49 protein-coding genes are annotated in these 48603 nt (G+C 40.5%); 8 read left to right on the top strand and 41 right to left on the bottom strand.

Annotated features, from left to right (window positions below; translation table 11 throughout):
- Nucleotides 1-149: 149 nt before the first annotated feature.
- On the bottom strand, nucleotides 150-848 hold the full coding sequence (locus PZE06_RS17600) for a response regulator transcription factor (RefSeq protein ID WP_150949043.1): 699 nt from the start codon (nucleotides 846-848) through the stop codon (nucleotides 150-152).
- A gap of 301 nt (nucleotides 849-1149) precedes the next feature.
- Nucleotides 1150-1821, bottom strand: coding sequence for a hypothetical protein (locus PZE06_RS17595; protein WP_150949046.1), 672 nt, complete (start codon nucleotides 1819-1821; stop codon nucleotides 1150-1152).
- A gap of 201 nt (nucleotides 1822-2022) precedes the next feature.
- Between PZE06_RS17595 and PZE06_RS17590 the strand changes: the two genes are divergently transcribed.
- Nucleotides 2023-3345: a radical SAM/SPASM domain-containing protein gene (locus PZE06_RS17590; RefSeq protein WP_225310722.1), complete on the top strand. Its 1323-nt coding sequence runs from the start codon at nucleotides 2023-2025 to the stop codon at nucleotides 3343-3345.
- A 276-nt stretch (nucleotides 3346-3621) separates the two neighbouring features.
- Here PZE06_RS17590 and sdaAA read toward each other — a convergent pair whose 3' ends face one another.
- The 31 genes from sdaAA to PZE06_RS17435 all read right to left on the bottom strand — a co-directional run bounded on the left by sdaAA (nucleotide 3622) and on the right by PZE06_RS17435 (nucleotide 31629).
- Nucleotides 3622-4533 carry an L-serine ammonia-lyase, iron-sulfur-dependent, subunit alpha gene (gene sdaAA, locus PZE06_RS17585; protein WP_150949049.1) on the bottom strand — a complete coding sequence of 304 codons (912 nt, stop codon included), beginning with the start codon at nucleotides 4531-4533 and terminating at the stop codon, nucleotides 3622-3624.
- A 103-nt stretch (nucleotides 4534-4636) separates the two neighbouring features.
- The gene (gene sdaAB, locus PZE06_RS17580; protein ID WP_150949052.1) at nucleotides 4637-5296 is read right to left on the bottom strand and encodes an L-serine ammonia-lyase, iron-sulfur-dependent subunit beta; all 660 of its coding nucleotides are present in this window, start codon (nucleotides 5294-5296) and stop codon (nucleotides 4637-4639) included.
- Between the two features lie 59 nt (nucleotides 5297-5355).
- Nucleotides 5356-6396 carry a PTS sugar transporter subunit IIC gene (locus PZE06_RS17575; RefSeq protein ID WP_150949054.1) on the bottom strand — a complete coding sequence of 347 codons (1041 nt, stop codon included), beginning with the start codon at nucleotides 6394-6396 and terminating at the stop codon, nucleotides 5356-5358.
- 18 nt (nucleotides 6397-6414) lie between these two features.
- Nucleotides 6415-7086 (bottom strand): helix-turn-helix transcriptional regulator, encoded by a 672-nt coding sequence (locus PZE06_RS17570; protein WP_150949057.1) that lies wholly within the window; start codon nucleotides 7084-7086, stop codon nucleotides 6415-6417.
- A gap of 90 nt (nucleotides 7087-7176) precedes the next feature.
- Nucleotides 7177-8376, bottom strand: a complete 1200-nt coding sequence (locus PZE06_RS17565) for a phage major capsid protein (RefSeq protein ID WP_150949060.1) — start codon at nucleotides 8374-8376, stop codon at nucleotides 7177-7179.
- Nucleotides 8377-8387: 11 nt separating this feature from the next.
- Entirely contained in the window at nucleotides 8388-9068 is a 681-nt protein-coding gene (locus tag PZE06_RS17560) for a head maturation protease, ClpP-related (RefSeq protein WP_150949061.1), read from the bottom strand.
- The gene (locus tag PZE06_RS17555; protein ID WP_483314071.1) at nucleotides 9065-10327 is read right to left on the bottom strand and encodes a phage portal protein; all 1263 of its coding nucleotides are present in this window, start codon (nucleotides 10325-10327) and stop codon (nucleotides 9065-9067) included. The genes PZE06_RS17560 and PZE06_RS17555 overlap by 4 nt, the downstream gene beginning before the upstream one ends.
- Before the next feature lie 12 nt (nucleotides 10328-10339).
- Nucleotides 10340-11938, bottom strand: a complete 1599-nt coding sequence (locus PZE06_RS17550; RefSeq protein WP_068557093.1) for a terminase large subunit — start codon at nucleotides 11936-11938, stop codon at nucleotides 10340-10342.
- A gap of 65 nt (nucleotides 11939-12003) precedes the next feature.
- Nucleotides 12004-12189 (bottom strand): DUF5049 domain-containing protein, encoded by a 186-nt coding sequence (locus tag PZE06_RS17545; protein ID WP_150949067.1) that lies wholly within the window; start codon nucleotides 12187-12189, stop codon nucleotides 12004-12006.
- Nucleotides 12186-12635 carry a gamma-glutamylcyclotransferase family protein gene (locus tag PZE06_RS17540; RefSeq protein ID WP_044036447.1) on the bottom strand — a complete coding sequence of 150 codons (450 nt, stop codon included), beginning with the start codon at nucleotides 12633-12635 and terminating at the stop codon, nucleotides 12186-12188. The genes PZE06_RS17545 and PZE06_RS17540 overlap by 4 nt, the downstream gene beginning before the upstream one ends.
- Nucleotides 12636-12672: 37 nt before the next feature.
- Nucleotides 12673-13572, bottom strand: coding sequence for an amidoligase family protein (locus PZE06_RS17535; protein WP_097033515.1), 900 nt, complete (start codon nucleotides 13570-13572; stop codon nucleotides 12673-12675).
- A gap of 135 nt (nucleotides 13573-13707) precedes the next feature.
- Complete coding sequence (locus PZE06_RS17530) at nucleotides 13708-13935, bottom strand: DUF4314 domain-containing protein (protein ID WP_009052894.1); 228 nt, start codon at nucleotides 13933-13935, stop codon at nucleotides 13708-13710.
- Nucleotides 13935-14720 carry a virulence protein gene (locus PZE06_RS17525; RefSeq protein ID WP_097033514.1) on the bottom strand — a complete coding sequence of 262 codons (786 nt, stop codon included), beginning with the start codon at nucleotides 14718-14720 and terminating at the stop codon, nucleotides 13935-13937. The genes PZE06_RS17530 and PZE06_RS17525 overlap by 1 nt, the downstream gene beginning before the upstream one ends.
- 100 nt (nucleotides 14721-14820) lie before the next feature.
- Nucleotides 14821-16980 (bottom strand): DNA cytosine methyltransferase, encoded by a 2160-nt coding sequence (locus PZE06_RS17520; protein ID WP_097033513.1) that lies wholly within the window; start codon nucleotides 16978-16980, stop codon nucleotides 14821-14823.
- Nucleotides 16973-18214 (bottom strand): site-specific DNA-methyltransferase, encoded by a 1242-nt coding sequence (locus PZE06_RS17515; RefSeq protein WP_150949070.1) that lies wholly within the window; start codon nucleotides 18212-18214, stop codon nucleotides 16973-16975. The genes PZE06_RS17520 and PZE06_RS17515 overlap by 8 nt, the downstream gene beginning before the upstream one ends.
- Complete coding sequence (metK, locus tag PZE06_RS17510) at nucleotides 18189-19370, bottom strand: methionine adenosyltransferase (protein ID WP_150949073.1); 1182 nt, start codon at nucleotides 19368-19370, stop codon at nucleotides 18189-18191. The genes PZE06_RS17515 and metK overlap by 26 nt, the downstream gene beginning before the upstream one ends.
- Nucleotides 19371-19387: 17 nt before the next feature.
- A complete protein-coding gene (locus PZE06_RS17505) occupies nucleotides 19388-19939 on the bottom strand; it encodes a P27 family phage terminase small subunit (RefSeq protein WP_021400959.1) in 552 nt (183 codons plus the stop codon).
- 113 nt (nucleotides 19940-20052) lie between these two features.
- Complete coding sequence (locus PZE06_RS17500) at nucleotides 20053-20412, bottom strand: HNH endonuclease (protein ID WP_024400906.1); 360 nt, start codon at nucleotides 20410-20412, stop codon at nucleotides 20053-20055.
- Between the two features lie 119 nt (nucleotides 20413-20531).
- The gene (locus tag PZE06_RS17495; RefSeq protein ID WP_009052901.1) at nucleotides 20532-20990 is read right to left on the bottom strand and encodes an ArpU family phage packaging/lysis transcriptional regulator; all 459 of its coding nucleotides are present in this window, start codon (nucleotides 20988-20990) and stop codon (nucleotides 20532-20534) included.
- 4 nt (nucleotides 20991-20994) lie between these two features.
- The gene (locus tag PZE06_RS17490; RefSeq protein ID WP_150949075.1) at nucleotides 20995-22344 is read right to left on the bottom strand and encodes an SNF2-related protein; all 1350 of its coding nucleotides are present in this window, start codon (nucleotides 22342-22344) and stop codon (nucleotides 20995-20997) included.
- Entirely contained in the window at nucleotides 22325-22606 is a 282-nt protein-coding gene (locus PZE06_RS17485) for a VRR-NUC domain-containing protein (RefSeq protein ID WP_150949078.1), read from the bottom strand. Before PZE06_RS17485 ends, PZE06_RS17490 begins: the two co-directional genes overlap by 20 nt.
- Nucleotides 22607-22863: 257 nt before the next feature.
- Nucleotides 22864-25209 (bottom strand): virulence-associated E family protein, encoded by a 2346-nt coding sequence (locus PZE06_RS17480; protein WP_150949081.1) that lies wholly within the window; start codon nucleotides 25207-25209, stop codon nucleotides 22864-22866.
- On the bottom strand, nucleotides 25206-25625 hold the full coding sequence (locus PZE06_RS17475) for a DUF7768 domain-containing protein (RefSeq protein WP_033860811.1): 420 nt from the start codon (nucleotides 25623-25625) through the stop codon (nucleotides 25206-25208). Before PZE06_RS17475 ends, PZE06_RS17480 begins: the two co-directional genes overlap by 4 nt.
- 3 nt (nucleotides 25626-25628) lie before the next feature.
- Nucleotides 25629-26420 (bottom strand): phage antirepressor, encoded by a 792-nt coding sequence (locus PZE06_RS17470; RefSeq protein ID WP_150949084.1) that lies wholly within the window; start codon nucleotides 26418-26420, stop codon nucleotides 25629-25631.
- Between the two features lie 86 nt (nucleotides 26421-26506).
- Nucleotides 26507-28441 carry a DNA polymerase gene (locus PZE06_RS17465; RefSeq protein ID WP_150949086.1) on the bottom strand — a complete coding sequence of 645 codons (1935 nt, stop codon included), beginning with the start codon at nucleotides 28439-28441 and terminating at the stop codon, nucleotides 26507-26509.
- Nucleotides 28438-28998 carry a DUF2815 family protein gene (locus PZE06_RS17460; RefSeq protein ID WP_033860816.1) on the bottom strand — a complete coding sequence of 187 codons (561 nt, stop codon included), beginning with the start codon at nucleotides 28996-28998 and terminating at the stop codon, nucleotides 28438-28440. The genes PZE06_RS17465 and PZE06_RS17460 overlap by 4 nt, the downstream gene beginning before the upstream one ends.
- A 5-nt stretch (nucleotides 28999-29003) precedes the next feature.
- The gene (locus PZE06_RS17455; protein ID WP_033860817.1) at nucleotides 29004-30131 is read right to left on the bottom strand and encodes a DUF2800 domain-containing protein; all 1128 of its coding nucleotides are present in this window, start codon (nucleotides 30129-30131) and stop codon (nucleotides 29004-29006) included.
- A complete protein-coding gene (locus PZE06_RS17450; RefSeq protein ID WP_021401145.1) occupies nucleotides 30128-30445 on the bottom strand; it encodes a hypothetical protein in 318 nt (105 codons plus the stop codon). The genes PZE06_RS17455 and PZE06_RS17450 overlap by 4 nt, the downstream gene beginning before the upstream one ends.
- Entirely contained in the window at nucleotides 30438-30647 is a 210-nt protein-coding gene (locus tag PZE06_RS17445; RefSeq protein WP_032507254.1) for a hypothetical protein, read from the bottom strand. Before PZE06_RS17445 ends, PZE06_RS17450 begins: the two co-directional genes overlap by 8 nt.
- 117 nt (nucleotides 30648-30764) lie before the next feature.
- Nucleotides 30765-31259: an RNA polymerase sigma factor gene (locus PZE06_RS17440; RefSeq protein ID WP_033860819.1), complete on the bottom strand. Its 495-nt coding sequence runs from the start codon at nucleotides 31257-31259 to the stop codon at nucleotides 30765-30767.
- A 160-nt stretch (nucleotides 31260-31419) separates the two neighbouring features.
- On the bottom strand, nucleotides 31420-31629 hold the full coding sequence (locus PZE06_RS17435) for a hypothetical protein (RefSeq protein WP_021424985.1): 210 nt from the start codon (nucleotides 31627-31629) through the stop codon (nucleotides 31420-31422).
- A gap of 271 nt (nucleotides 31630-31900) precedes the next feature.
- Here PZE06_RS17435 and PZE06_RS17430 point away from each other — a divergent pair, with 271 nt between their 5' ends.
- From PZE06_RS17430 to PZE06_RS17405, 6 genes are read left to right on the top strand one after another with little or no spacing between them, the layout of a single operon-like run.
- The gene (locus PZE06_RS17430; protein ID WP_021401135.1) at nucleotides 31901-32119 is read left to right on the top strand and encodes a helix-turn-helix domain-containing protein; all 219 of its coding nucleotides are present in this window, start codon (nucleotides 31901-31903) and stop codon (nucleotides 32117-32119) included.
- A 24-nt stretch (nucleotides 32120-32143) separates the two neighbouring features.
- On the top strand, nucleotides 32144-33382 hold the full coding sequence (locus tag PZE06_RS17425) for an ABC-three component system protein (RefSeq protein ID WP_021401142.1): 1239 nt from the start codon (nucleotides 32144-32146) through the stop codon (nucleotides 33380-33382).
- Nucleotides 33366-33605 (top strand): ABC-three component system middle component 7, encoded by a 240-nt coding sequence (locus PZE06_RS17420; protein WP_021401094.1) that lies wholly within the window; start codon nucleotides 33366-33368, stop codon nucleotides 33603-33605. Before PZE06_RS17425 ends, PZE06_RS17420 begins: the two co-directional genes overlap by 17 nt.
- Nucleotides 33583-35220 carry a DUF2326 domain-containing protein gene (locus PZE06_RS17415; protein WP_021401128.1) on the top strand — a complete coding sequence of 546 codons (1638 nt, stop codon included), beginning with the start codon at nucleotides 33583-33585 and terminating at the stop codon, nucleotides 35218-35220. The genes PZE06_RS17420 and PZE06_RS17415 overlap by 23 nt, the downstream gene beginning before the upstream one ends.
- A gap of 19 nt (nucleotides 35221-35239) precedes the next feature.
- Nucleotides 35240-37549, top strand: coding sequence for a site-specific DNA-methyltransferase (locus tag PZE06_RS17410; RefSeq protein WP_165484115.1), 2310 nt, complete (start codon nucleotides 35240-35242; stop codon nucleotides 37547-37549).
- Complete coding sequence (locus tag PZE06_RS17405; RefSeq protein ID WP_021401100.1) at nucleotides 37550-40057, top strand: DEAD/DEAH box helicase; 2508 nt, start codon at nucleotides 37550-37552, stop codon at nucleotides 40055-40057.
- Nucleotides 40058-40264: 207 nt separating this feature from the next.
- On the opposite strand, the gene rlmD is transcribed toward PZE06_RS17405, so the two are convergent.
- The 8 genes from rlmD to PZE06_RS17365 all read right to left on the bottom strand — a co-directional run bounded on the left by rlmD (nucleotide 40265) and on the right by PZE06_RS17365 (nucleotide 47555).
- Complete coding sequence (gene rlmD / locus PZE06_RS17400; protein ID WP_150949089.1) at nucleotides 40265-41641, bottom strand: 23S rRNA (uracil(1939)-C(5))-methyltransferase RlmD; 1377 nt, start codon at nucleotides 41639-41641, stop codon at nucleotides 40265-40267.
- Nucleotides 41642-41737: 96 nt separating this feature from the next.
- A complete protein-coding gene (gene mnhG, locus PZE06_RS17395; RefSeq protein WP_095309054.1) occupies nucleotides 41738-42130 on the bottom strand; it encodes a monovalent cation/H(+) antiporter subunit G in 393 nt (130 codons plus the stop codon).
- Nucleotides 42108-42392, bottom strand: coding sequence for a Na(+)/H(+) antiporter subunit F1 (locus PZE06_RS17390; RefSeq protein WP_095309055.1), 285 nt, complete (start codon nucleotides 42390-42392; stop codon nucleotides 42108-42110). The genes mnhG and PZE06_RS17390 overlap by 23 nt, the downstream gene beginning before the upstream one ends.
- Nucleotides 42389-42868, bottom strand: a complete 480-nt coding sequence (locus PZE06_RS17385) for a Na+/H+ antiporter subunit E (RefSeq protein ID WP_095309057.1) — start codon at nucleotides 42866-42868, stop codon at nucleotides 42389-42391. Before PZE06_RS17385 ends, PZE06_RS17390 begins: the two co-directional genes overlap by 4 nt.
- A 33-nt stretch (nucleotides 42869-42901) precedes the next feature.
- Nucleotides 42902-44392: a Na+/H+ antiporter subunit D gene (locus tag PZE06_RS17380; RefSeq protein WP_137743051.1), complete on the bottom strand. Its 1491-nt coding sequence runs from the start codon at nucleotides 44390-44392 to the stop codon at nucleotides 42902-42904.
- The gene (locus tag PZE06_RS17375; RefSeq protein WP_095309060.1) at nucleotides 44385-44723 is read right to left on the bottom strand and encodes a Na(+)/H(+) antiporter subunit C; all 339 of its coding nucleotides are present in this window, start codon (nucleotides 44721-44723) and stop codon (nucleotides 44385-44387) included. The genes PZE06_RS17380 and PZE06_RS17375 overlap by 8 nt, the downstream gene beginning before the upstream one ends.
- Entirely contained in the window at nucleotides 44723-45148 is a 426-nt protein-coding gene (locus tag PZE06_RS17370; RefSeq protein ID WP_095309062.1) for a Na(+)/H(+) antiporter subunit B, read from the bottom strand. The genes PZE06_RS17375 and PZE06_RS17370 overlap by 1 nt, the downstream gene beginning before the upstream one ends.
- Nucleotides 45132-47555 (bottom strand): Na+/H+ antiporter subunit A, encoded by a 2424-nt coding sequence (locus PZE06_RS17365; RefSeq protein WP_095309064.1) that lies wholly within the window; start codon nucleotides 47553-47555, stop codon nucleotides 45132-45134. Before PZE06_RS17365 ends, PZE06_RS17370 begins: the two co-directional genes overlap by 17 nt.
- 177 nt (nucleotides 47556-47732) lie before the next feature.
- Here PZE06_RS17365 and PZE06_RS17360 point away from each other — a divergent pair, with 177 nt between their 5' ends.
- Nucleotides 47733-48425, top strand: a complete 693-nt coding sequence (locus tag PZE06_RS17360) for a universal stress protein (RefSeq protein ID WP_095309066.1) — start codon at nucleotides 47733-47735, stop codon at nucleotides 48423-48425.
- The last annotated feature ends 178 nt before the right edge of the window (nucleotides 48426-48603 follow it).

Raw genomic sequence — 48603 nt, 5'->3', positions numbered from 1 at the left:
TTCCACTATACCAAAGAAGCAGGTGCCTTTTCTTGTTTAAAGGCAATAGTCAAGGAACAAAGTTGATTGTTCTTAAAGCTTTAATAGACCTAAAACAAGGTCGATTTTCAAGGTGCGAAAGTTGAGTAAATTAATTTTATTTCTTAACTTCATTTTGTATCCTTCAGCACATAGCCGACTCCTCGTACTGTATGAATGAGGGAAGTGTCAAAAGGCTTGTCGATTTTATTGCGCAAATAGCGGATATATACGTCCACCACATTAGTATCTCCGTAATAATCATAACCCCAAACACCATTTAATAATTGTTCCCTGTTCAAAACTTGGCGTGCATGCTTCATTAAAAAAGCTAGCAATTCAAACTCCCGTGGTGTTAGTTCGATCACTTCCCCTGCTCGTACAATTTCTCTCGTAACCTCATTTAATTTTAAATCTCCTACAATAAGCCAATCCTCATCATTTTCAATGGCCTGAACTGGGACTAGAACTCGCAAATTTGCTCGTATTCGCGCTAACAATTCCTCGATTTCAAAAGGCTTTGTCATATAGTCATTGGCACCAAGATCAAGACCAGACACTTTATCTTCAATTGAATTTTTCGCTGTCAGCATAATAATCGCCGTATGTTTGTTGACGGAACGAATCCTGCGCAGCAATTCTATTCCACTTATCCCTGGTAGCATGACATCCAATAAAATTAAATCCCACTCTTGTTCTTGGAAAAGCTGAAAGCCTGTTAAACCGTCTAACGCTTTCCCTACTTCATACCCTTCATAAGTTAGCTCCAACTCCAGTACGCGAGCAATTTTTTCCTCGTCTTCAACGATTAAAATTTTTCCCTTGGTCATGTTTCCTCTCCTTCCGCCCAAAGTTGTACCGTCATTTTAACACGGTTATTTACTAAAACGGCATTTTTTATCCAACTATTTTTGCATTAATCAAATGTGGGATGAGCACAAAACATAGCTTGTTCAAATAAATTCCGCAAAAACTGTACTCAATCAACATTTTTTCTCCCTACTAATTAGTATTTCTTCATTCATTCAAAGTACGCATATTTTGCAAGACTGTACTGACTCCATTTATTTCTCAAGGAGCCAGTACAAAGTGGGACAGTCACATCATAAAATCTTGCAGCATCCCTGTTTTCTAACTAATATTCGCTGTCCAATTTCCTCCACCTTGATTACAGGTAAAGGTGCCACTTGCTCTTCTTCCTTCAATTCGTCCATTATACTCACAGTTATTCCCGTCACTGCTATTTCTTCTTAGTATTCGAACATTATTGCCTTCTTGACTCATCGTTAAAACAGCGGTTATGGGTGTTGCTCCCTGTCTCGTCCATCTTGCATCAAACGTATTGCTGTTTCCCCGACGTGTCCAAACTCCGCTCCATCCCCCTTCTTGCACTTCCCATCGTCTTCCTAACTCCGGCTGCAGTGGTCTCCTTTGAATCGTTGCACTCCAAGAGCCTCCACCACGAGTGCATACATTCATTCCTCTCACTCTATTTCCAGTAATGATTCCAACGTATTGACAATCGTTTCCATCACTGCTGTTTCTCCGGGATATAGACACAAAACGATCATGGACGTTTACTGTCATCACAGCGGTTATGGGTGTCGCACCTTGTCTCGTCCATCTTGCATCAAAAACATTGCTATTTCCCCTACGGGTCCAGACTCCACTCCATGCTCCTTCTTCTACCTGCCACCATCTCCCTAGATCTAATGGTTGGCGCAACAGATAATCCTGCTGGTATGCATATGGAACAGGTGGTTGAAAATATGAATTGGCATGCGGGTAACCATAAAAGTTCATTTTGGAACCTCCTCAGCTTAAGTTGTTTCATGACCATCATATGTAAAATTGAGTAAAGTGTACTGTTCCAATCCGGTTTTTATTAGGCATACTACAGCAGCTCTTTCCATCTCGTCTATAGTGACAGAACTCACTGATCTTTATCCACCTGTAGTCTTATAATGACTTTTGTTCATCAATTTAATGAAGGTACGTGAAAAAATGGAAAAGCAAATGAACTACATTCCCTCTCGATTTAATGCTCTATCCCATACTGATGATGGCGGCGTTGTTCTTTTTAACAGTTATACCGGTGCCATTACCCATTTTAACGAGGAAGAAAAGCAATCTGCTATTTCTGCTTTAAAAAGAACAGGTATAGCACTACTGGAAAATCATATACATAAAGACCTATTTCGCGACGGGTTTCTCATTTCTGGTGATGTTGATGAAAAGAAAAGGGCGCAATATCTCCATCAGTCCCTACATCGGACAGATCTGTTACATCTCATTATCATGCCTACAGAATCATGCAATTTCCGCTGCACTTATTGTTATGAAACATTCGAACGTGGAAAAATGAAACGAAGCGTCATCAACAGTTTAAAAGCTTTTGTCCAAGAAAAAGCCTCGCATCTAACGGCACTACATATAAGTTGGTTTGGCGGCGAACCGCTTATTTCATTGGATGTTATTGAAGAACTTTCGCAGTCTTTTTTATCCATTGCCGAGGAAAATCAGATTCAATACAGCTGTGACCTTGTAACAAATGGATACTTATTAACAAAAGATACCTTTAAGCGACTGCTCTCATGGAATATTAATCAATTTATGATCACCATTGATGGGGTCGGAGAAATACATGATAGGAGAAGACCTTTATCAGATGGAGGTCAAACGTTTGAGCGCATCATCGATAATCTAATTGCTATCAAAACCATTCCTGATCCTTTTAATCTCACCATTCGTTCCAATTTTGACGAAGATAATATAGAGGATGTTTCCAAATTAACGAAATTCTTAAAACAGCATTTTGCTGACGATGAACGTTACGGAGTCCTGTTTCGCCCTGTTGGACAATGGGGTGGGAAAAATGATGAGGCTATCCCCGTCTGCAGCCGCACGATGGCGAATAAAAAAATTTGGGAATTAACTGATGAGGCGGTAACAGAAGGTTTAAAAATGAGCTCCATGGTAATCGAATCATTAATGCCCTCGGCATCTGTCTGCTATGCAGCAAAACCACATTCATTAGTCGTTGGCGCTGATGGTCAATTGTACAAATGTACCCTCTCCGTACAGGAAGATTTCAATAAGGTTGGAAAAATTGACGACAACGGTCACTTTCAGCTTGACTATGACAAAATCGCTCATTGGGTTACATCTGGTGAGGAAACGGATTCCTCCTGCCAATCATGCTTTTATCGGCCTGCCTGTCAAGGAAACCACTGTCCGCTTTATCGGATGAGAACAGGTGAAAGACCATGCCCGTACGAGAAACGAAATATAAAAAAGGTTCTTAATTTAATTTGGAAAAATAGCTGACATCCCTATTTTTTTGAAAGGTGGTGAGCAACATGCGCATATTACGTCCAGCTACTTCTCCAATTAGTTACCAAAATACTGGAAAAATCATGAAGTCTGTACCAGGTAATTTAAAATAAAAGTAAAAGCACCCCATTTGCAAAATGAGGTGCCTTTACTTTCTCAATAACTGCTCATTGAGAGCGAACAGTTGCGTACTTGGTCTTTTTTGCCGCCATTTCCACGTTTAGACTTTCGACAAAAGCAACTACGCTTTGTTTTTAACTAGAAATGTCGTTATGAAATGGATGCAACGAGATAATCTTTTAATTTTTCTTTCGGTTCTCCAAAAATTTCAGCCTCTAGTCTCCGTCCAGTTGGTGTTGCTGCTAAACCACCTTGTGCCGTTTCTCTTAATGCGGAAGGCATTGTTTTTCCTATTTCATACATAGCAGCAATTACTTCATCGCACAGAATTCTGCTTGTGATTCCTGCAAGTGCCATATCTGCAGCTGTCAAGGCATTGGATGCTCCCATGGCATTCCGTTTCACGCAAGGAACCTCTACAAGTCCTGCCACTGGATCGCACACAAGTCCCAGCATGTTCTTCAATGTAATCGCCATTGCTTCTGCCGCTTGTCGTGGTGTACCACCAGCCATTTCAACGATGGAAGCAGCCGCCATTCCTGCCGCTGAACCTACTTCAGCCTGACACCCTCCAGCAGCGCCCGAAACGGTTGCATTGTTTGCTACAACAAAACCAAAGGCCGCAGCCGTAAATAAAAACTCAATCATTTCCATCCGAGTTGGGCTCAGCTTTTCTTTTACTGCAAATAAGGTTCCCGGCACTACTCCGGCAGAGCCTGCTGTTGGCGTTGCACAGATTACGCCCATGGCAGCATTCACTTCATTAGTCGCGACCGCTTTACTGACCGCATCCAAAAGCAAATCACCTGATAATCCCTTACCGCTTTTTATATAGTTTTGCAATAAAACGGCATCGCCACCAGTTAATCCAGTTTGTGATTTCACCCCGTTTAAACCTCTCTCTAAGGCCTTTTCCATCACAGCTAAATTTTGCTCCATTTTTGCGATAATTTCTTCTCGAGATTGTCCTGATACTTCTATTTCTTGACGAATCATGATTTCTGCAATTTTCACTTGAGACTGTTCCGCGAGCGAAACAAGCTCTGTAACATTTCGAAACATTTCTTGTCCTCCTACTTTTTAACGTTAATCCTGATATTTCACAATGTACAAAGGTGAGAGATTCTAGAAGCCAGTCATTATGAAATTGATTTACTTAGTTGGATTAAGCAACCATTCGGATGACTCCTCTTACATTGGAAAGTTCTTTTATTTCATTTAATACCGTATCCTCAATTTTTTGATCAACTTGGATAACCATAATTGCCATATCTCCCTTTTCCTTACGGGCAACTTCCATATGGCCAATGTTTATTTTATACTTTGATAGAATGGATGTCACACAAGAAACAACGCCAAATTTATCCTGATGCATCACTAAGAAGGCTGGGTCACCTGACAGTTTTAATTTAAATGAATTAATCTCTTTAATTTCAATCGCTCCACCGCCAATCGACACCCCAATTACTTCAAGTGTTTGCTCATCTGCAGCCAAAACTAACTTAACCGTATTTGGATGTTCCGGGATTGCTCCTTCCTCATGAAAAACAACTTCCATATTGACTTCCTTAGCAATTTTTAATGAATCGGGAATTTTTTCATCAAAGGTATCAAAATCCAAGAGCCCAGCAACTAATGCTAAGTCTGTTCCATGACCTTTATAAGTTGTTGCAAACGAACCGTACAAATGAATATCGACCTTCTTTGGCTGTTTCTCAAATAAGCTGCGAGCCACTCGACCGATACGAACTGCTCCAGCCGTATGGGAACTTGAAGGTCCTACCATCACTGGTCCGATAATATCAAAAGCTGAGCGGTATTTCATCGTTCATTTCCCCTTTATCGTTGAGGTGCACAATAAGTGCCTGCTCTTTATTCTTTAATTTAAGCAGCTGATTCCTTCTCTGCCTCAAGAGTTTGAAGCTCATCAACCGTTTTAATTTTATAATTTTTGAAGACTACTGACCCTAAAAACCCACATAACAGGCCAACTGCTGCACACGCTAATGCGATAAGAGTTACTTTCATAGGATCATTGAAACCATACATTACAGCTAAGCCAGCAATCGGGGTTGCTGTTCCTGTTGCATTATTAATAAGTCCAGACAATGCAATAATCACACCCGCACTCGCTCCTCCGACAAAGTTTGTCACATATACAGGGATTGGATTGGCAGAAATAATATGCGCTTGTGTTAAAGGTTCAATTGCAACAGAAATGGTTGTTTTACGATCACCGAATTTCATGCGATCAAATAAGATATAGTTCATAAACGAAGACCCAAAGACAGCTAAGGCACCAATCGCCATCGGAACTCCTGTCAAACCAAGCATTGCTGTTAACGCCATTGAACTAAGTGGGGCAGTAGCGACTACGGTAATAACCCCGCCAAGAATAATTCCCATTAAAACAGGGTTGCTGTTAGCAGTTTCCGTAATAATTCCCCCGATATTTAATAGAGTTGCATTAACAACAGGTGTCATTAACTCCCCTGCTAAACGCACAAGTGGAGCACAGAATAAGATAATAACAATTAAATCTAATCCACCAGGAACTTTTTTCTCAATAAGCTTTACAAGAAAAGCAACTAAATAACCTGCGATAAACCCTGGCAATAATCCAAGTCCAGCACAGCTAACACCAAGTAGTAATGCATATACAGGAGAAACCCCAACCGCTATTGCCACTAAAGCTGCAGCTGCGACACCGCCCATGCTCCCTGCCGCTGTCCCAACTTCACCTAAAAACTCTATCCCAAGTAAATCGCCACCCACATATAATTGGAATGCTTCAACTAAGAAAGCTGCACAGGCTGCTCCAGCGAGCGCTGCCATCGCCTTCATTCCTTTAGGTGCTTTATAACTAAATAGGGAAAAACCTGCTAAAACTAATAGTAAAAGTGCAGTACCTTTAATAATATCCATCTATTTTACCTCCAATTATTAATTAGTTTCTTCTTCAAGATGATACTCGTTTTGCGTCCTTATTTTGTTCAAGTAGTTATAAATCGTAAACTTCGAAACTCCAAGTACACTCGCTAAATATTCGGTAGAGCCTTTTATTAAAAAAGCACCCTTTTCCTCTAACAAGCGAACACATTCAATTTTTTCATCCAAAGTAAGTTGTGTATGCGCTTTCTTGAAGTTTGTTAAAACTTGATGAACCATATCATGGATGACGTCCTGCACAGTAGTGTGGAAATTCTCGGACTTATCATCGTCTACATTAAAGGAGAGAAACTCCTCCAGTTCTCCAACGTTAACCATCACTTGCGAAATGTCATAGTTAATGCAAAGTGCTCCGATCACCCTTTTTTGTGCATCACGTAAAAATACGGTTGCCGATTTTAATAATGTTCCATTACGGGCCTGTGTTTTGTAATTAGGAATATCTTCAATCTCCACCGGGTTTTTCCTCAGCTCGGTTAGAACAAGATCAGTAATAGGGGAACCAATCTTTCTATTCGTGACATTCCCCGCTATATAGATTAAAGATTTTTTTAAATCCTTAAAATCATGGACAACAACCTCACAGCGCTGACCAAACATTTTTACAAGCATATCCGCTGTCCGTTTTGCCAAATCGAATACATGAGCGTTGTTATCTTTTTCCATACATGTCACATCCTTTTGCAATCGTTTACATATAAAGTTAAAAAAATATATTCCTAGAATAGTATCTTGCCATATCATTTACACCTCCCATTAAGCCTTCTGCTGAAGAACTTTGATGGCTTCAGGTAAGATAAGCTTTCCATCTAAACGCTGGCTCGCAAGGAAACCAACCTGCCCTGTGGTTGCAAAAAGCTCGTTTAAACGTTTGAAAGAACGTCCCTGTCTATCGGCAATCCAATAATATCCGAAATCACCGAAGGCAATAGTTTTAGCTCCAGCTTCAATAGTAGGAGCATAAGCTGAAGTATAAACCGGACGATTTAATAAAGTATCTGGAGTACCTGCTGTTAAAGAAGGCTGCCACAGATATTGACCTTGACCGTCTTTCAGCTTACGGATTGCCTTTACTGTTGCATCATTCATCAGGAATACCGCGTTCTTTCTATATGGCGCTTTTAATGAGTAAACAAGATCGATAATCTCATCTGCAGTAATAGCAGTTGCAGACCCTGCTGTCACTCCAAGCTGTGCTCCGCCTGTTGCGTTGAAAATACCAGTAGGTTTTCCATCTCCGTCTCCAACTAAAAAAGCTTCTTCTTCCTTAGCACCGATTCTACGGGCAAATTCAGTGGAGATATAATTCTCCAGATCAAATACACTGTCATTGAGAAGTTCATCAGAAACTTTAATCATTGTACCCAGCTTGTAAGCACCAATAGATGTCTGACCGAATACAGAATCACTCTCATCAAACTCCTCACCTTCGTCAAGCCAAGCAGCTGTGCCTTTGGTCACCACAACCGGGATTTTACGATCACCACTTGAAGTTTGAATAATCTTTGCAAGTTTACGGAACACATTCTCTTCCTCAAGGGTTTGAATCAAGGTACGCTCAAATTCATCAGGAACAAGGTATCCTCCCTCAGAATCAGTGCCTACAGATAAAGCGTTTAGCACATCATGACGAGGGTTTTTGCTACGCATTACGTTCCAGAATGCTTTCCTATATTCATCACTGGCTCTTCCGGTCTTTGTATCCATCCCTGGAACAGCTGGCTTTCCAGTAAGAGGCATATTTACTGGCTTATTAAGCTCTGCTTCAAGAGCCTCTTGACGTTCCAATCTTGCTATTTCCTTACCGAGATTAATAATGTCTTCTTCCATTTTGTCATAGGTTGCTGCATCTTCTGCGGATACAAGCCCATCACTACCACGCTTTGAATCAAGAAATGCCTTTGCTGCTTCCCATGCTTTTGCGCGTTTTTCACGCAGTTCAAGAATTTTACTCATTTTTATTCCTCCTAATATTTCAATAAATTAAGCCGCTCATAAAGCGGCTCTACTGACTGTTTTACAACTGGTTTTTGAAGTTTATTCATTAGTGAATTGGTCACTGCTCTTCTGCTGAATACAAAGCTGTCTTGTAGTGAACTCTCTCCTGGTTTGAACATAATGTCATCTGCAAAACCAAGCTCAACTGCCTTATTGGCGTTTAGCCAGGTTTCAGCATCCATCAGGTGCGACAACCTTGTTCTAGATAAGCCGGTTTTAAGCTCATATGCATTGATGATGCTCTCTTTCACTTCATCAAGCATTTGGATTGCTTTTTGCATCTCCTCACTATCGCCAATAGCTATGGTAAAGGGATTATGGATCATCATCAGTGAGGTAGGAGACATTAAGACTTCCGTCCCTGCCATAGCGATGACAGAAGCAGCTGATGCAGCAATACCGTCAATCTTTACAGTGACGTTCCCTTTATAATCCATCAGCATGTTGTATATCTGAGATGCTGCAATACAATCACCACCAGGAGAGTTGATCCAAACTACTATGTCACCTTCACCGCTCATTAGCTCTTCTCTAAAAGCAGCTGGAGTAACATCATCCTCAAACCAACTCTCCTCGGCAATTGCACCGTTTAGATAGAGAGTTCGTGTCGCTGTATCTGTGTCGCGAACCCAATTCCAAAATTTCTTCATTCAGAATTTCCCTCCAATCCTTCTTTGTTTGCGAAAATACCCGCATCTTCAAGTTTGGTCATATTGCCATTGATTAGATATAAATCTCCTCCAAGCTCTGGTGGGATTCGATCAAGGTTCTCAAGCTCCCTAATATCATTGGCACTCATCCAGCCGTTCTGTCTCGCGGTTGCATACCCATTCATTCGAGAAACATAATCACCTCGAAGCAGTCCATCTACATTGAACTTGGCAAAATAAAGTTTCTTTTCATCTGGCCTTAAAAGTGCTCGGCTGATGGTCTGCTCCCAACGAATCACCCAAGGATCTAATGTGTATTTCACAAACTCCAGTGACTGTTGCTCAATATTAGAAAAGCTCGATTTTTCCAAGTCTCCTACCATATGTGGAGGTACGCGGAAAATTCGAGCGATTTCATTAATCTGAAATTTTCTTGTTTCTAAGAACTGAGCTTGTTCTGGTGAGATACCAATAGGCTGATACTTCATTCCTTCTTCAAGCACCGCTACACGATGAGAGTTACTGCTTCCCTGATAGGCTGCATTCCAACTATCCCGTACTTTTTGAGGGTCTTTAATGGTACCTGGATGCTCAAGTACCCCTCCTGGAGCAGCTCCGTTAGCAAAGAATTTAGCTCCATATTCCTCACAAGCAATTGCCATACCTATAGCATTCTTAGCCATTGCAATCGGCGAATAGCCCACTAGTCCATCAAAGCCTAAGCCAGGTATATGAAATACATCACTTGGTCTAAGTGTGACAGTCACTCCATTCATCGTAGGTGCTTCATCAGAATACTTAGTATAAGTATAATAAAGAGCGCCACTGGAATCCCGATCCACCGACATTCGATTAGGCATTAACGGATATAGTGCTATGACTTCGCCTTTGCCATTTCGAATAATTTGTGCATAGGCATTACCCCATAATAAAAGATGAGTCATTAACGTTTCTCGGAAAACGAAAGAACTCATCTCTGGATTCGGCTCATCATGTAATAAAAAATACAGTGGATGAGAAAGTGCTTTCTCCTTACCACCGCTATCAGTGTATTTATATAGGTGTAGGGGGAGCCCTGCCACAGCCTCTGCAAGTATTCTTACGCATGAATAGACCGCTGTCATTTGCATTGCTGTATGTTCGTTTACAGGCTTACCGCTGGTTGTTCCACCAAAAAAGAAGCTGTAATTGCTTCCTGTGGTTCGATTTTGCGGCTTATCACGTGCTTTGAAAATATTAGAAAACAATCCCATCTGCATCACTCTCCTTTGCTACAAAATAAGAAGCCCTCGACCGTCATAAACAGAGTTACCTGTTCCACCTTTGCGGATTGCTCGGTCAAGAGCCATAATGGTAGCGACTGCTCCATCTATTCTTTCAGTTGATTTTTCTTTATCCGGCTTGATATTCCCAGCAGGATCAGTACGTATAAAGATGTTATCCATCATCCATCGCAAAACCGGATGTCCACCATGGGCCAGTTTCTCCTCTAAGGTAAGCTTCATTAATTCCTTTGTAGGTGGACTCATATCTTTAAAACCTTGACCGAAAGGAACTACTGTAAACCCAAGGTTCTCTAAGTTTTGTGTCATCTGTACAGCTCCCCACCGGTCAAAAGCAATTTCTCGAATGTTGTACTTTAAGCCCAGCTCTTCGATAAAGTTTTCGATGTAACCATAATGCACCACGTTTCCTTCAGTGGTGTGTAAGAACCCCTGCTTCTCCCATACGTCATAGGGAACATGATCACGCTTTACCCTTTGGTCCATGTTATCTTCTGGAATCCAGAAAAAAGGGAGGATGATATATTTATCTCCCTCATACTCAGGAGGGAATACAAGAACAAATGCTGTTATATCGGTTGTAGAGGATAAGTCCAAACCACCATAACACACACGCCCTGTAAGACTTTCTGGGTTTACAGTAAAAGCACATTTATCCCACTTTTCCATAGGCATCCAACGTATCGACTGTTTAACCCATTGATTCAAACGAAGCTGCCTGAATAGGTTCTCTTCGGCTGGGTTTTGCTTTGCGCTTTCACAAGCAATCTGTATCTTTTCAATGTCCACTGTAATACCCAGAGAGGGGTTGGCTTTCGCCCATACCTTTGGATCTGTCCAGTCATCATCTTCGTCAGCACCGTAAATGACAGGATAGAATGTAGGGTCAACCTTTCGCCCTTCCAGGATATCTTTGGCCTTTTGATGCACCTCGTAGCAAATGGAATGGGTGTCATTCCCAGCAGTTGTGATTAAGAAATACAGTGGTTGTTTTCTGGCATCACCGGAACCATGAGTCATGACATCGAAAAGCTGTCTATTTGGCTGAGCATGAAGTTCGTCAAATACCACACCATGCACATTTAGTCCATGCTTGGTATATGCCTCTGCAGATAAAACTTGATAGAAACTACCTAGAGGTTTATAAACAAGTCGTTTTTGCGATAGTACCGGTTTAATTCTTGCTTTCAGAGCTGGGCATTGTTCTACCATATCAACTGCTACATCAAAAACAATGGAAGCTTGCTGTCTGTCAGATGCACATCCATATACTTCACCACCATGCTCAAAATCACCACAAGTAAGGAGCAAGGCAACCGCTGCTGCAAGTTCAGATTTTCCTTGCTTTTTAGCAATTTCTATATAGGCAGTATTAAATTGACGGTAGCCATTCGGCTTTATAATCCCAAACACATCGCGGATAATCTGTTCCTGCCAGTCTATAAGTTCAAATGGCTGCCCATACCATTCTCCCTTCGTATGTTTTAAGCAATTAATAAAAGACACCGCAATGTCTGCAGCGTCCTTATCATATACCGAACCATCTGCCTTAAAGATGGTCGGCTTATATTTTTTTAGTTTACGTATGGCCGCCACCTCCTTATGGCTACGAAAAAAGGAACCCCGCAGAGTTCCTTCAAAATTTGTTTAGGTTATTCTGTTTTCGCTTCCCCTGTCAAAATGAAATGGACATATTCTCCTTTGTTCTTTTCAAGGTAATCTACTAGCTCCGTATAACCTGCTCTTAAAGCAATACTTGTCACAACCGGAAGATCAAACATATTCGTTTCACCTGTTTCTCGAATGGCAAGTATTTGTTTTTTTATGGTTTGGTTCATTCATTATCCTCCTCAAAAGAATCCGCTACCGCCTTACGCAGAATCTCTACATCAAAACCTGCACTTTTATAGCCATCTAGAATGGTGCTGTAATAATAACAGCTTGGCTGGCCTAATGGCCTTCCTTCATTCATGATGTAGACCATAGCCTGCACAGTTTTACCATTCAATCTCACTTTAATGGTTTCTTTACGATATAAAAATGGCCATCCTTCATAGCGGTCAAGAGCCGCTTCATCTGCCGGTGTGATATCCCAGACTAACACTGGAACGCTTTCGCCTTTGAAAGGCTCTATGGTTGCCACTGCTCCCGCATGTGATCCTCTAAAAAGCAGACGATAACCTTTTATTTTACTTGCTCCAACTACCTTGGCTGTGGGGCATCTGTTTGCCATTTGCTCCAGATTAAGATTAGAACCATAGGCAAGATATAGTTTGTTACTCATTGTTTTCCTCCTTCCTAGCTTAGGACCTTAGGGCAGCTCAGGCCGCCCGAAACCGCCAAGCTGCAGAACCTGAAAGTGCTGCTGTTAAATGCTCTCTGCAGTTTTTGAACTCTTCTCCTATAAACCCAATACGGTTTAGGTAGGTTCTCATGGCAAACTTTTCATTTTCTACTTGAGGCTTCTTCGCAGAGGCAAATTTTTGCGTTAAAGCTTGGTTGTTTAAAGCTAAGGCAAGAACAATGTAGCTTCTTATCTTTCCTGCATGAAGTTCGCTATTGAATCCTCTAAGTTCAACTGTATGGTTTCCGGTAAAAAAGCTGTGAAGGTTGAGGAAATGGTAGCGGCTGTTGTGATAATGAGTGCTTCTACTCTCGCTGTAGCCCTCGTACCAAATGTCCTCAATTTGTCTCATGGTTTTAGGCTTTTTGTGGTTCATCTTCTCAACCAAAATGCTGTCCATCTTTTTGCAGTAGCGCATTCGCTCCGGTGCAATCTGAAGTGCTTTATAAAATAAGTCATTTTTACTTGCAATGATATTTATAAAGTTTCGAATACTTCGCGGGGTATGTTCAGCACCGTCTAGATGAATGTGAATGCCGCAAGATGTATTTGTAAAGGCTCCAGCTTTGCGAAGCTTTCTTACTAGCTCCTGCAAAGTTTCAATGTCCTCCCGGTAAGTTAGGATTGGGCTAACTAGCTCAACGCTATAATCTCTACCTGCAGCTACTTTTCTTCTACCTTCTTTTCTTTGACAGTGAATGCTCCCATCATACATAAATCTCCAAACTCTACCATCTGGAGTTTTTACCTTCTTAGTGTCGTAGTAAGTCCCGCCTTCACTATAAGTACCTTGCAAAAACTCTGCAGCAACTCTGGCTGCCCTTTCCCTTGTAATCCCTGTAAATTCAATCTCGATTCCGAATTTTGCACTTAACATCGTATCTCGCTCCTTTTAAAGTGTGTTTGTCCTTTCGGCATGTACATATATCACTCTAAAAGGCTTATATAGCAAGACAATTCTGCAATATAAATCTACATATTTACTGCCATATTGGTCTTAAAATGTGTATGTTTACTCTTCGATTTTCCTGCATAAATCCTCTCCAAAGACCACTCCAAGGGAACTGCCTGAATCCCAACTGACGTGGATGGTTCCCATGTCATCAACACTAGTAACCGTACCTTTAGTTCCAGGCTGAAGTTTGGTATAAGGGTCATTCATTTTAAGTAGCATGACACGAGTTCCCGGAGTGTAATAACTTCTAAGTTGCTTTAGCATTTCTGGGTGAATGATATTCATTATTCACTCACCTCCTCATGCTTGGGACTTCCGCTTTTGAAGGCAGAGCTACCCGACAGTTTGGAGAGGAGAATTTTTCGTTCTGATTTGTATTCTGGCCCGATAAAACCAAGTCTTAGAAGGAAACAACGGAAAGCGTACTTTTCATTCTCCACTGATTTCTCGGTCGAGTTGACGCGGGTCTGCTTCTTTGCCATTTCGCAAAGTGCTGTTACAAAGTGGGTATAAGCCTTAACCTCCTCTGCGGAGCACTCACTTTGGAACCAGGGGAAGGTTACAAATTCCTCATTTACGATAATGGGAATAGAGTCAGTATCAAGTGCTTTCTTTATAAGGGTTTCTTTGCTTTCTACCAATCCTTTTAGGTTATCAAGTGCGATTTCGGTAAAACCCTCCCTCGGCATTTGAATAATCAATCTAACATCTTCGATTTCATCTGGCTCGGCGTATACGGGAGATTCTTCGTAATCATTATATGGGCTTACCCTTCCACCAAGAGCCGCTTCATAGGGAATTTGAATATTTTCAGGAACAAGCTCTGCTTTTGGAAGTGGTGTGTCATATTCTTCCGTAGCTGCCTTGAAGTCATGAAAGCTTAATAGAGCATCAACCAGTTCAGAATTATCTGGTCCTCTGACTACTCCATTTTTGTCAATATTGTAGTCTGCCACCTCATATGCAAATGTAGGTGCTCCAAGATATCTTACAGGAGCATTCAGTTTTTGGCTGATTGCGTTGACTAACTCTTTTCTTTTTGCTCCTGTGACATTATAGTTTATCTGCATTTTTATACCGCCTTTCTATTTTCGGTACATACATATATCACTCTAAAGGCTGTTAATATCAAGTCATTTAGGGCATCTTTCTGTAGAAAATACTGTTCCATTAATCGGCGGTATTCCGTGCAGATAACACAATGCCAGTCAGCACAAAACAGACGCATGGAAGTGCTACACCATTACCCCACATTTTGTACTCAGCTGAATCGGAATGGGGGTTGTTAAGCCATTTAATAATTTGCTTTCTTGTTTTCGGCTTGCTACTCTTACCCATGATTTTGCGATGGGTTTCCCAAACCTCCGTCCAGAATGAGATTTCATCTTCTGTAGGATTTTCTGTACCAAGATCATCGCACCAATTATCGGGAAAACCTTGCAATCTTGCACATTCCGTTGGTGTGAGCCTTCGAACAATATAGTCCGGCTCAACCAATCCGTTTTGATAGCCTGGATTGGTGCCATTGATAATCGTATTTGATGTGCCGTCCTGTCTGTAGCATTGACTTTCAGCTTTCATCTGAGGATAAAACGAAGCTGAGTGTGCCACTGCTCCAGGGCCTTTTGCTGTGAGCGTAGGTTGCTGTTCTTCATCTATAGAAGGTTTATACAGAGCGTTCTGTCCTTGATTAAAAGCCGCCCTATCAATACCGTAAGAAGGCTGAGTCACTACAGGAGCATCCTTATAATCTCTCGACAATAACGTTGGTGCTTTATCTTCTTCAACCTGTGCATAGGCTCCGGTAGTCATGGCATAGGCAACAGCATGGCGATCAGCGGTATTAAGCGTAAAAGAAACCTCTTCATCTATACCGCTTCCTTTGGGACCATTTTTATCCTCTCTTCCAATCATCGAGCCTTGCAGAGCAACTACTGCAATACCACCTTGATTACATCCTGGATTTCCTCCATTAGCATCAATGGTTCGAGAAGTATCTGCTTCATATATACCGCTATGTGGATTGCTTGACTGCATGGAATTGCTTTTATCAGAACAGATGCCATATGCGGTAGGCACAAAAACAGTCTGATCATTATTGCATCCAAGAGTTGCAGACTTATCATCTTGTATCAATGCACCCTTACCACCGCCTTCACAGCCAGAGCGGATTTTTAATGTTTTAGGTGTATTCATAATAAGAGGTACATTCCCACCGCCAGTTCCCATACGAGAGGTTAGCGTCTGTACTTTATTATCCTCCGAGAGTTTCACACGGCTATCAGTTGGATGGTTTTCAATGACAACAGCTGTTTGATTATCTCCCATGTTTGCACGAAGTGATCCACTTAAGTTTTCGTCAGTATGGCCACCAACTCGAGAAGCAGCACCCGGTTCAAAGGACATGACTGCACCTGGGACAACACCTGCTCTAAGTGTAGGGGAACGTTCTTCCTCATATCCTACACTTCTGCTCTTGGCACTGTGTTCAGTACAAAATCCGCTTGACTGCATTACGCAAGGCTGATGTCCATGTTCCTCTGCTCGAAGTGTTGCTGTAATATCCTTCGAAACAGACATCACTCTTCCGCCTTGGTCATTTAGGCAAGTTATGCTATCGCCTGTTTTTCCAGAGCGGTTTTTAGCATTTCCGGCAGTTCTTTGCCACGGGCTGCCGCTCGGCGTAAAATTCCTTGGCATGCCTTCGGACTCAAATAGTATTTCTCCGGCACATCTGTCTGCAAAATCTGCGACAAGGTAGATTCTACGACGACGCTGGGGGACTCCGAAATATTGCGCATCGATAGTTCGGTAAGCCACACTCCATCCGTCTCCCATATAGATGTCAGCGTATGGCCATCGACCTTTTTCAGGTAAAGGCACCGAGGTGTTCGGCTCTTTGACGCTGATGACCGTTTCGAGGACTGCCTTGAAGTCTTCCCCTTTATTTGATGAGAATGCACCGGGGACATTTTCCCAGACTGCGTACCTTGGATATTGTCCATTGGTCTTACACCTCATTTCCTTGATAATTCGGATTGCTTCATAAAAAAGGACGGATTGCTCTCCGTCCAGACCAGCTCTTTTACCCGCCACACTCATATCCGTGCAGGGAGAGCCAAAGGTTATGATATCTACAGGCGGAAGCTCCGCGCCATTTAATTTGTTTATATCCCCATAATGCTTCATCTGAGGGATACGTTTAGTCGTAACCCGTATAGGAAACGGCTCAATTTCAGATGCCCATAAAGGTTCGATGCTGCAAAGCAAACCACCTAGAGGAAAACCTCCGCTCCCATCAAAAAGGGAACCAAGTGTCAATTTACTCATCTGCATTCACCTCCGGTAGGTCACAATATCTGAATTTCGAACCATCTCTTAAAAGAAACACACCATCAGAATTTCCCACTTGCTCAATATACCTTTTTACAATGACATCACAGTACTTTTCATCCAGTTCAATGGTGTAGCAGATTCTATTTGTCTGCTCACAGGCAATCAGTGTACTTCCTGAACCGCCGAAAGGATCGAGCACAATACAGTTACTAAGGCTTGAGTTCATAATGGGATATGCCACAAGTGCCACTGGTTTCATGGTTGGATGGTCGCCATTTTTCTTTGGTTTCTCAAACTCCCAGATGGTGGTCTGCTTGCGGTCTGAATACCAGAGATGCTTGCCTTTCTTTTTCCACCCAAAGAGAATAGGTTCATGCTGCCACTGATAAGGGGAGCGACCGAGAACAAGGGACTGCTTTTTCCAAATGCAAGTGCCAGAAAGATAAAATCCAGCATCAGAGAATGCTCTTCTAAAATTGAGTCCTTCGGTATCAGCATGGAACACATAAATAGAAGCGTCCTTTGCCATTACCGCTTCGGTATTTTGAAATGTCGCAAGCAGAAAATCATAGAACGCTTCGTTAGCCATGTTGTCATTTTTGATTTTTCCAGCAGTGCCTTCATAGTTAACATTATATGGAGGGTCCGTAACTACCAAATTAGCAGTTTTCCCATCCATCAAGACATCAAAGGTGTCTTTCTTTGTACTGTCTCCGCAGACTAATCGATGCTGTCCAAGTAGCCAAATATCCCCTAAATGCGAAACAGCGGGCTTTTTCAGCTCGCTGTCTACATCGAAATCATCTTCTTTTATATTATCCTTAAGGGAATCCTTGAAAAGATCGTCTAATTCTTCTGGGTCAAAACCTGTGAGAGATACATCAAAGTCTGAAGCATTAAGGTCTGTAATGAGAAGTGCTAATTTGTCTTTATCCCAATCTCCGCTTATTTTATTTAGTGCAATGTTCAGCGCCTTCTCCTTTTGCTCATCCATTTCAACAACTACGCATTCTATCTCATCCATGCCCATACTCAGCAGGATTTTCAAACGCTGATGACCTCCGATGACTCTGCCTGTGGTCTTATTCCATATTACGGGTTCTACATATCCAAACTCCTCAAGGGAGCGTTTAAGTTTCTCATATTCCGGATCACCCGGTTTTAAATCCTTCCTTGGGTTATATTCAGCGGGGATGAGTTGTTTAGTTTTTATCTTCTCTATCAACATACTTTTCCACCGCCTTTCTAAATTCACTATAGTTATTTACATCTTCCCACGGAAACAGACAACTATTAAAGTGACCATAAACTGCTGTATCAGAATAAATCACATTCCTTAGACGCAACTTCTCAATGATTGCCGCAGGTCTTAAGTTGAAAACCTCCTGTGCAGCAAGAGTTAATATTTCGTCAGAAACAATACCCGTGCCAAGGGTATTTACAGAAAAGGCTACAGGATTTGCCTTACCAATGGCATAGGAAATAGCCACTTCACATTTCTCAGCAAAATCACACCACATGATATGTTTAGCAATATACCGAGCCATATAAGCACCGCTTCGGTCAACTTTTGTGGGATCTTTCCCGCATAGTGCTCCGCCACCATGTGATGCAAGTCCGCCATAAGTGTCCACCATGATCTTTCTTCCAGTTAAACCTGTATCTGCAGCAGGTCCACCTAATACAAACTGGCCAGATGGATTGATAAGAATTTCTGTTTCATCATCAAAAGGAAAATCCTCAAAACACTGCCATAACACATTATTTAAAATATCGGATTTTAGCTCTTCCTGAGTTTTATTCTTTTTATGCTGAACTGACACTACAATGGTTTTAACTCTCACTGGAACATCATCATCATACTCAATCGTTACCTGTGCTTTTCCATCGGGAAGGATACCTTTAATCAGCTTACCTTTTCTTGCCTCATCTAGTCTCTTTACAATTCGATGAGATAAGACAAGGGGAAGAGGAAGCATTTCTCTAGTTTCTTTAGTGGCATAGCCATACATAGTCCCTTGATCACCAGCACCGATAGAACAATATTGTTCGTTTATACCATTTCGTGCTTCTAGTGCAGTATTCACCCCAGATGCAATATCAGAACTCTGATTGTGTACATATACATAAATTAAAAATTTCAAAGGTTTATAACCTAGTTCTTTTAGCACATTCTTAACAATGCTTCTGATATCAATTTTCTCGCTGCAGGAGATCTCGCCCGCCACGATAATTTTCCCTTTAGTAGCCATAACCTCACACGCTACGCGTGACGCTTTATCTCTTCTAAAGCATTCATCCAAAATATTATCAGCAATAATATCGCACAGTTTATCAGGATGTCCTGCACATACACTTTCTGCTGTTAAATATCTCTTACTCATCTCACATCTCCTTATCATTATTTACCTCTACGGGCAGTCAACAGTCGTTCCATTACATCATCCTGTGGATTTGCACCGGAATACTCTGTCGCACAGTTTTCACGAACGATCTGATATATTTCCATCCAGAGTCTGTTGGTTTGGCTCATAAAATTATGGCTCATGGAAACGTATGGACTTTGGATAGCGTTGCCAGTAGTTGGATGTTTAGCAAGAAAACCAAACTCACTTATTGCTTCCTCACACTGTATCCACCTAGCAGCACTCATGGCATATCTTTCTAATAGCTGTGGTAGAACTAGATGTGCACACCCTCGCTCCTCAAGCCATTTCCACGTAAGCTCATAAATTTCGCTAGCTACTAAGGTTTTACCATCCTTTTGTACTGCTGAAAGCATAGCCCTTGGCTGTGGCATCTCCTGCCCTTGAAGTTCTGCGGTATTTTTAAATTCAATAACTTCCAGTTTTCTTTTTCCGGGATTTCCCTCAGCAATTTTATCTATAAGTGCTTTCTTTTTCTGGCCAGATCCAATACGGGCACCACCTCGATTTGTACCATCTTTGGCCATTAACTCACCTCATTTCTTATTAAGGGGGTATTACCCCGTTTGAAACTGCGACTTTTTGCACGAAGCCCCACGCCCGTTGACCGTTTAAAAAGCTGTAGAGATTTGACTCCCCCCTACCGGGATGGCCAACGGTCTCCATCTCTTGCTGTGATAGCTGAGTGACAAGGAGTACAAAGAGCCATTAGGTTGCTTTCATCGTGTGTCCCACCTCGTGCCAAGGGGAGGATATGATGCACTTCAGTTGCTGGTGTCAGCTTTCCTTGTCTTTTACACTCTTCACATAGTGGATGGACTGCAATGTAACGGTCACGTATTCTTTTCCATGCACGACCGTAACGCTTCCTCGTTTCAGGATCTCTCTGATATTTTTCATAACGAGAAGCTTCCTTTTTGGCATGCTCCGGACAAAAACGTCCATCTGTCAGTTCCGGACAACCAGGAGAAGAACATGGTCGTTTTGGTTTCTTTGGCATTTCGTACCTCCTTTGGACATGCAAAAAGCCCCCGCGGTATTTCCACGAAGGCTCTCTACAATTTTTCACAATACCATTGTATTATGGATTTCTAATAAAATCATCCATGATATTACTCATTACTTTCCATAGAGTAGTAGCGCAAGATGCTGAAGCGCTCGATTCTTTTTGTTGTATGCAGAAGAACGTTCAATATTAAAGTGATCACAAATGTTATACACTGCATCAATCTGCTTTTGTTCATCATCCAAATAAAACTCCTTTAACACATACTGCTCATCTTCTGTTAAAGCATCCCATGCCGGTTGAAACCAGTCCATGTATTCCAGTGCTTGACGATAACGTTCTTTCAATACATCAATTTCATTGATGCAGGCAATGAGCCTTTTCTCTCCAGCTTTTGGATCATGGGTCGATGGCATGCCATTGATAACTGGGGAAGCTGGGGAACTCATTTCTTCGTTGAGGGTTGCAATGTCCTCATCGGTATGTTCTATGATGTACTTCATACTGCTGTAATCTTTTAGGGCGTTAATTGCCGCTGCTCTTTTATCTAAATATTGCCAGACAATGTTCATTTTATCAGACCTCCTTTAGTGTAGCTTTAACCGCATCTATCAGTGCGGATTGAGTATTGTTTTTATCATTTAGGGCTTTCATTACACGTTCATCAATGGTGCCTTTGGAAATCAAGTGATGAATCACTACCGTTTCTTTTTGTCCTTGCCGCCAAAGACGGGCGTTGGTTTGCTGATAAAGCTCTAGGCTCCAAGTTAGACCAAACCATACAAGAGTTGAACCTCCAGCTTGCAAGTTCAGTCCATGGCCTGCTGATGCTGGATGGATAGCTGCAATAGAGATTTCTCCATCATTCCACCTCTTAATAGAATCGCTAGTGGATAACACCTCAACCTCAAAGCGCTTTTGTATTCGAGATAAATCATGCTTAAACCAATAAGCAATTAGAACTGGCTTGCCATTAGCAGCTTCGATTAAGTCTTCCAGTGCATCCAGCTTACGGTCATGTATATAAAGTACTGTACCTTGATCATCATAGACTGCTCCGTTGGCCATCTGTAAGAGTTTCCCCGAAAGAGCTGCTGCATTGGCTGCAGTAATTTCCTCGCCTTTAACCGTTGCAATTAAATCACGCTTCATAACGTCAAGGATTTTCATTTCTTTTTCAGATAGCTTTACATCTACTTCGTTTATAACCAGCTCAGGCAGCTTCAGGTAGTCTGTCCCTTTCATGCTAATAGTGATGTCAGATATTAGCCTATAAATTGCTTCTTCTGCTCCCGGTTTTGGCTTGTAGGAGAAGATCACTTGTTGATTACGTTTATCTGGTACAAAGTAATCCTCTCGATATCTGCCAATAAACCTGCCTAATCGCTGCCCCATATCTAATAAGCGATACTGTGCCCACAAATCCATCAATCCATTGGAGGATGGGGTTCCAGTAAGTCCTACTATCCTATTTACCTTTGGCCTAACTCTCATTAAGCTTTTAAATCTCTTGGCTTGATGAGATTTAAAAGAGGACAGCTCATCAATTACCACCATATCAAAATCAAAGGGAATTCCACTTCTTGAAATTAGCCATTCCACATTTTCTCGATTGATAATGTAGACTTGAGCTCTTTTCATAAGGGCTGTTTTTCTCTGAACCTCCGAACCAACTGCTACGGTGTATTTAAGCCCCTTTAGGTGATCCCACTTTTCAATCTCTGCAGGCCATGTATCTCTCGCTACTCGAAGTGGTGCAATAACCAGAACCTTACGAACGAGAAAACTATCCAGTGTTAAATCAAAGATAGCAGTTAAGGTTATGACACTCTTACCTAATCCCATATCTAAGAGCACTGCTGCTATAGGATGATTGAGGATATACTCAGTGGCATAAACCTGATATTCATGAGGCTTGTATTTCACGAAGTATCCCTCCAATCTGTTCTATATGATCCAGGCAGAACACCAAAAAACCAAGTGCTTCTAACTGTCTTTTTCGCTTTTCCTGTAGAGGCCTTAAGGTTTTACCTGGTGCTTTTACCTCAACAAAGGCGATTTTTCTACCCGGTAAAAGAATCAATCTGTCTGGCATTCCATCAAAACCTGGTGATACAATTTTCAGTGCAATACCACCTATATCTTTCACTTCTTTTACCAGTTGCTGTTCAATCTTTTTTTCTCTCATATATCCTCCATGTTCCCTAAATCCAAAAAGTCTCTATACGCGCGTATATACGCGTCTGCATGCGATTTCTTATTTATATCTTTATAATTATTTTTAATAATAACTTTTGGAACAATGGAACAGAGGTTATAAAGTAGCCTACTTTACAAGGGGCTGCCGCCTGTTCCGATGAGGTGTACCAAATGACCATTTTTGTTTCACCGGAACAGGTAAAATTTGTTCCAGAGAAAAAATTGTTCCATGTGTTCCAAACTAAATTACTCTTTGGGAACATAAACCCATTGTGGTCCATAAAGCGGGATTCGTTCTTTTTTCACGAGACCTGTCCAGCCTCCGATACTTGCCATAATCGCCGATATTTCATTACCATCCACCCTTCGCAGGTTGGCTCGATCCTTTCCAAAGCACTCACACCAAATTTCCATATTAGAAACCGATTTTCGTTTCCAAACACCAACCCTCTTGCTTTCACCAAACTCAGTTCCATTGATATAGGCTCGGCGTTCATATAAATCCATGGTGTCCCAATCCTCAGGTAAAAGCATATCAAGGTACTCTCTAACCAAACCTTCTCGCTCATCGGATTCCATAGCTTCTCGCTGTTCTTCTTTTGCAAGTTTCTCAAGACTGGCATCAAGGTACAATTTCTCTCCAGCCTTAACGAAGGTAAGAGCTTCAGCCCATATCTGCAGAATTTCATCCTGCTCTAACTGCCATGACTTTTTTGTACCATTTCCCGGAGTCTTTACCGGCCAGAAACGACGGTTTCCTGTGGTATCCCGCAAATAGCCTTTTTCAGCATTAGTGGTACCAAAAAAGACACATTGTCTTAAGTGAGGAGTAGCTCTCTTGCCAAAGCTGGCTCGATAAATATCATTCTGGCGAGATAGGAAGCTTCTAAGTGTTTCCACTTCAGCTTTTTTCAGTCCAGCCAGTTCTCCAATTTCTAAAATCCAGTAACCCTGTAACTTTTCTGCGGCGGTCTTATCCTTGGTATCTGATAAGCTCAAACTATCAGAAAACCAGTCTCCACCTAACTTGGCTATAAGAGTACTTTTTCCAACTCCCTGCGGGCCATTTAAGACCAACATGGAATCAAACTTGATGCCTGGAGTCAGTACACGAGAGATAGCCGCACATAAAGTTTTTCTTGTCACAGCCCGAACATATGGGTTATCTGATGCACCTAGATAATCGATTAGCAAGGTATCTACTCTAGGTACCTTATCCCATTCAGGGAGTGCATCAATAAACTCACGAATCGGATGATAAGACCTGTCGTCAGCGACCTTCGCTACCGCTACATCATAGTTTCTTGCAGAGAAGGTCCCGTAGTGGGTGTCAATGTAGCTGATTAGCTGGGCATCATCTGCATCTCTCCAGAACTTTGATGGATGTGGCCAAGGAACCTCACCTTTAATTTCAAGGCTGTCTGAAAGCTGATTAAACACAATGCTTTTCAGGTTTGGATCATTTTCAAGTATCAAAATCAAATTTCTAAGGGTATTTTTAACTGTTCCTGTCTTATCAAGTTCCAGCTGCTTTTCCCAATCTTCATCAATAAACTCTTTTTCAGCCTGAGCCTTTCGTTCTTCTGCAAACTGCTCTTTTACCCGTTCATCCTCTAAAGCCAAATCTGTCATAGCTCTAAACGAAGGTAGTTTACTTGGCGGTATATTTTCTGCGACCTTTTCATCTAAGTCCCGAAACTTATGCACTCGGACCAAATCAAAAGCGTTTAGCAGCATTCCACATGCTGGATCGGTGGCATGATGGCTATATGCAAATTTACCGTCATAGATTACCAAGCCCGCTGAAGAATCTGCTGGAATATAATCAAATCTTCCATTCATAGTACTAGGTTCATATACATCAGGTAGAAATTCTTCGATGGCTTCTTCAATGGTATAGGCTCTGCAAAATGCTCCTATAACCCCTTCTTTAATTAATGGATCTGCTTGTTTAGTAATTTTCCTTTGCACGACCTCAGATTGTCGACTTGAGACTGGCCACATGGAAGTATCCCGCCAATCTACATATTTTGAAAGATAGATATCTGGGTCCAATAGTTCACCGTCTTTCTCTTTAAACACAAATTCTCCATCTGACGGTGTAGATGGCCAATACATGAGTCTTGAAGGTTCATAAGTGGTGTCATCGAATAAATCAATCCCAATCTCCTTTGCAACCATCCGACCAAGGGCTGGGTATTCATCCTCTGTTACTTCTCTTTTAAGTGGAATAATAAGTCTTAATCGCGGTGCATCTGATGTATGTTTATGTGTAGAATAGATGCAGCATTTGAAATCATGTAACGCTTCAATTTGCTCCCAAACCCCTGGTTTGGCATAATCCATATCTAAAGTCAGAAGGGAACGGGAGAGGACATAACCATTTCTGCGTTTTCCTTCACGAAGGGCTCCTCCCACAAATCCACCCACATCTTTTATTGAGTCCTGCTGAGCGCGACTCATTTTTCGGAACTCAGATACAGTTTCTGTTGTTCGTATGGTAGATTTAACTCGTGAGATAAAGTCCTCCCATGTGATATCTTTGTTCTTCCACTTTTTATCCATTCGGCTGTTACCAACCGCTATCTTCATAGCTTCTGCACCTCCTCGCAGTTTTCAGAAAAATACCGGATAGGTATACGATGCTTCGATGCTTTGTTTATTTCTGCTTGCATCCCTTTTGAGATATAGCGACCAAATACCCACAGCTCATCGCACTTTCTAAGCCATATCATGCCAAAGTATAGTCCTAGTTTTCTTTGTTCAGGATCGCCATCATCTAGCACTTGAGGGTATAGCAGATGAGGAGCAAAAGGTATGGTTCCTTGCTCCACTGCAAACTTCAGGTATTCTCTAGCTTTATTCAGATTTTTTTCTATGTCTCCAGCAAAAGGAGAACAAATAAAAACGCAAGGTTTATAGTTTTTTGCCTTTTCTTCACGCATGATATTTTCCAAGGCTTCTGCTGCAGTTGGATCTGGATAGCCTTCAGCGTTATATCTATCCATAAGTTACATCTCCTCGATTTCGGACTCTTGTTCAATCAATGGTAAAATGCCATGATCCTTAAGAAGCTCATAAATGAACAAGCGTCCTTTCTGAGTCCAGTAAGTATGAACCTTTGAATGCATCGTCCCATCATTTCCAAGATAAGTATGGGTTTTTGTCGTCGTATATCCATGTTGAGCGTACTTTTGATATAGAAGCCAAATCTTCCCTTGACGGAATTGAACACCTAAATTATGCAGATACTCATTAAACCAGCGCCCTGATTTTCCATAGTCCTTGGCTATTGTTGTAATAGACACCGCATCCTTACAGTTGAGTACCACATCGTAATAACTTGCTTTAGGTTTCATTTCTGCAATTTGCTGTTCTTGAATGCTAATGGTAGTAGTTAACTCAACATTTTTAGCTCTTTCCGCTTTAAGCTCCTGTAGTGCCTGAATCAAAAAGTCTGGATTAGCAAGTAACTCATCTGTAGCATAAAGTCCATGCCTTCTGATTGAAGGAAGCACCTCATGGGTTACCCAGCGCTTGAACTTTTTAGCTTCTGGCTTACGTGAAACCAATATCACGCTATAAAGACCACTTTCATTGATAATAGATACTTCCTGTTTTCCTCCAGGGGTGTCGATAATATCGACTCCCTTTTCATCACTGTCCAAACGAGCCATAACATCACGACTGTTTCCAATGTCTAGTACCGAACATACATCTTTTAGAACCCACCAAGGATTTCCATCCTTCATTACTGTTCTTACTGTGTTGCCTTCATAGTTGAATATAGTTAATTTGTTCATATTGAACCTCCTGCTTATAGTAGTAGAGCAATAAAACATGCCCTCAGCTATAAGCAAAAAATGAGGAGGTTTCGAACCCCCTCAAATTAATCCTTTTTATAGAAATTGCATTCGTATCCATCTGCACGAAGTAAAAGTCCTTGAGCCCAAGTTGGTGTCTGATTCATTAGAGTACATATATCAGTAACGGTTACTTCTAAAGGGACTTCTAAAACTACCTCATCATGGACATGCATTACAATATCAAAACCTTTTTCATTCAATCTTCTCATGGCATAGCAAAGAATATCTCTTGAAATAGCTTGCACAATATTCTCGACAAACTTGGGACCATAACTTTCAATGCGCTCCCATTTCTTTGTGGCACCAACTCCTTCATAAGTCACTGCTTCACTGCCAAAGCTGTTAATACCCATTCTTGGTTTAACATAAGTAAGTTGTCTGCCAGAAGGAAGCCATATTAATAGCATCCCGCTACGATACTCAAAACGGATACGATGAGTTTCAGTTCTGCACCTTTCTGTTACAGCTTCTTTGACAGCACGATCAACATCCCACCAAAGTCGTACAATATTAGGATTTGCATTTCGCCATGCGTAGACCAAAGGTTTTAACTCTTCTTCGGTAAGACCCATATCAAGTGCACCCATTGCTTTTAATGCACCTACAGAACCACCATAACCTAAGGCCAGCTCCGCAATTTTTCCTTTTTGTCTTAGAGGACTGCCTTTTGTGACTTCTTCTAAGGGGACTTTAAACATCTGGGAAGCAGATGCTTCATAAATCTTTCCATGAGTAGCAAACACTTCGTTTCTCCATGTCTCGCCTGCAAGCCAAGCAATAACTCTAGCCTCTATTGCACTAAAGTCAGCAACGATAAACTTATATCCTTTCTTTGGCACAAAAGCGGTTCGAATTAATTCAGACAAAACTCCCGGAATAGAGTCATACAATATTTCCAAGGCATCAAAATGGCCACCTCTAACCAAGCGACGTGCCTGTTCCAGATCCGACAAATGGTTCTGAGGGAGATTTTGAACTTGTATAAGCCTTCCTGCAAATCTACCGGTTCGATTAGCACCGTAGAATTGTAGTAGTCCCCGAGCTCTTCCGTCAGTGCATACAGCATTTTCCATAGCGGTGTATTTCTTTACACTGGATTTAGCTAGTAACTGTCTCAGTTCCAGTACTTCACTCAGATTATCTGGAGCTTCCTTTAATAGCGCCTTAACTGATGCCTTATCAAGACTATCTGTTTCCAGACCATTTTCTGATAGCCAGGATTTCATTTGAACAACTGAATTAGGATTATCAAGATCAGTTAGTTCTTTTAGTCTGCTTGTTAGCTCTTCTCTTACTTTTTCATCACATTGAATCGCTTTTTTTACCAATTCCAAATCCAACTGAATACCTCGATCATTGATTTGCTGATCTAGAATATAGTTATTCCATTCCTCTTCAGGCATAGGAAATTTTTGAAGCTTTTCCTGTATAGAAAGTTCAACTTCAACGTCTCGTAGATTATATGCTTTGAAGCTATTCCACTTCTCTGGAGCATGTTCAGGTAGATTTCGTGTACGACCACCATTAGTTACTGTTGGTTTGCATGGAACTGAAAAATATCGAATGAGCTCTTTACCTTTTGTTAGCTTTTTCTTGTCTGCTCCTGTTACGATTGCTGCTCCTTCCAAAGATAAAGGAAGCCCAAGGTACGCAGACCAAACCATTGTGCAACGCCAAGAATCAGGTGCAAGGTGTATACCAAAGTACTTCGATAAGCAAATCCGCTCAAACTGCGCATTAAACGCCCATTTGGTAACATTATTATCTAGAATCGCTTGCTGTATTTCTTTAGGTATTTTTTCGCCACAAGCGAAATCTACTACTTGAACCGGCCCAGCATCCACACTGTAACCGAAAAGTAAAATCTCAAAATCCGGTGCTTCAGCGTAACGATAGACCCCGCTTTTGGCGAGGTCTACGCTGCTAAATGTTTCTATATCTATACTGAGGGTTCTCATGATAAAAAGTCATCATCCACATCAGTGGCAAAATCATCAGCTGCATTAGTTCTGCCACCCAAAGGTTCACCATCACGGATTTTTTGAATATTTCCAAGTCCACAGGCTATACCTTTGTTTCCATTGGAGTTAAAGGCGTAGAAGTTGATACTCACTCTTGCATAGACACCAGAGTATACTTCAGAACGATCAATGATTGGATTGACGTTTCTATCTACAATTTGTGGAGCGGTATTGCTATTTGCATTGATAAAATAGCTATTTGCATAAGCTTCATCATCTGGACGATCAATATCTCCATCACGTAGAGGAAGCTTTAACGCCGCTTTATTTGGAATCTTACCACCGAATTTACCTTTACCTTCTTCTATTGCAGCATTCACCGCTTCATTGATAGCACTTAAGGTTTTAGTATCACTCTTAGGAATAATCAGACTTACACTGTATTTTTCAGCACCGCCATTGATAGATTTCGGTTCCCACACATTGGCATAAGAAAGTCTGACAACTCCTGTAACTACTTTTGTTGGATTTGTTCTTTTTGCTGTTTTTGACATAATTTTTATACCTCCATAAAATCAATTTTTGCTGATGATGTGTTCATTTCAGGACGCTTGTCTGAAACTGGAACTAGCGTCGGTTTGCCCGGTGGCTTCATAACTAGCTCACCAAGGATTTCATTGAATTTTGACTTGCCCATCAATTTTTCCATTTCGGTAATAGTGATGAGACTTTGCTTGTATATATCTCGGTATCCTGCATTCTTTGCTGCTTCTGCGACTGCTTCTTCATCTTTATATTTACGGTTGGAGCGACCTTCGACTACTTTAAACCCTGGCCACTTCTTTCCATGATTAACTGCTTCATCCGTCGCATAGGCTATAATCTCATTTGCCCAGCTGGTGAGATCACCGATAGAAGATAGAATGTCAGCAATTTCTTCATCTGATAAAAGTGGCGGTAGTGCAAACTCAAATGTAGCCAGTTTCATTTTTGCTTCTGCTCTTGCTCTACATTTCACTGCTGCTCGACAAAATTGACACCATTCTCCAGGGCAGTAGTTTCCGTCACCAGCGAAGGCCAGTTCAGCTTTAGGCTTCAAAACTTCTTCAGCCCACTGATACAAGCTTTCTTTTGAGACTATGGACGTGCTGACATTTTCTCGACGGGGCTGATAGATTGTCATTGAAACCATCTCGATGTCATAAATACCATCAAAGAGATCCAGTGCACCAAGGGCATATAGTTTCATTTGAGGATTGTCCTCTGCGCTGACTAAGACACCCTGACCATACTTAAAATCAATAATATGAAGAGTTCCATCAGCTATAATTACACAATCCCCGGTCCCAAAGCCATCAGGCACATACTTTGAAAAATCAAGCCGCTGTTCTATCAAGATCAGGGGATCACTACAGGCCTGCTTGGCTTGCTCAATCACTTCAAGCACAAACTCCACGTAACCATCAGTATAATTATCCATCTCATCTGAGTCATATGGAGAAACCGGCTTTTTTGATCTCATCTTAAGCGCTTTGCGGAGCTTGTGCTCACTTAACGCATGGGCAGCTGTGCCTTCAGCCGCAGCTTCACCGCTGTTGTCGTCAAACTCCAGCTCCAACCTCGCTGATGGTGTGCAGTTTAACCACCTATGGGCTCCAGATGCAGAGAGAATTGCATGTTTACTCATTTCAATCCCTCCGCATCGGCAAGAAGTGCAGCATACTTGCTTGGATCAATCTGGCTGAGTTTTGATGCACCATACTTTTCTAGAAGTGCTCTTACTTCAGCTGTAAATCCGTCATGGCTTTTTTCCGCAAGTACCGCCCTTACTTCTTCTAAGGTGAGCTGCTTTTCTTCAGATTGATTTTCAGGCTTTGGTTGCTCTGGCTTTGTAATCTCATGAGGCCCATTACTTGCTATTGCATCAGCTACAGCCTGAACACTATCTGCCAGAGCTCTAAGATCTGACACCACATCGAGAAGGAGCTTAATCTTACTCATGACCCACACCTCCTTCCTTGATTTCCTTTATTTCTACCGTCTCAACTGAGTCACCGGGAGTAATTACAAGCAGACTGACTTTCTTTCCAAATAGGAAATCAAGCATTCTCGCTCGGATTGTCTTCCGACTGCTTTGAATTACTGAGCTTCTTTCGCCACCGGGCCTTGCCACATTGATTGTGACTTTGTGTTTAAGGTTCATATTCCATCTCCTTTCTGGGGGCGATTTATCTGCCCCTCACCGATAAGCGAAAAAGAGAGTTCTTTCGAACCCCCTTTTCAGAAAAGATTTTTTTATAAAGGGTTCTTGCGAACCCAATTAGGATAGAATTTTTCTAAGTCTTTCTTGAAGCTTCTTAAGGCGACCACGAATAGCCGCTTCTGTAACACCTTCTTCTGTTGCAATATCAGTGTTGGATCGTTTTTCAAGGTATACTTTTTTGAAGAGTTCTTTTTGTTGTGGTAAAAGACACTCCATTGCCTTGGTTAACTTGTCCAGCATATCTTGATGTTCAGCCTCATCTTCTGCTTGTATAATTAGCTGTTCTGGATTCGCAGTATCATCTGCAAGATACTTATTGCGGTCATTTGCCGCTTCCTCTTCGCCATCATGATAAGCATCCAGATGTGTTGTCACTCGATAATCGTACCGGCGCTGCTCGTCCACTTCGTCATCATCCATAGTATGTAAAAGCTCGATATCAGCTTCGGTGACTCCATCTTCACCTGGGGTAATCACAATCTTTGTTCCTTCAGCAGTGTAATAAATGTAGTTAGTTCTCTTCTTTTTACTTGTTTTGTACGCTCTTTTCATAATTTGACTCCTTTGGTTTTCAAAATTTGGCTTTGAAAAATCCGCAGGAGCCGAAAAGATCCGTAGAACAAAAAAGGACGGCCAAGATAGTTCTCTAGTGTGAGAACTTATCCTGGCCGTCGTGCAGCTCTGCGGATTTTTTATTTAGTTAGCTATCTTTCTATGCTGCATTAGCATGACTTTCTACATGAAAAGCAGAATCGCTTAATCGAGTGACTATCGTCACAACACCATCACGTTCAATTCTTAAAGTTCCTCCAATAGGTATTTGTGTACTGGTTTTACAGCGTTTATATAACACTTCTATGAGACCTGTTGTTGCATTGCCCTTGCAAGCTATGCGACCATTACAATCACGAATTTCTTCCATGACTTTACCCCCTTTTCAAAAAGTTCAGCTTGTCTTACCGTCTAACTAAATTTTATAAAGTCATACACTTTAAATCCTCAGCTACAACTCCGCTGACACTCCGCTGGGACTCCACAAATAACAATTCGTTTTTATGACGTCAAACGAACTAAGCGTTCGTAAAGATTGAATAAGCATATTTAAATAATTGATTGTATTTCGCTTAGTAAATTGCTATAATAATAAAGACACGTCTTTGGATACCATCCAATTGTGCTTGGAGGCGATTATAATGGCTTTTAGTTATAACAAATTGTGGAAACTTTTAATAGATAAAAAAATGATGAAAAAGGATTTAATGGCAATAACGAACTTAACGTCGACAACGATAGCAAAAATGAGTAAAGATCTGCCGGTAAGCATGGATGTGTTAGGAAGAATCTGTAAAGCCCTTGATGTCAACATTGGAGATATTGTTGACTACGTCGATGACGATACTTCAACAGATTAAATTCAATGAAAGGAGGCGCAATATATGAAAAAGCTATGTTTTGGTACTTTTGCAACAATTTTAAAGATTTGTAGCGCAAAAAGAATTTCACAAAAACTTCTATGTGGTACCATGCTGCTTTCTATTGCGCCTACTTATGATATTCGTGGTGAGGACGGTACTGTTTCAGATTTAATTCTGGGTAAAAAGAATCTATCGCCTAATATAACTGATAAAGCTCCAACAGTAGACCCACGCGCTGTTTCTAATTACTTTAAACAGCACATTCTTAACATGTTGGATAGCAATAAAAGGAGCCTCATCATTCTTGCTCTGAAAGACATTATTGCGTCTGATAATACAATTGAGCCTGACACAATAGTCGAAATAGTGAATGGCATGACCAAGAAATCTATAGTAAGACGTGATGCTTTTGTTTTTGAAGACTTTATCGCCGGAGTTTTTCTTTACACAGTATTAAATGTCGAGAACCGAAATTGCGAAGATAGCGTGAAAGAGACAACTACCGAGTACATACAGTCCTTTGAAGATCAAAAAATGGATATTAGTTTCATTACAACGTATAGCAATTTGTCTATGGAAACTGCTTACGAAATTGCGATTGATGCCCGCTCTTTAGTGTTGCTTGCAGAAACAGGTGGCAAATGCCAAAAGTGCGGAAGAGTTTTAGGTATAAAAAAAGAAGGCAACGACGTTAACTTTGCTAAGGTCGTTCGCCTTTCAGAAACTGATGAAGTGGTTTTATGTGTTGAATGTGAGCGCGAAATTCAAAATGCTTCTGAGGAAGTAAAATTAGCTTTACTATCAGAAAAGCATGACTTGGAAGTTCTTATGGCTGCAAGAGATGCAACCTCGAGATATACAATAGAAAAGCAAATCGAACAAGTACTTCGGGAAGTTGACTTAATGGATGTTACTGATGATACACAACTCAAAATTGAACCTGTAAAAGTTGAGAATAAAATCACTGAAAAACGTTTGAAAGAAAGAGTGCTTTTTGATGTTCGGCGGTTGTATCAGGGAGTCAATGATGCATTAGATCGGTTGGCCGGAGAAAACAAGCTGAACGTCGATAAGTTTGCAAAAAGCGTCAAACGGATGTATGAAGATGCAAGTGAATCACATATATCTCAAAGCGCAATATACAACCTACTTGTTGAAACTTTGTTTGAAAAAACCGGCCGCAAATATAGAGAAGCTTGCGAGATAATAATCTCCTACTTCGTTCAAAGGTGTGAGGTGTTCGATGAGATTACCAAATAAAGTAACTTCCTATACAAACAGCGTTATTTCTCTTTTCCCAGATATTTTAGAGGCATTAGCACAACAGGATATGTCACCTAAAGAGTTATTTGAACTAACTAGATATCGTGAAAAGGACATGGCTGATTTCCTGAGTGCTTTAGACTGCTTGTTTGCATTAGGTAAAATTGGACTAATTGAAGAAGGGAGGGTGCTACGATATGTTGATAGAGATTCAATGTGATAAATTTGCTCCAGAGCATCAAATTATCCGGTTTAACTCAGGCTTAAATACAGTTCTAGGTAGCGCAGGCGGTAGCAATGCAATCGGAAAATCAACATTCCTATGGATTATAGATTATGTATTCGGCGGTGAAAGCTACTACTCCCTGACAGATGATATAAAAAAGGAAATAGGCCCACATACCATCTATTTCACTTTCGAATTTGAGGGACAGCCATATTATTTCTATAGAAGCACTGACGATCCTAAAAGTGTATATCGAATCGATAAAGAGCGCCATTTCATAACAAAATTGACGCTTGACGAATTTCGAAGATTTCTGTTTCAGGAATATAAAATTGGGCTACCAGCCCTTACGTTTTCAGAAATAACCGAGCGTTTTTTCCGTATCTATGGACGTGAAAATACACTAGAAAAGTATCCATTGTTAGTGAAACCTCGTGAGCAAGATGAAAAGGCTGTGGATTTTCTATTGAAGCTATTTGGTCATTACAAAATCCTTGCTTCTATCAAATTTATGGAGGAAGAACTCGGAATTAAAGCTTCACAGCTTAAATCTCGTCAGCGTCAAAAGGTGGACATAGATAAAATCGAAAGTAACCAAAAGACTATCGAGTCATTGAGAAAGAGACTCCAAAAGCTAATGAAAAACAGCGAAGAGGCTCAATTAGCAATGTTTGGGTTTGATACACAAACATTCGAACGAATAACAGCTGTTCAAAAAGAATTGAATAGCATAATACGTAAGCGCAATCGTCTGCAATCACAGCTAAATGCTATAAAAAGCAATATAACTGACAGCAAGGCTGAAACCGCAAGTGAATTTGAATCCTTGCTACGCTTCTTTCCAAATGCAAATTTAAAAGCATTTGAAGAAATTGAACATTTTCATATAAAAATCAGAGAGATTTTAGGCGAAGAAATGGATCAGGAAATCTATCGATTACAACCACTAATCGAAGAATATGATAAGGAAATCAGACGCCTAAATCGAAAAATCGAAGAGTCCGGTATAGCAAAAGAGATGTCTGAGAGAGTACTCTCTCAGTGTGTTAATGTATCAAAAAGCATTGATAGACTTGAAGAAGAAACAGCCGAGTTGATTCATCAAAAAGAGTTGCAGGATGCTCGAGCTGAAGCAGAGCAAAAACTTGAAAAACTATTGTTGCAACAAACTGAAAAACTAGGCGAGATACAAGATGACATCAATCTTCGTATGGAAACAATTAACGGCGTAGTAACTGAGAAACAGGAAACTGCTCCTCTTTTGTATATCACTCCCCAGAAGGACATCATCTTCGAAACTCCTGGCAACACAAGTGAAGGAACAGCATTCAAGAGCCTTGTTGTGTACGATTTGAGTGTACTTGAATTACGCCCAATTCCTGCGATCATCCATGACTCCAATATTCTTAAACGTATTGAGGATGTTCATCTGGAGCATATATTGGAACGTTATCAATCTACCAAGCGCCAGGTTTTTATTGCATTTGATAAAGCTGATTCTACAACCGAGAAAGCACATAGAATTTTAGAAGAAACAGCAATCTTGCGCTTATCAGACGGAAATGAACTTTTTGGTCGTTCGTGGAGTAAGTACGAAACGAATGATTAAATATAGGAGGATTTAAAAAATGGCTGCAATCAATGATTTACTGCGTCAAATCCCTGACACTTCTTTGCGTAATCGCTTGGAACAGGAATTTGCCCGCATATCAAAAAACAAAAAATTTGGTCTTGTATTTGAGGAGCACATCCCTGAATGCACTCCACTTTATGAAGTTCCTATCAAACGTGGCTCGACTGTTGCACAAAAAACAGGCCACATTAATGATGTATATACGGTACTGAAGTTAGATGGAGATGTTGCCCTTTGCCGCAACAAAGCAACTGGTAATACCGAGAACATACCAATCACGGAGCTAGTTTCAGTTGCTCAATTTGGCGAGCCAATTTTTCCCACTCTTCAACCGATTGATTCTGTAGAAAATGCGCCTGATAGTAACTTATGGCATGCAGTCATTGAAGCAGACAATTATCATGCCCTTCAGTTACTGGAATATCTCTACCCTAAGAAGGTTGATTGTATTTATATCGACCCCCCATACAACACAGGTGCGCGGGATTGGAAATACAATAATGACTATGTTGATTCTAGTGATAACTGGCGCCACAGTAAGTGGCTCTCAATGATGCAAAAACGATTAAAGATTGCAAAAAGAATACTTGCTGATGATGGCGTTTTGATTACTACAATAGATGATAATGAATATGCACATCTATGGGTTCTACTTCATGAACTTTTTCCAAACCTAACTCATACTTGTGTAACCATTCAGCATAATCCCGGTGGAACTCAGGGCAAAAAATTCTCTGTGACTCACGAATATGCGATATTTTCATATTCAGCAGAAAGTACTATTTACCGCAAGCAACATACTGGTGGAGATGTATATAATCTAAGACGTTGGGGGAGCACATCAGGCCGATATGAAGGTGCGACATGTTTTTATCCAGTAATTTTAGACTCTAATTATAATATCATCGGTTTCGGTGATTTACTTGATAAAGAATTACACCCTACAGCTCAAGTAGAGCATAATGAAGATGGTACAATTTATGTTTGGCCCATTGATAAGAATGGCATTGAAAAGAAATGGAGATATGGGCGCGATACTGTAGAATCAGTAAAAGATAGAATGTTTATTGAAAAAAAAGGAGATCGAATAGAAGTTATCCTTCGTAGAGAAAGCGAACCTCCAAAAACGGTTTGGACTGATCCTTTATGTAATGCAGAAGCCCACGGTACAGATATGATTAGATCCATACTTGGTGGTGGCTTCTCATACCCAAAATCGCTTTATGCTGTCCATGAAGCATTAACATTCGCTGTATCCGGAAAGAAAAATGCTCTAATTGTTGACTTTTTTGCAGGTAGCGGCACCACATTACATGCAGTAAATTTACTTAATTCTGAGGATGACGGAAACCGCCGCTGTATATTAGTAACAAATAATGAGGTATCCGATGATGAAGCAAAGGCCTTGAAAAAAAATGGCTATCAGCCTGGCGACATTGAATGGGAAAAACATGGAATTTGTCGTGCGGTAACTTGGCCAAGGACAAAGTATAGCATTCTTGGCAAGCGAGATGATGGTTCAACCCTAACAGGTGAATACTTCACGACTCAGACTGCATCTAATGAGATTGAGCGCTCATTCTATCAGTTGGGTTTTGTAGATAATCCTTCTGAATTAACCGCTACTGCAAAAAAGCAAATCGTCTCTTTACTCAAAAACAAGGAAGGAAAGGCACAACTACCGCAATCACTAGTAAGCAAAGACAGTAAATTCATCGTTTCGGATAAACATACAGCTTCAATTCTCTTTGATGTAGATTCCGCTGATGAGTGGTTGACTGCTCTTGAGGAACAGGATCATATCACAGACTTTTATATTGCATCAAAATCAGCTGCCATATTCAAGTCTATCAAAACACGTGTTTCTCACTTACTTGGGTCAATCATCGTAACATCACAAGTTAAGCGTCCTATGAGTGAAGGCTTTCCTGCAAACGCTGAATACTTCAAGCTAGAATTCTTGGATAAAAACAGTGTTTCATTAGGTCAACAGTTCCGCGAAATATTACCGTTACTATGGCTTAAATCTGGTGCCATTGGAAAACGACCAGAAGTAAACAGCAATGATGAACCTGAAATGCTAATTTTACCTCAAAATGGCTTTGCTATCCTGGTTGATGAAACAAAGTTTGCTGAGTTTACCGAAAAGCTTTCTGAAGAGGATAATATCCAAGTAGTCTACTTCGTTACTAACTCCGAGGAAGCTTTCCGTGAAATGACGGCTGGAGTAAAAGCAAATAACACATACCAACTTTATCGCGATTATATCGATAACTTTGTGTTGGGAAGCAGGAGGGATTCATAAATGAGAGATATATTATTTCCTTTTCAGGAAACGGCCCTTGCCGAACTACATGATAAAATTAATAAAGCGCATTTGATGTGGAGCGAACGCGATCCACAGATAATATCCTTTTCCGCCCCTACGGGTTCAGGAAAAACTATCATTATGACAACACTTTTTGAGGATATATTATATGGCAGTGCTGACAGCATTGGAGAGCCAGATTCTGTTTTCATTTGGCTATCCGATTCACCGGAGCTTAACGAACAAACAAGGCTGAAGATTGAAAGTAAATCTGACAAAATTCGTGTTCGTGATCTGGTAACAATAGAATCAACCTTTAACACTGAATATTTCGAGGGTGGTTGCATTTACTTTTTAAATACTCAAAAACTCGGTTCTGATAAACTGCTAACAGGGACTTCAGATACACGCCAATATTCCATCTGGGAAACACTTACTAATACTGCTAAGCGCAGTCCTAAACAATTTTATGTGGTGATTGATGAAGCGCATAGGGGTACCTATACATCCGTTCAAGCAGAAAACAAGGCACAGTCAATAATGCAAAAATTTATTAAAGGCAGTAAAGAAGACGGACTTTGTGTCATGCCTTTAGTGATCGGTGTGACAGCGACACCCCAGAAATTTGATAATTTAATTGCCGGAACGACATCAACCGTCCAGAAAGTCATCGTTCCACCTGAGCAGGTACGTGAGTCCGGTTTGTTGAAAGACAGAATCATCATACACTATCCAGATATTCAATTAACTGCCGATATGACAATGTTTAAAGGTGCAGTAGATAATTGGCGCAAAAAATGTGCTCATTGGAAATCCTACTGTGAGCGCGAAGACGAGAAAATGGTGAACCCTATTCTTGTTATACAGGTTGAAGATGGCAATGAGCGTGAAGCAACTCATACTGATTTAGGAACTTGTATTGATTTACTAGAAGAAACAATAGGACGCAAATTACAGCCAGGTGAAGTCGTGCATACATTCAATGACCGTGGCACACTTAAAGTACGTGATGTTGAAATACAACAAATAGAAGCGTCTAGAATAAATGACGAAGAAAATGTGATGGTTGTATTCTTCAAAATGAATCTCTCTACAGGATGGGATTGTCCACGTGCCGAAACAATGATGTCATTCCGTAGTGCGCAGGATTATACTTATATTGCTCAATTGTTAGGGCGAGTTATTCGTACACCTTTGGCCAGAAGGATATCTTCTGATGCTGAACTTAACAGCGTCAGCTTATTCCTTCCATACTTTGATGAAGAAACGGTAAAAAATGTTGTTAATGCTTTACGTGACAGTGAAGCAATTATGCCAACAGAAACAGGAACTAACAAAGAGCTTGTAACATTAGGGCGAAACTTGGCATATACAGACGTGTTTGATGCAATGGATAACCTCATCACTTACCGGATAGATTCAGTTCGTAAGCAAGCACCATTAAAATTATTAATTCAGATTTCTCGTGCTCTTACCATGGATGGTATCGACTTAGAAGCTCAAAAGACTATCAAAAACGCAGTGTTGTTAAAAATGCATGAGGAAATCACGCGGATCAAAGAAAGTGGTGATTTTGAAAACCGAGTAGCTGCAATCACTGGCTTTGAGCTTGGCACGTTGACATTTGATTATGGAGACAATGCCTATTCTTTTGATGAGTCCTCACAGACTATGACAGTATCAGAGTTTGATATTTCTCGTCATTTTGAACAATCGGGAAAATTGTTAGGGGAAGGCTTGCACAAAGAATATTGGATTCGGAATAGTACCAGGGATCATATTGATGTAAAAGTTGAAATAATCGTTCTTACAAATGATACTAATGCAATGGAAAGAATAAATGATTTCGCAGAGGAAGAATTTATTACACTGTATGAAAATAACAAACGCGCCATTGCAAAGCTAAATGAGGCACGAAAGAATGTTTATGAAAGATTAATCAACGCTTCAGCACAACCAATTGCAGTGCCATGGGTATTGCCGGATTCAATCGATTTTTATCTGCCAGACGATAGAATAAAGTTTGAACAACATCTCTACTGTGCTGAGGATGGCACATTCCAAACATCACTAAATAAATGGGAAAGCGGAGTTATTGATGAAGAACTAAAAAATGGCGCTATTTGCTGGTTGCGTAATCTTGATCGTAAAAAATGGTCACTCGAAATTCCGTATGAAGTTAACGGCGTTACCACTTCCATGTTCCCAGATTTGGTAGTTGTGAGAGCTGATACAGAAGGTTATGTTTTCGACATTCTTGAACCTCATGACCCTAGTCGTAAAGACAATTACCCCAAAGCTGTAGGATTAGCAAAATTTGCTGAGAAACACTGGGATAAATTTGGTAGGATTCAACTTATTCGACTAAAAAAAGGTGTGGATGGTCGTGACCATTTCTATCGTCTTGATATGGGAAAAACAACGGTTAGAAACAAAGTACGTGGCATTATATCAAATGAGGAGCTTGACAGAATTTTCGATACAGATGCGGAGAGAGAAGATTAAATTCTACATCTATCCTGTCAACTCAACCCCTACAAAAATAGGCGTTATCTAACCTGTCAACTCAACCCTATCACTTTCAGGGCAGTTGATATGTTACCTCAAACAATAAAAATAAGGGTTTCCTGATATGAGAACCTCCGGCAAAGTAGCCTATAGAAAAGCTCAATGTCTGGAAACCCTTTATTTATATAGGCATTTGCAATCCTTCTACTTCTCCACCCTTGACATCAAGACAACACACTCCACGTGCCCCGTATGCGGAAACATATCCACTGGCTGAACTTCAACGGTCCGATAGCCTCCGTCCTCCAGGATTCGTAAATCTCGCGCCAGGGTAGCAGGATTACAAGATACGTAAACAACCTTTTTCGGCTTCATCTTGATTATGGTCTGGAGCAATGCCTCGTCACAGCCCTTGCGTGGAGGATCAACAACCAGCACATCAGCCTTATTGCCTGCCTCATACCATTTCGGAATCACGATTTCGGCTGCTCCTGATTCAAATACTGCATTAGTAATCCCATTCAATTTAGCATTCTTCTTGGCATCCTCAATCGCTTCAGGAACAAGCTCGACCCCGAATACTTTCCTTGCCTTCTGGGCTAGAAACAATGAAATCGTGCCAATTCCACAATAAGCATCAATAACTGACTCTGTTCCAGTCAGTGCGGCATATTCAAGGGCCTTATCATAGAGCACCTTTGTCTGAACGGGATTCACCTGATAAAATGATAAAGCTGAAATAGCAAAGCGCACATCGCCAATATAATCATAAATCACTTCATTGCCCCAAAGCACCTTTGTATGCTCGCCAAGGATAACATTTGTTCTTTTTGAATTAATGTTATGAATAATGGATTTGACCTTGGGCAAACGAGTAATGATCTCCTCCATAAGCTGCTCTTGATGAGGAATATCTGGAGTCCGAGTTACAAGCACAACCATCAATTCCCCAGTTTGTTGACCATAACGGGCCATAATATGACGCAGAACCCCTTTATGGGCACCCTCATCATATGGGCGAATGCCGAGCTTGGCGCAAATTTCTTTCACTATCTGAACTGCTTCATTAATTTCTGGAATTTGAATCAAACTTTCATCCGTATCGACAATTTCATGGCTTCTCGGTTTGAAAAAGCCCGCAATCAGTTGGCCATCTTTTTCGCCGACCGGAACCTGAGCTTTATTGCGATAATGCCACGGATTGTCCATTCCTAGAATCGGGTGAATTACAACATCTTCAAGTTTCCCAATGCGTGCCAGAACTTGGCGGACCTGATTTTCCTTATACTTCAATTGTCCATCATAACGAATATGTTCAAGCTGGCAGCCACCATATTTATGGAGTTCTTCTTTGCTGATTTCGACCCGATATGGACTTTTTTCATACAGTTCTATTAGTCTGCCAAAGCCATATCCTTTATTGACTTTAATAACCTTGATTAATGCTTTTTCTCCCGGCAGACCATTAGGGACAAAAATCGGATAGCCCTCAATTTTTGCTACTCCTGCTCCTTCATGAGTTAGATCTTCAAATATAACATCTATGTATGTATTCTTTTCAACCGGTAATGTACGTTTCATCGATAAATTCCTCTTTCATTCGTCCTTCATACATGTGAGATTGTATCATACCTTTAAAGGAAAATAAAAAAAGCTAACATAATGCTAGCTCTTCATTCAATCAGTGTCGTTCACTTCGGCGTCCTTTGTTTTCTTTGAATCTGTGTGTATAAAGTCTTTTAAATCGTCTTGTACAGATTCTTCAGCGAGTGCTACATTTGAGCGATAAGCGGACCGAACTAACACGTGCGCTGCAACCGGAGCAGTTAAGAACACAAAAAATATGCCTAAAAATAATCGAATACTAAAGTAATGTTCCTCTAATAGAAAAAAGAGAAATGTTCCTACTAAGATAAAGAGAACTCCAAGAGTCGTGCTTTTGGAAGCAGCATGCGAACGAGTATATACATCAGGTAAACGCACTAACCCAATTGCACTTAACAAACTAAAAATGGTACCAATTAAAATCAACAAAATGGGCAGAACTTCACTTGGGATGTTTGCGTTCAATGACTACACCTCTTTCCAGATATCTTGCAAATGCAATGGTGCCAATAAAAGAGAGAATGCCGATCAGAAGGATGACCTCAAAAAAACCCGTACTCCTCATTAATACAGAAAAAACAGCAACCCCGGAAATAATATTAATTCCTAATGTATCAAGTGCTTGAACGCGATCAGACGCTGATGGTCCCTTCACTAACCGATACATAATAGCAATAATCGATAAAGTGAGAAAAATTAACGAGCAAATTAACATAATCTCTATCATAATCTCGTCACCCTCTTTATAGCCGTTTCAAATTTCTCTTTTGATTTAATAACAGCATTACTTGAGTCTGGAATATCCATGGCATGAATAAAAAAACGTTTGTTATCAGGTGAAATTTCAACTACGACAGAGCCAGGAGTTAGCGTCAATAATAATGCTAATAAAGTAACCTCCAAATCACCTTCCAAATCAGTTTCCAAAGTAAAGATCCCAGGTGAAATGTCAATCTTCGGCTTTGTGACCTGCCGAATCACCAGAATACTTGAGGAAAATAGTTCATAAATAAAAACGAGAACTAGTTTTAAAATGGCTAATAATGTTACAGGGTAAAATTTAGCAGGAAGAAATCTGCGTAAAATATATAACACTAGCAGTCCAAATAAAAAACCACTAAAGAACGTCAGGACACTCCAATTATCTTGAAAAAACATCCAAAGTACACCGATAAATAAATTAATTAAGATTTGCACGGGCATTTTAACCACCCCTTTTCATTTTTCCATCTAGGATTATGGTTTTGGATTAACGCCTAATACTGCTTCAATATATAAATTCGGATTCATTAATACCTCTACTGCTAAGTCCACATAATCATGAATCGCTTCTGCCCCTAGTCCAAGAGCAATGGTAAGGGTAGTTAGCAGGCCAATCGGCAGTAATAGACCTTTCGTTGTGCCGTACTCATCCTCTTCTCGAATAACCGTATATCCCCAAAAAGCATTCATAAAGACCTTCATAATGGAGTAAAGAACTAAGAGGCTGGTAATTAGACCAATCGCACCTAGCCAAAAATAACCCGATTCAAATGTTCCCTCCGTAATGAAGATTTTTCCGAGAAATCCACTTAATGGTGGTATCCCTGATAAGGATAAGGCAGCAACGAAAAACATCCAGCCTAATTGAGGATGCAAGCGAATAAGACCACTTAAGTCTTTCAGATTGCTCGTACCCGTTAGATAGATAATCGTTCCTCCTAAAAGGAAAATAAGTGCTTTAACAATCATATCGTGAATTAAGTAGTATAGCGCACCCGTCATCCCAACTGTAGTAAAAGAGGCAACCCCAGCTAAAATAAAACCAACCCCAACGATCACATTGTAGGTGAGAATTCTTTTGATATCCCAATAGGCAACCGCACCAATTGCCCCTAATCCCATTGTGATGGCAGCTAACAGCCCAATAAACCAGTGAGTCACCTCTGGCTCATGATAGAACACCAAAGTAAATACTCGAATAATTGCATAAATTCCTACCTTCGTAAGAAGTGCAGCAAAAATAGCTGAAATGGCTGTTGGTGGGGCACTATAAGCTCCTGGTAACCAAAAGAAGAGAAACAGTCCAGCTTTTAAGCTGAAAACAATTAAGAACAATATCGCAACAGTCGTCATCAGTCCTCCTTGGCCAACCTCCGCCACACGAAGGGAAAGATGAGCAAAGTTTAACGTCCCAGTCATTGCATAAAGAAAGGCAATTGCCACTAAGAAAAGGAAGGATGACAATATATTAATTAAAATATACTTTATTGACTCCCTCAGTTGGATTTTGGTTCCACCTAAAGAAATGAGGACGTAAGAAGCTACTAGCATAACTTCAAAGCAGACAAATAAATTAAAGATATCACCTGTTATAAATGAGCCATTTACTCCGGCAATTAAAAATAGAAATAGAGGATAAAAGTAAAACTTTTCTCTTTCCTCTCCTATGGTATGAAAAGCATAGAGTAAGCAGCAAAAGGCTACTATGCTCGTTACCATAATCAGCAGGGCTGCAAACAAATCAATCACCATACTCACTCCATAAGGTGCTTCCCAACCACCTAATTGAAGCGTTTGGATTCCCTCACTCTTAATTTGAAATATTAAATAAAGAGTTACAGAGCCTACAGCAAGCATAGAAAAGAGGCTTAAAAACCGTTGAATCTTTATCTGTTTTCTCATAATCACCATTATCATCCCTATAACAACTGGAATAATGATGGGTAATATCACTAAATTATTCATCTTCTTTACCTCTCAGTTGCTCCGTATCATCCGTACCTAAAACCGTATAGGCACGGTAGCTTAATACTAAAAATAAGGCTGTAGTAGCAAAATTAATTACGATTGCTGTTAATAAGAGAGCCTGGGGCAAGGAATCAGCATAAGTCACATTTTCAATCCCCAAAAGTGGTGGTCCCCCTTTTTTTAACCCGCCCATTGTAATAATGAGAAGATTTACCCCATGTCCAATAATAGATGTTCCAAGGATAATCCTTAACAGAGTTTTCGTTAAGATCAAGTACGTCCCGATCATGAACAACAAACCAACAACTATGCACATTAATGTCTCCATTATCGATCATCCCCTATACTCATAATAATCGTTAGAGACGTTCCAATTACGGCAAGTGCAACCCCTATATCAAAAAGAACAGCTGTTGCTAATTCGGTTTTTCCAAAAATAGGGAGATTAAAGTAATCAAAGGCTTGGGTCAGAAAAGGAACACCCAATAACATAGCTCCAACTCCTGTTAGGACTGCAATTAATACCCCTAAAGCCGCTATCACTTTAAAATCAACGGGAAAGTTTTTACGAACCGTTTCAATATTAAAGGTTAAGAAAAGAAGAACTACGGCGGAAGAAAACGCTAATCCACCAATAAAGCCACCACCAGGATAATGGTGTCCTGAAATAAATAAGTTGATCGCAAATGTAAAAATAATCACAACCGCAACTTTTGAGACACTGCGAATCAAGACATCATTCGGCTCCTTCATTCTTATCCCTCCTTGCCATTCTTAATTTAATCAGCGTGTATACACCTAATCCCGCCATCGTTAAAACCAAAATTTCTAACATCGTATCGATTCCACGGAAATCAACAAGAATCGCATTAACAATATTCTTTGCACCAGCAAGTTCGTATGAATTTTCATAGTAGCTTGATATTGAATCGAACAACCGTGTCCCTTTGGCAGATAGTGCAACAACTGTAATGATCACTCCCACTCCAATAGAAATGATCGCATTTGTCATTTTAAACGGAATCTTCCCAATCTCTTTACGTAATTCTGGAAGATGATAGAAGCATAATAAAAACAGCACAGTCGTCACAGTTTCTACCACTAATTGGGTGAGAGCCAGATCGGGAGCTCGAAAAAGAACAAAGAAAAACGAAACAAGAAACCCTAATGCTCCGATTGCGAGGATCGACGTAAGTCTGGATTTTGAAAAAAGGACGGTCACTGCTGAAATAATCATGGCGATTACTAATCCCGCCTCATATATATTGATATCAGCATCCTGTGATACATCAAAAGTAAAGCCGCCAAACGTCCAAAATACCCCACCAACAATCACGACGATGAACGCAAATATATACACGAGGTAATCTCTGATAAAGCCAGTCATATATTTGTTGGTTGCCTTCTTTGATAGAACTTCCATATTCTCTAGACTGAAATTATAAATAGTATTCAGCGTTAAAGCTTGAGGATAGTAATTATAAATCCGATACCACTTTCTTATATAGAGATACATCAATATCCCTAATCCCACAACCCCCAGAGTCATTATTAGTTCTGGAGTCCATCCGTGCCATGGGCTAAGTTTGATACTTAATTCTCCTGCTTGAGCAAGACTCGGCAATACCCCTTCCCACGCAGGCAACAAAAAGTACTTAGAAAATAGATTTGGGAAAAAGAAAATTGCCACTACTAATATTGCTAAAATTAGTGGTGAGATTAACATCCCAAAAGGTGCCTCATGTACTGGTTTATCCACTCTTACAAATCTATGCTTTCCTCTAAATGTTTTAAACACAAGAATCATACTATAAATAAATGTAAAAATACTCGCTACCCAAGCAATAACCGGGATGACAAATCCAAGGTTAGCCAAATTGAAAATAGACATATTCGCTGCCTGAAGAGTTGCAGTAAAGAACAGTTCTTTACTAAGAAATCCATTGAATGGCGGTAGTCCTGCCATTGAAAAGCCACCAATAATCATTAATGTAAAAGAAATTGGCATTAGATGCATGAGACCGCCCAACTTTCGCAAATCACGCGTCCCTGTCTCATGGTCAATAATTCCTACCACCATAAATAGGCATCCTTTAAAAGTGGAATGGTTAACAAGATGAAAAATGGCTGCAAATATAGCGGTGGCATAAATGAAAGATTCATCGCCGTAACCGAAGTATAAAGCGCCAGATCCCATCCCGAGAAGACTCATAATTAAGCCCAATTGACTGATGGTTGAGTAGGCTAAGAGAGCTTTCAGGTCCGTTTGACGAACAGCATTGACCGAACCGTATAGGAGGGTCACCAAACCCACTCCCGTGACAATCCAGAACCATTCACCAGTCCCTCCAAAAATAGGAGTCAGCCTTGCAACTAAATAAATCCCCGCTTTGACCATCGTTGCTGAATGTAGGTACGCACTAATCGGGGTAGGTGCTTCCATAGCGTCGGGAAGCCAAATGCTGAATGGAAATTGGGCAGACTTCGTAAAGGCGCCTAATAAGATCAAAATCATTGCCGGTAAAAACAATGTGTTAGAAGTGATTGCTTCCAAATTGTGACTGGTTAACATTTCCCGAATACTATATGTATCTGACATCATCGCCAACATAATCAGACCAGCCAGCATCGCAAGTCCGCCAAAAACCGTAATAAGCATTGATTTTTGGGCACCATATTTTGATTTTTCACGTTCATACCAATAAGCAATTAATAAGAAAGAAGACACGCTTGTCATTTCCCAAAATACATATAAAACAAAAATATTATCTGAGAAAACAAGCCCGAGCATCGCTCCCATGAACATCAATAAATACACATAGAAGTTATGCAATGCTTCACGGTCTTTAGACATATAATAAATGGAGTAAAGCACAACTAGTGCACCAATTCCTGCAATAAGTAGGGCAAAGATGAGGCTTAATCCATCCATATAGATTGCAAAATCAATATTATAGGATGGGAGCCACGGTAATATTTTCATAAAGGTATTACCGCCAGAGATTTCGGGGATAAATGTAATGAGATAAGCAAATATGAATACTGGGATAAAGAACACAAACCAACCAGTATGAATTTTCTGATTGAATTTTTTATATAAATATGGCACAATCGTTGCAAAAATAAATGGTGTCAGCACCATTACGTGTATCCAAGACAATAGGTGTCCCTCCTCTACATTTAGACAAAAAGCTGTCAATTTCCAAACATTCTCCAACTTTGAAGTTCGAAAATCCATTGACTGAAAATGTGGCATGGGTTATAGTCATACATAGTTTATAAAATGGAACAAAAAATTAACCAATGAATACCCATTTTTATTTGAGGTGAATCAATAATGAAAACAATGAAAGAGCGGATGGATGAAAGCATCCTTGTCTGTGTTTATTATGGTCCGAATGGTGAACGTCTCATTCAGCGTGGCTGCAAAATAGCCAATATGCTTAATTGCCCCTTATATATTCTTACGGTTGACCCGAAACGTTTTGATGATTTAGACGCAGAAAAAACAAATTATATTACTAGATGGAAAGAATTAGCTGAACAGCATAGTGCAGAAGCTTTTATTTTGAAAGACAATGAAAAGAGACCTGTTCACCAAGTGATAGCAGAAGTTGCTCGAGAAAAACATGTTACTCAAATCATTATCGGTCAAACAGCTCAGAGCCGTTGGGAACAGATTGCAAAAGGATCCATTATCAACTCCTTACTTCGAGAGATCCCGTTTGTAGATCTGCATATCATTTCTGTTGCCCGCTATTTAAAAAATCCGGATAAACATTATGATAAAGGAATTCGCGCTTACTTAATCAAGGAAGATGACCATTATCGAATCATCTTTAAGCATACTAAGGATGTAGAATATGAAGGTATCTTCTTCAAGGAACTTGGAACAGATTTTAATAATGGCATCTTCAAGTTCATAAAAGGAACAGAGACATTGCAGGTTCATGTAGATGAGAACATTGTTAAAAGCTTAACAAATGTTGAAATGGATACTACAATAGAGGATGAAGACGACTATTTGTAATGTTAGCCCTCCAGTTAAATGGAGGGTTTTCTTTATCAAACTCTTTTTTAAAGGTTCTATAATATTTGTTGGGGTTATTACACAATTACTGTGCAAAAAAAAGAGCACGATATCCCCCATTCATTTATACTTGAATTGTCGAGAAACAAGTATAGAGTGGGGATACGTGCATGATGAA

It is taken from the genome of Robertmurraya sp. DFI.2.37 (assembly GCF_029211245.1).
Taxonomy (GTDB): Bacteria; Bacillota; Bacilli; order Bacillales; family Cytobacillaceae; genus Robertmurraya; species Robertmurraya methanolica_A.
Note: the sequence above shows the minus strand (reverse complement) of the source record. Positions and strands in the feature narration are given on the sequence as shown.

Excerpts from the sequence above, each read along its gene's own strand:
- PZE06_RS17600 (WP_150949043.1), bottom strand. The coding sequence starts at position 848 with ATGACCAAGGGAAAAATTTTAATCGTTGAAGACGAGGAAAAAATTGCT.
- PZE06_RS17595 (WP_150949046.1), bottom strand. The coding sequence starts at position 1,821 with ATGAACTTTTATGGTTACCCGCATGCCAATTCATATTTTCAACCACCT.
- PZE06_RS17590 (WP_225310722.1), top strand. The coding sequence starts at position 2,023 with ATGGAAAAGCAAATGAACTACATTCCCTCTCGATTTAATGCTCTATCC.
- sdaAA (WP_150949049.1), bottom strand. The coding sequence starts at position 4,533 with ATGTTTCGAAATGTTACAGAGCTTGTTTCGCTCGCGGAACAGTCTCAA.
- sdaAB (WP_150949052.1), bottom strand. The coding sequence starts at position 5,296 with ATGAAATACCGCTCAGCTTTTGATATTATCGGACCAGTGATGGTAGGA.
- PZE06_RS17575 (WP_150949054.1), bottom strand. The coding sequence starts at position 6,396 with ATGGATATTATTAAAGGTACTGCACTTTTACTATTAGTTTTAGCAGGT.
- PZE06_RS17570 (WP_150949057.1), bottom strand. The coding sequence starts at position 7,086 with ATGGAAAAAGATAACAACGCTCATGTATTCGATTTGGCAAAACGGACA.
- PZE06_RS17565 (WP_150949060.1), bottom strand. The coding sequence starts at position 8,376 with ATGAGTAAAATTCTTGAACTGCGTGAAAAACGCGCAAAAGCATGGGAA.
- PZE06_RS17560 (WP_150949061.1), bottom strand. The coding sequence starts at position 9,068 with ATGAAGAAATTTTGGAATTGGGTTCGCGACACAGATACAGCGACACGA.
- PZE06_RS17555 (WP_483314071.1), bottom strand. The coding sequence starts at position 10,327 with ATGCAGATGGGATTGTTTTCTAATATTTTCAAAGCACGTGATAAGCCG.
- PZE06_RS17545 (WP_150949067.1), bottom strand. The coding sequence starts at position 12,189 with ATGAACCAAACCATAAAAAAACAAATACTTGCCATTCGAGAAACAGGT.
- PZE06_RS17540 (WP_044036447.1), bottom strand. The coding sequence starts at position 12,635 with ATGAGTAACAAACTATATCTTGCCTATGGTTCTAATCTTAATCTGGAG.
- PZE06_RS17535 (WP_097033515.1), bottom strand. The coding sequence starts at position 13,572 with ATGTTAAGTGCAAAATTCGGAATCGAGATTGAATTTACAGGGATTACA.
- PZE06_RS17530 (WP_009052894.1), bottom strand. The coding sequence starts at position 13,935 with ATGAATATCATTCACCCAGAAATGCTAAAGCAACTTAGAAGTTATTAC.
- PZE06_RS17525 (WP_097033514.1), bottom strand. The coding sequence starts at position 14,720 with ATGCAGATAAACTATAATGTCACAGGAGCAAAAAGAAAAGAGTTAGTC.
- PZE06_RS17520 (WP_097033513.1), bottom strand. The coding sequence starts at position 16,980 with ATGAGTAAATTGACACTTGGTTCCCTTTTTGATGGGAGCGGAGGTTTT.
- PZE06_RS17515 (WP_150949070.1), bottom strand. The coding sequence starts at position 18,214 with ATGTTGATAGAGAAGATAAAAACTAAACAACTCATCCCCGCTGAATAT.
- metK (WP_150949073.1), bottom strand. The coding sequence starts at position 19,370 with ATGAGTAAGAGATATTTAACAGCAGAAAGTGTATGTGCAGGACATCCT.
- PZE06_RS17505 (WP_021400959.1), bottom strand. The coding sequence starts at position 19,939 with ATGGCCAAAGATGGTACAAATCGAGGTGGTGCCCGTATTGGATCTGGC.
- PZE06_RS17500 (WP_024400906.1), bottom strand. The coding sequence starts at position 20,412 with ATGCCAAAGAAACCAAAACGACCATGTTCTTCTCCTGGTTGTCCGGAA.
- PZE06_RS17495 (WP_009052901.1), bottom strand. The coding sequence starts at position 20,990 with ATGAACATTGTCTGGCAATATTTAGATAAAAGAGCAGCGGCAATTAAC.
- PZE06_RS17485 (WP_150949078.1), bottom strand. The coding sequence starts at position 22,606 with ATGAGAGAAAAAAAGATTGAACAGCAACTGGTAAAAGAAGTGAAAGAT.
- PZE06_RS17480 (WP_150949081.1), bottom strand. The coding sequence starts at position 25,209 with ATGAAGATAGCGGTTGGTAACAGCCGAATGGATAAAAAGTGGAAGAAC.
- PZE06_RS17475 (WP_033860811.1), bottom strand. The coding sequence starts at position 25,625 with ATGGATAGATATAACGCTGAAGGCTATCCAGATCCAACTGCAGCAGAA.
- PZE06_RS17470 (WP_150949084.1), bottom strand. The coding sequence starts at position 26,420 with ATGAACAAATTAACTATATTCAACTATGAAGGCAACACAGTAAGAACA.
- PZE06_RS17465 (WP_150949086.1), bottom strand. The coding sequence starts at position 28,441 with ATGAGAACCCTCAGTATAGATATAGAAACATTTAGCAGCGTAGACCTC.
- PZE06_RS17460 (WP_033860816.1), bottom strand. The coding sequence starts at position 28,998 with ATGTCAAAAACAGCAAAAAGAACAAATCCAACAAAAGTAGTTACAGGA.
- PZE06_RS17455 (WP_033860817.1), bottom strand. The coding sequence starts at position 30,131 with ATGAGTAAACATGCAATTCTCTCTGCATCTGGAGCCCATAGGTGGTTA.
- PZE06_RS17450 (WP_021401145.1), bottom strand. The coding sequence starts at position 30,445 with ATGAGTAAGATTAAGCTCCTTCTCGATGTGGTGTCAGATCTTAGAGCT.
- PZE06_RS17445 (WP_032507254.1), bottom strand. The coding sequence starts at position 30,647 with ATGAACCTTAAACACAAAGTCACAATCAATGTGGCAAGGCCCGGTGGC.
- PZE06_RS17440 (WP_033860819.1), bottom strand. The coding sequence starts at position 31,259 with ATGAAAAGAGCGTACAAAACAAGTAAAAAGAAGAGAACTAACTACATT.
- PZE06_RS17435 (WP_021424985.1), bottom strand. The coding sequence starts at position 31,629 with ATGGAAGAAATTCGTGATTGTAATGGTCGCATAGCTTGCAAGGGCAAT.
- PZE06_RS17430 (WP_021401135.1), top strand. The coding sequence starts at position 31,901 with ATGGCTTTTAGTTATAACAAATTGTGGAAACTTTTAATAGATAAAAAA.
- PZE06_RS17425 (WP_021401142.1), top strand. The coding sequence starts at position 32,144 with ATGAAAAAGCTATGTTTTGGTACTTTTGCAACAATTTTAAAGATTTGT.
- PZE06_RS17420 (WP_021401094.1), top strand. The coding sequence starts at position 33,366 with ATGAGATTACCAAATAAAGTAACTTCCTATACAAACAGCGTTATTTCT.
- PZE06_RS17415 (WP_021401128.1), top strand. The coding sequence starts at position 33,583 with ATGTTGATAGAGATTCAATGTGATAAATTTGCTCCAGAGCATCAAATT.
- PZE06_RS17410 (WP_165484115.1), top strand. The coding sequence starts at position 35,240 with ATGGCTGCAATCAATGATTTACTGCGTCAAATCCCTGACACTTCTTTG.
- PZE06_RS17405 (WP_021401100.1), top strand. The coding sequence starts at position 37,550 with ATGAGAGATATATTATTTCCTTTTCAGGAAACGGCCCTTGCCGAACTA.
- rlmD (WP_150949089.1), bottom strand. The coding sequence starts at position 41,641 with ATGAAACGTACATTACCGGTTGAAAAGAATACATACATAGATGTTATA.
- PZE06_RS17390 (WP_095309055.1), bottom strand. The coding sequence starts at position 42,392 with ATGATAGAGATTATGTTAATTTGCTCGTTAATTTTTCTCACTTTATCG.
- PZE06_RS17385 (WP_095309057.1), bottom strand. The coding sequence starts at position 42,868 with ATGCCCGTGCAAATCTTAATTAATTTATTTATCGGTGTACTTTGGATG.
- PZE06_RS17380 (WP_137743051.1), bottom strand. The coding sequence starts at position 44,392 with ATGAATAATTTAGTGATATTACCCATCATTATTCCAGTTGTTATAGGG.
- PZE06_RS17375 (WP_095309060.1), bottom strand. The coding sequence starts at position 44,723 with ATGGAGACATTAATGTGCATAGTTGTTGGTTTGTTGTTCATGATCGGG.
- PZE06_RS17370 (WP_095309062.1), bottom strand. The coding sequence starts at position 45,148 with ATGAAGGAGCCGAATGATGTCTTGATTCGCAGTGTCTCAAAAGTTGCG.
- PZE06_RS17360 (WP_095309066.1), top strand. The coding sequence starts at position 47,733 with ATGAAAACAATGAAAGAGCGGATGGATGAAAGCATCCTTGTCTGTGTT.